Raw genomic sequence first — 56,284 nt, 5'->3', positions numbered from 1 at the left:
CTGCGCTGCAGGTCCTTGATCAACGCCGCCAAGGCTGCCGGACGCGAGAGCCTGACCCACTCAGAGACAGCCCAGGTGCTCGAGGCCTATGGTATTCCAGTGGCACCGCGTCGCTACGTTCATACGCCGGAGGATGCGGCACAGGCAGCGACCGAACTGAGCGGCCCGCTGGCCATGAAGGTCATTCACGAAGGCAACTGCTGGCCGTTTCGCTACCGCAAGCATCCTCATCGCATTTCGGCCGGGTTGCTGCAGGATTTGCGCAGCCCTGAACAGGTCGCCGACGGGGTGGTACAACTGGGCGACAAGGTTGCCGAAAAATATCCCGGCTTCACCATCCATGAGTACTGTCTGCAGCCAATGCAGCGGGGCAAGCAATCGCTACAGATATGCGCCGGCATTACCCGCGACCCGGTATTCGGGCCGGTGATCGTATTCGGCATTGGCGGCTACAAGGTGAATATCCTCGCCGACCGTCAAGTGGCCTTGCCGCCGCTCAATATGCGCCTGGCCGAGGACATGGTCGGGCGTACCCATGCCGCGCGGCTGGTGCGGGAACACGCAAACGAGCCTGAACGTGATATCGAGCGACTCTGCCAGATGCTGGTCAAGCTCTCACAGATGGCGAGCGATCTGCTGGAACTTCGTGGTGTGGAGATCAACCCACTGCTGCTCAATCGAGATGGCATGCTGGCACTGGATTTCGCCATGGACCTCGGGACACCGGCGCGCTTTGCGATCATGCCCTATCCGGAAGAGCTGCGTGAGTGGGTCACGCTGAAAAACGGCTGGAACGTGGAAGTACGCCCGATTCGTGCCGAAGATGCCCCACTGATCACCAGTTTCCATACCCGACTGTCGGAGGAGAGCATTCGCTTCCGATATTTCCACAACAAGTCGGACCTGACCCAGCGCGACCTGTCCATCCTTTCGCACATCAACTACGACCGGCAGATGGCCTTCATCGCCGAGCATCGTCTCGAAGATGGCAGCAAGGAGATGCTGGGTGTGGTGCGAGTGTGGAACGATCCTGACAATATCCGCACCGAATTCTCGGTGATCATCCGCGATGACATGCAGGGGCTGGGGATTGGTAGCCTGCTGATGAACAAGATGATCGACTACTGCACTAGCGTCGGCACGCTCGAGATGATTGGCAAGATCATGGTCGACAACCACCCGATGCGCTCACTGATGAAGCACCTGGGTTTCAAGCAGCGCTACAACATGGAAGAGCAGGTGGTCGATGCGGTGTTGCGGCTCAACGAGCCGGAAAGCGAGTGGCAGCGTCATCGCCTGGAGAGTCAGCCAGACTGACGCTGCCTGGCGTAGAACCATCTCGCCCTTTCGGATCACAGGGGCGAGAAGGGTTCGAGAGGCCAGTATCTACGTCAATCAAGGCGCCAGGCGGAAGTGGTGCCAGTTGCCGTCGCGTCGTTCATAGCGGATGCGGTCGTGCAGACGGCTGGGTTGGCCCTGCCAGAACTCGATCATGTCGGGTATCACCCGGTAGCCGCCCCAATGCACCGGACGCGGGATGTCCTGCCCCTCGTAGGCTTGCTCGAAGCGGTGCTTGCGTTCCTCGATCCAGGTACGATCGGGAATCACCACACTCTGCGTGGCGATCCAGGCGCCCAATTGGCTGGCGCGGGGCCGGCTGGCGAAATAAGCGTCGGATTCCGAGGTGCTGACCTGCTCGACACGCCCCTCGACACGCACCTGACGGGACAGTGTCGGCCACCAGAACACCAGCGCGGCATGGGGCACGTTGGAGAGCTCACTCCCCTTGTGGCTGTGGTAATTGGTGTAGAACACCATGCCCTGGTCATCGATGCCCTTGAGCAACACCAGGCGAGCATGGGGAAAACCGCGGCTGTCGACAGTAGCCAGTGTCATGGCGTTGCCGTCGTCACCCTCGCTTGCGAGTGCCAAGGCGAACCACTCGTCGAACAATTCCATGGGGTTGTCGGTGATCTGGGCAGCCCCCAGCTCGCCACCTTCGTAATCGCGTCGGATATCGGCGATATCGCGTGTCATGGTGTTCTCCTCGAAAATATCCTTCATGGTCGCCGCTTCGGGCATCGAGCTCAACACCCTTGAACGCCGCTTCGTAGACCAAGCTTGGCTAAGCTTATGAATCGCTAAAGGCCTTCATCTGACGGCTGCGGAAGCGCGCATACCCCATGCAACCGGTGAACAGGGCAAGCGACACCAGGGATTCGGCGAGTCCTCGAAGCCCCTGACCTGGCAGCGTGGCGATCATGACCCCCTGGGTAAAGTAGAGCAGGCTGACGAAGGATAACCAGGCATGTCCGCGTGGACGCCGGCCGATGATCGACGGTAGAAACAATACCAGCGGCAGGGCGAAGGCAACGAGCGGCATCCACGGGTTGGCCTCGGTGTCCACCAATACACCGCGATAGAGCATCAACGCCAGCAGCAGCGCATAGCTGCCGATCACCCACCGGCGTGAGCGAGCGGTCAGGTCGTCGAGCCCACGGCGGGCTTCAAGGGCTTCCAGCCACTGTCTCATCCGTGCGCCTCCAACGGCGGTTCTCTGAGTGCCAGTGCCAGGCGCGCCAGGCGTTTGCCCTGGGCACGCACCAGCTGACGTTCGTGATCATCCAGTGGCCGGTCGCTGCGCTTGCCGGCAAGGTGACTGGCACCGTAAGGCGTGCCGCCACTGGTGGTCTCCATCAGTTCGATTTCGCTATATGGCAGACCGGCGTAGACCATGCCGTGGTGCAGCAACGGCAGCAGCATGGAGATCAGCGTGGTTTCCTGGCCGCCGTGCAGGCTGGCAGTGGAGGTGAATGCGGTGGCTGGCTTGTCGATCAGTGCGCCACCCAGCCACAACTCGCTGGTGCCATCGATGAAGTATTTCAGGGGGGCGGCCATGTTGCCAAAGCGGGTCGGACTCCCGAGTGCAAGCCCCGAGCAGTGGCGCAGGTCATCCAGCGTCGCATAGATCGCGCCTTCCTCGGGAATCTCCGGATCAACGGCTTCGCAGGTCGCGGAGACGGGGGGAACCGTGCGCAGGCGGGCCTTGATGCCACGGGTCGACTCGACGCCGGCAGCGAGTTGTTCCGCCATGGCACGCGTGGCGCCATGGCGCGAATAGTAGAGAATCAGCACGTAGGGCAGAGAGGCGCTCATCGAAGCTCCAGCGGCAGGTGGTCAAGGAGTGGACATGCGAGTGCGGTCCGGCGGTTGACATTGTAGAGGGCCGGGATGTGGCCTCACAACCGCGCGAGACGTGTGGGGATAGCGGCGTCCTCGCCTTGGCGAGCCGTTTCGGGCAGGCGACGGTACACCCAGGCCTCGCGCCCATCGTCGAGAGTCTGGCGAATGCGTTCATAGCGTATGCCGAGCCGTTCGTAGCGGTCGAGTCGGGCAAGTTCATCGGCGCTGACGACGATCACTTCGCCTTCGACCCGCGCGCCGGGGGCGGAAACAAGGTCGAGTCGTTCGCGACGAAAGCCGTCGAGTATTGCGGGTTCACTCGACATGGCACGCCCGGTCACCAGCCAGCGCACCACCGACGAGCGCAGGGTGCCATAGACGAACACCGTATGAGGTCCTTCGCTTACGGTCGGCAGATGGGCGGGTCGCTCATAGGTGAAAGGGCTGAGCATGGTCAGCCACAACCAGAATCCCGCCGCTAAAGGCAGGCTGACCAGGGTCAGCAGCAATAATCGACATCGGGTCATGTCATCATCCCTGAGTGGGTGTACCAGCGATCATCCTGCCAGTCGATTGATCCGCTGTCCCCCCTTAAGCCGGGGTGATCGCTCTGCTAGGATGAGGTGGCTCGCTCAGCGCGAGATCAGCCAACTGACCTGGAGGTGGCTCATGACGCAATCGGTGCGCAACGATTCGGACCGTGATCAGAGGCAGGATCAATCCTTCAGGACACTGATGGGCGATGTGAGGCCGATCTCACGGGCGCGCAACCGCGCCGATCCGGGACGTGCGTCGAAGGGTCCCAGCGATGCGCAACTGGCCAGGCGCGAGAGCGCCGCCGCCGAGCCCGGTGGACGTGACTTTCTTTCCGACGATTTTGTCGATCTGGTGCCACCGTTCGACCCGCTGGAGTATCGCCGCGACGGCATCCAGCATGGCGTGGTCGATCGACTGCGCCATGGCGGCTATGCCGTTCAGGCCCAGCTCCATCTGCTGCGCCGGCCCCTCGAGGAGTGCCGGAGAACCCTGCCATCCTTTATCCAGGACGCCTATGCGCATGATCTGCGCTCGGTGCTGGTCATCCATGGACGTGGTCAGTCGATCGACAGTCCGCCCAATGTGCTGCGCTCGTATCTCGCCAAGTGGCTGGTGCAATTTCCCGAGGTGCAGGCCTTTGTCTCGGCAAGCCAGGCAGATGGTGGGCTTGGCGCCACCTGGGTGATGCTGCGCAAGAGCGACCGTGCGCGGGCCAACAATCGCGAACGCCAGCAGAAGCGCAGAGGCTGAGCGGGGCATCACGAAAAGGGCCCGGCATTGAGCCGAGCCCTTCGTTTGGATGATACGGGCGACCTGGTCCGAGCTACATGGCGTATCCAGCATCATGTGCCGACACAAGATGCTCAGGCGTGGCCGTTGCCCTCGCGAAGGCGGCGCTCGAACAGCGCTTCCCTGACGTCGACCGCCGGCTGGTAGCTGACGCTGAAGGCCCCCAAGGCGCGCAGGGCGTCCTCGAGGTGCTGATCGTCGCGCAGTGCCAGCGCATCGAAACCGCAGCGCGTCATGTAGAACAGCTGGTCGACCAGCACGTCGCCGATGGCGCGAATCTCGCCCTCAAAGCGATACCGCTCGCGCAGCAGACGCGCCAGCGTATAGCCGCGTCCGTCGGTGAAGGCGGGGAAGTCGATGGCCACCAGAGGGGCGCTGGCGAGCTGGCCGGCGAGCTCATCCGAGAGCTCTGTGTCGCTTGAAAGCCACGGTGCCAGGGCCTGGTCATCGGCATTGGCTTGCCACAGTGACAGCGGCACGATGACCGGACGGCGGGTGGGCAGTGCGTCGTCGATACGTGACAGCGCCCACTCGTCCTGCTCCGGCTGGCCCATCTTGATCAAGGTCTGGGTGTGCTGCAGTTGAGCGTCAGGCATAGACACGCTCCTTGAATGGCTTGTGGCCGATGCGCCGATAGGTATCGAGGAAGCGTTCGTCTTCATGGCGCTGGGCCACATAGACCTGCAGGACCTTGTCGATCACCTCGGGAACGTCCTCGCGGAAGAAGGACGGACCGAGGATCTTGCCAAGCGAGGTATCGTCGGTGGAGCTGCCGCCCAACGAGACCTGATAGTACTCCTCACCCTTCTTGTCGACGCCCAGAATGCCGATGTGGCCGACATGATGATGGCCGCAGGCGTTCATGCAACCCGAGATATTGAGGTCGAGCGGGCCTATGTCATACAGGAAGTCGAGATCCTCGAACCGCTCCTGAATGGCTTGTGCGATGGGGATCGACACCGCATTGGCAAGTCCGCAGTAATCGCCGCCCGGGCAGCAGATGATATCGTTGAGCGTGCCCACCGTCGGGTTGGCCATGCCCAGTGCCTCGAGCTCACCCCACAACGCCTCTACCTCATCGACAGGCACATCGGAGAGCACCAGGTTCTGCTCGTGGGTCACGCGAACTTCGCCGAAGCTGTAGCGCTCGGCCAGGTTGGCGATCGCGTCGAGCTGGTCGGCGGTGACATCGCCCGGCGCATGCTCGCGGCGCTTGAGCGAGAGTGTCACGGCCTTGTACCCCGGTACCTTGTGCTCGGTGACGTTGTTGGTCACGAAGCGTGAGAAGGCTCGGTTGTCGGCGCGAAGCTTCTCGAACGCGGCGATGGCGTCATCGCTGACGGTGCGGCGCTCGGGCTCGACGAAATGCGTCCGTGCGGCATCCACCGCAGCCTGGGTCAGGGTCTGGGGGCCATCCTTAAGATGCACCCACTCGGCATCGACACGCCGCCGGAACTCCTCGATGCCCAGTGCCTTGACCAGAATCTTGATGCGCGCCTTGAACTTGTTGTCGCGCCGACCGAACTGGTTATAGACCCGTACGCAGGCCTCCAGGTAGGTGAGCAGGTGGCGCCAGGGCAGATCCTCGCGAACCGTTTCGGCGATCATCGGCGTACGGCCAAGCCCCCCGCCCGCCAGCACCTTGACGCGCAGTTCGCCCTGATCGTCATGCCACAAGCGCAGACCGATATCGTGGACCTGGATGGCGGCGCGGTCAGCACTGGCACCGGATACCGCGATCTTGAACTTGCGCGGCAGGAAGGCGAATTCCGGGTGCAGGGTCGACCACTGGCGAATCAGCTCGCACCACGGGCGTGGATCCTCGACCTCGTCGGCGGCAATGCCGGCGAACTGGTCGCTGGTGGTATTGCGGATGCAGTTGCCGCTGGTCTGGATGGCATGCATCTGCACCTCGGCAAGATCACCGAGGATCTGCGGGACATCCTCGAGCTTGGGCCAGTTGAGCTGCAGGTTCTGGCGCGTGGTGAAGTGCGCGTAGCCGCGGTCGTAGCGCCGCGTGATCTCGCCCAGGCGGCGTAACTGCGGGCCTGAGAGCATGCCATAGGGAATAGCGATGCGCAGCATCGGGGCATGCTTCTGGATGTAGAGGCCGTTCTGCAGACGCAGCGGGCGGAATTCCTCTTCCCCCAGGCGGCCGCTCAGGTGGCGCTCCATCTGGTCGCGGAATTGCACAACGCGCTCATCCACGAGGGTCTGGTCGTAGGTGTCGTACCGATACATTCTGGCGATCCTGCTAGTCAGGGCGAATCAATATAGAGCCGTGGAAGCACGATACTCCTCTCTCTATATACTTGGAAAGAATAAATGATTATATTTTTTATATCATTTGTAATTAAGGGCGCTAGGTAGATCATACACGAAGTCGTTGCCACCGCCGACGCTGCCAGATCAGTCCGAACCACATCGAGTTGAGGCATCGGTAGCCAAGCTGGACCCACCAGATGCCGACGAGACCTTGCTCCAGCCCCACGCCGACCCACCAGGCCAGTGGCAGAAAGACCAGCCACTGCAGGCTCAGCGTGGTGGTCATCACGATGCGGTTGGCGCCAGCCCCCAGCAGGGCCTGCCCGAGCACCAGGGCAGCGGCATCCAGCACGATCATCAGTGCGGTCAACTGCAGCGGCAACCGTCCCAGGGCAATGAGTGCCGGGTCGTGAACAAACAAGCCGAGCACGGCACTGGGGAACAGCAGCATCGGCAGGGCCAGAACCGCCAGGCATACCCAGGCGAGATTGACCACGTCCCATCCCCAGCGATGGGCATCGCCCAGTTCGTCGCGACCCAGGGCCTGGCCGACCAGGCTCATCGCCGCCATGCCCATGCCGACGCCCGGCAAGATCAGCAGCAGGGAGAGATTCACCAGCACATGGCCCACGGCCACGCTCGAGGTGCCGATCTGGCCGAGAATCCAGAACAGCGCGGCATAACCGCCGGCAAACCACAGCTGTTGAAAGGAGTGCGGAGCTGCCAGTTGCAGCGTCGTGACGAAGGTGCGTTGTCTAGGCAGCCCGGCGAGAAAGCCGCTGGATCTGGCGCGGCGCAGGCTGATCAGACACCAGATGCCGAGCCCCGCGAACAACGAGAGCGTGGTTCCGGCGCCCGCGCCCGCCGCCCCCATGGCGGGCAGGCCCAGGTAACCGAAGATCAGTACGACGCTTGCGGCGACATTGATGACGTGCATGACCAGGATGATGCGCAGGTAGATACCTGTCTGCTGGATGCCATTCCAGTAGCCCCGGAAGCAGAAGATCATGGCGACCGCCAACAGCGAGACGACGCGCCAGCGAAAGTACTCCACCGCCACGGCATTGACAGCGGGGTCTTGGTTGATCAGCGCCAGCAGGCGCGGGGCCTGCCACAGGCACAGCAGGCTCACCGGGAGCGCAATGACTGTTGCGATCACGAGTCCCGCATTGAGCGCCATGGCGAGCCGCTGCCAGGCCTTCTCGCCATGTCGTCGAGCAGTCTGTGCCTGCACCCCGGAGGAGAGGCCGAACAGCAGCGCGGTGATCAGGAACATCGCGTAGCCACCAATTCCCACGCCAGCCAGCGGCACCTCTCCCAGGGAGCCGACCAGGGCGGCATCGATCAGGTTGATCAGGCTTTGCGACAGCATGCCGGCGATGATCGGCAGCGCAAGGCGCAGGATGGTCTGGCGTCGGGTCGGCTCGGGTAGCATCCGGGGTCCGCTGTTCGGGGCATGCCGGCCCGCCGTTGGCGGGCCGTATCCTGGTCAGGCCGGGTCGTAGGAGAGCACCGGCGACAGCCAGCGCTCGAGTTCCTCGAGTGGCATGCCCTTGCGCTGGGCCAGTGCCTCGACCTGGTCGCGGGTGATCTTGCCGGTGGAGAAGTACTTCGACTGCGGGTGCGAGAAATACCAGCCCGCGACCGCCGCCGCTGGCCACATGGCGAAGTTCTCGGTCAGCGCCAGGCCAGTGTTGCGTTCGGCATCGAGCAGCCGGAACAAGGTCGCCTTTTCGGTGTGATCGGGGCAGGCCGGATAGCCCGGGGCAGGGCGGATGCCCTGATACTTCTCGGCGATCAGCGCGTCGTTGTCGAGGGCTTCTTCCGGCACGTAGCCCCAGAATTCCTTACGTACCCGCTCGTGCATGCGCTCGGCGAACGCTTCGGCGAGGCGGTCGGTCAGCGACTGGACGAGGATGGCGTTGTAGTCGTCACCGGCGGCCTTGTACTGCTCGGCGAGTTCTTCCACGCCGTGCCCCGTGGTTACCGCGAAGCCACCGATCCAATCCGGCTTGCCGTGTGGCGCGCCATCAACGGCAAAGCGCGGCGCGATGAAATCAGCAAGGCTATGGCAGACCCCATCACGGTTTTTGGTGCTCTGCTGGCGGATATGGTGCAACCGCTCGAGCACTTCGCTGCGTGACTCATCGGTGTACACCTCGATCTCGTCGTCGTCGATGCAGTTGGCTGGCCACAGGCCAATCACGCCACGCGCCTGGACGCGCTTCTCGCCAACAAGCTTTGCAAGCATCGCCTGGGCGTCACGAAACAGGTTGCGCGCGGCCTCGCCGACCACCTTGTCGTCGAGAATCTTCGGGTACTTGCCGGCCAGCTGCCAGCTCATGAAGAACGGCGTCCAGTCGATCCGCTCGATCAGCTCTTCGAGGTCGTAGTCATCGAATACCTTGAGCCCGGTCATCGTCGGGCGCGGCGGTGTGTAACCGGCCCAGTCGATGGGCAGTTTGCGCTTGCGCGCCTCAGCGTAGCTGAGATCGGCGGCCTTTGGGCGACGCTTGGCATTGCGTTCGCGCACCGTCTCATACTCGCTGCGTATGTCCGCGACGTAGGCTTCCTTGAGCCCGGGGGACAACAGCTTGCCTGCCACGCCGACGGCGCGCGAGGCGTCCGCCACGTAGATTACCGGATGTTCGTAGCCCGGCTCGATCTTGACCGCGGTGTGCGCCTTGGACGTGGTGGCGCCGCCGATCAACAAGGGCAGGGCGAAGCCCTGGCGCTGCATCTCCTTGGCCACATGCACCATTTCATCCAGCGACGGGGTGATCAACCCGGACAACCCGATGATGTCGGCATTGACCTCGCGGGCGGTCTGCAGGATCTTCTCGGCGGGTACCATCACGCCAAGGTCGATCACCTCATAGTTATTGCACTGCAATACCACGCCGACGATGTTCTTGCCGATATCGTGGACATCACCCTTGACCGTGGCCATGACAATCTTGCCCTTGGCCTGGGCGCCCTCGCTCTTCTCGGCCTCGATATAGGGAATCAGGTAGGCCACCGCCTGTTTCATGACGCGCGCCGACTTGACCACCTGGGGCAGGAACATCTTGCCAGCGCCGAACAGGTCACCGACCACGTTCATGCCATCCATCAGCGGGCCTTCGATAACCTCGATGGGGCGCGTGGCACGCTGGCGAGCGAGTTCGGTATCTTCCTCGATGAAGGCGGTGATGCCCTTGACCAGCGCATGCTGAATGCGTTTTTCCACTTCCCAGCTGCGCCATTCAAGGTCTTCCTTCTTGGCCGCGCCAGAGCCATCGCCCTTGTAGCGGTCGGCCATGTCGACCAGCCGTTCGGTGGAGTCGCTACGGCGGTTCTGCACCACGTCTTCCACGGCCTCGCGCAGCTCCTCGGGCAGGTCATCGTAGACGGCCAGTTGGCCGGCATTGACGATGCCCATGGTCAGGCCGGCGCGAATCGCATGGTAGAGGAACACCGAGTGGATCGCCTCGCGCACCGGGTTGTTGCCGCGAAACGAGAAGGAAACGTTGGAGACGCCCCCCGAGACCATCGCGTGGGGCAGGTGCTCACGAATCCAGCGGGTCGCCTCGATGAAGTCCACGGCATAGTTGTCGTGCTCCTCGATACCGGTGGCGATGGCGAAGATGTTGGGATCGAAGATGATGTCTTCGGGGGGGAAGTCGAGCTCATCGACCAGCAGCCGATAGGCGCGCTGGCAGATTTCGGTCTTGCGCGCGAAGGTATCGGCCTGGCCCTGTTCATCGAACGCCATGACCACTATCGCGGCGCCATGCCGGCGGCAGATGGTGGCCTGTTCGCGGAACGATGCCTCGCCTTCCTTCAACGAGATCGAGTTGACCACCGCCTTGCCCTGTACGCACTTGAGGCCTGCCTCGATGATCGGCCACTTGGACGAGTCGATCATGATCGGCACACGGGCGATATCGGGCTCGCCGGCGATCAGGTTGAGAAAGCGCACCATGGCTTCCTCGGACTCGAGCATGCCCTCGTCCATGTTGATGTCGATGACCTGGGCACCGTTCTCGACCTGCTCGAGCGCCACTTCCAGGGCAGTGGTGAAATCCTCCTCGACGATCAGGCGCTTGAATCGCGCCGAACCGGTGACGTTGGTACGCTCGCCGACATTGACGAACAGCGATTCGGCGGTGATGTTGAATGGCTCGAGCCCCGACAGGCGGCAGGCCCTTGGGCGTTCGGGGATCTGGCGTGGTGTCACTCCCTGGATCGCCTGGTGAATCGCGGCGATGTGTTCCGGGGTGCTGCCACAGCAGCCGCCGATGATGTTGACCAAGCCGCTTTCGGCGAATTCGGCGACGATGGCCGCCATCTCCTCGGGGGTCTGGTCGTATTCACCGAACTCGTTGGGTAACCCGGCGTTGGGGTGGGCGGACACGAAGGTATCGGCCTTGGTGGCGAGCTCCTCGAGGTAGGGCCGCAGCTCCTCGGCGCCCAGTGCACAGTTCAGGCCCACCGACAGCGGACGGGCATGGCGGATCGAATTCCAGAACGCCTCGGTGGTCTGGCCTGAGAGGGTTCGACCGGACGCATCGGTGATGGTCCCGGAGATCATCACCGGGAAACGCTCCCCGAGTGCCTCGAAGAGCTCCTCCAGGGCGTAGATCGCCGCCTTGGCATTCAAGGTATCGAAAATCGTTTCAATCAGGATAAGGTCGCTTCCGCCCTCGATCAGGGCCTCGGCGGCTTCGTAGTAATTGTCGCGAAGCTCATCGAAGGTGACGTTGCGCTTGGCCGGGTCGTTGACGTCCGGGGACAGCGACGCGGTGCGTGACGTGGGGCCGAGAACGCCGGCCACGTAACGCGGTACGCCGGTCTCGGCGGTCACGGCATCGCATACCTCGCGAGCCAGTCGTGCCGACTCGCGATTGAGCTCCACCACCAGCGCCTGCATGCCGTAATCGGACTGGGAAAGCTGGGTACTATTGAAAGTGTTGGTCTCGACGATGTCGGCGCCAGCCTCGAGATACTGGCGATGGATACGCGTCACCAACTCAGGGCAGGTCAGCACCAGCAGATCGTTATTGCCCTTGAGGTCGCTCGGCCAGTCGCTGAAGCGTTCGCCACGGAACTCCTCCTCGGAGAGTCCGGCATTCTGCAGCATGGTGCCCATGCCGCCGTCGAGCATGAGAATGCGACGGGACAGATCGTCGGTCAGGGAGGCGGCCCGAGTCGAAGTCCGAGTCGAGGAGAGAGCAGTGGAAACAGCGGCCATGGGTCGGAACAATCTCCAGGGTGAGGTCAGCCGTGCATGGTAACAAATGGCGGCGCTTGCGGGCAGGGGGGCGTGGCCGCAAAGACCAAGCACAACAGTCGGGATTGTCTCGCCGCGTCGCCTCGCTTACCATTGGGGCATGACATTTCCGGCGAGCGACGCCACATCCCGCAACACGAGTTGTCTCGTGCCGGGGCGCGCCGCCGCCGCGGCCGACCAGTGAGAATCCGATGAGCGACAATATTCAGATCACCGAAAGCGCCCAGGACTACCTTGCCGAGCTGCTCGAAAAGCAGAGCGTCGAGGGGATCGCCGTGCGTATCTTCATCACCCAGCCCGGCACGCCCTACGCCGAGACCTGTCTCGCCTACTGCCGCCCCGGTGAAGAGGAGCCTACCGACGAGCCGCTGGAACTGCCCAAGCTCAAGGTATACCTCGACAAGCACAGCTTGCCGTTTCTCGACGACGCGGTGGTGGACTTCAATGCCGACCGCATGGGCGGCCAGCTGACCATCAAGGCACCCAATGCCAAGATGCCCAAGGTCAATGCCGACAGCCCGCTGGAGGACCGCGTCAACTACATCCTCTACAGCGAGATCAACCCCGGGCTTGCCTCCCATGGCGGTGAGATCAAGCTGGTGGAGCTGACCGAGAACCAGGTGGCGGTGCTGGCCTTCGGGGGCGGCTGCCAGGGCTGTGCCGCGGTCGACCTGACCCTCAAGGATGGTGTCGAGAAGACCCTGATGGAGCGAATCCCGGAGCTTGCGGGTATTCGCGACGTCACGGATCACACCGACACCACCAACGCCTATTACCGCTGATTGTTGAGAGTTGAGTGTTGAACGCTGACAGCTGACCCTGATCAGTCGGGAGTGCGCCCAGGTTCATTGTCCTTGGGCGCATTATTCTCTGGTTCAGCATCCTTTGGTGTATTGCCCTTGGTTTCAGGCGAAGGCTCCGCTACGGCGGGGCCTTCGGTGTTTTCCGGCGGGCTCTGCCACAAGCAGCGATGTAGCTGGGCTTCCAGGTCACGCAGCCGGCGTGCCTGATCCTCGAGAAGCCGTTTTTGTTCGTCGATCCGCGCCTGCAGCAGGGATTGTTCATGCTCCCGGGTAAGTGACTGCTCCTCGGCCCGGCTACGTGCCCAACTGGTTTCGCGGTGGCGCTTTTCCTCTTCGCCAAGCAAGGCGCGTGCTTCCTGAATCTGGCGTTCCAATTGTTCCTGGCGCTTCTCCAGTTGGCTGACGCGCGCCGCATGGCCTTTTTCCGCTGCCTGGCGTTCCCGTCGGGCTTCGTCCAGTAGGCCCATCAGCCGAGCCTCGGCGCTTTCATGGCGATGTTCTTCCTGGGCGAGGCGCTCGCGATGCTGGGTTTCCAGGTTGGCGAGTGCCTGTTGGTGGTCGCTCGAGGCGGCCTCCTTCTGCTGTTGAAGTCGTGACAATTGAGCTTCGAGCTTGTGATGGTTCGCGCCAAGTTTCGTCACCTGCTCGGCCAGGGCGTCTCTCTCCACTTCACTGCGCGCCAATGCATTGCTGCGCTCTTCAAGGCGTTGCTCGGTGTTGGCCAGATGAGTGGCCAGCGCCGACTCACGCTGCTCGGCATCCTCTGCCTGGCGGCGAGCCTGGGCAAGGGCGGCATTGGCCTCTTCCACGCGGCGTTCGGCTTCTTCACGGTAGTGGCCCAGTGCCTGGTTGGCAGCTTCCTGGGCGCTTTGCCACAACGTTTCGGCGAGTTCCTGCAGCGCTGCCGGCATGCCTCGTGGCGGAGGTACGTCCCGGTTCGCCTCGCGATGGGCTCGCCATTCGCGCAGATGGTCGCTAATGGTGGTGAAACTGCCGGTTCCCAGCACTTCACGGATCTTCTGCACGCTGGGCGTCTCACCCCGGGCCAGCAGGTCATCGATTGCCCGTTGCACATCCTCGTACTGCACCCCGCTGCGGGCCATCTGCTTATCCTTGTCTGTGGTCTTTCTGGTGGTGAAAAAGGCGTCCAACTTGCAGAGCAGAATAGCGATTCGCGTTCGAGAAAGGAAGTCATTACATATTACATATAACGTAATTTACATTACTTTATGAATAGATTAACGGTGATGCTGGTTGCAATGATCCACAAGGCGATCATCTTCTGGCCATGCGTGACCCGACAGGTGCGGACGAAGGTCGGTGTGAGTCGGTATAATGTGGCAAGAATCCTCTAGGGAGTTGCCATGACCACTGAAACCACTGCCGAGCAGGCTCAGCAGGCGCTGCTGGAAGAATTCGAGATGTTCGACAACTGGATGGACCGCTACCAGTACATCATCGATATGGGCAAGCAGTTGCCGACATTTCCGGAGGACTGGAAAGTCGATGAGTACAAGATTCAGGGGTGCCAGTCGAATGTCTGGATCGTCCATCGAGAGGAGGGCGAGGTGATCCACTTCGACGCGGTATCGGATGCCGCTATCGTCTCGGGACTGATTGCGGTGTTGATGCGTATCTACAATGATCGCCCGGCCACTGAAATCCGCGAGACAAGCACGCACTTCCTTGGTGACCTGGGGCTCGACAAGCATCTCTCGCCGACGCGCAGCAACGGCTTGAGCGCCATGCTCAAGCGAATCTACAGCGTGGCCGAGCAGGCCAGCGTCTGATCTTGCTGCGACAACCGGCGCGCATGCTCCCTGTGGAGAATCGCTTCGGCATCCAGGTCGCCGATCGGTGCGGACGTGGTGGGGATGTCACCTGCCAGTTGCAGTGTCAGATAGCGGCCGCAGCAGACCCTCAGGAATGATGCAAAGTTTTCGAGATCATGACCCGCTTCCGCGGATTCACGCGACAGGCGGGAAATCAGTTGGGTGAGGGTCAGGTCGTCACGTTTGCTGATCTCCTCGAGCACGCTCCAATAGAAGCTTTCGAGCCTGACACTGGTACACACGCCATCGAGGCGCATCGAGCGAGTATGCGCTTCCCACAAGACAGGGTCTGCACCAACGAAGAGCCTGCACATGATCCGGTCCTCCCTTCGGTATTGCACCGGCACCAGCGCCGACGACCGATGCTTGGTCGCCAGCGTGGATAGTGTGGTTGATGACGCCCCCTGGCGCGAATATCGCCGTTATGCGTGGCTGATGCGCGTGCCAAGCAGCGCCAGGTACTGTGCGATCCACTCGGGGTGCGCGGGCCAGGCCGGGGCACTCACCAGGTTGCCTTCCGTCACCGCCTTGTCGACGGGGATATCGGCATATTCACCCCCGGCAAGCTCCACCTCGGGGCGGCAGGCGGGGTAGGCCGCGCAGGTGCGCCCCCCGAGAACCCTGGCGGCCGCCAGAAGCTGCGCGCCGTGGCAGATTGCGGCTACCGGCTTTTCGACGCTGAAGAAGTGGCGAACGATCTCGATGACTCTTGGATCGAGGCGCAGATACTCCGGCGCGCGGCCACCGGGGATCACCAATCCATCATAGTCATTGACGGCGATGTCGTCGAAGCTGGCATTGAGAGCAAACCGGTGGCCAGGCTTTTCGGTGTAGGTCTGGTCGCCTTCGAAATCGTGAATGGCAGTGGCGACCGAATCTCCGGCGCGCTTGTCGGGGCACACGGCATCGACGCGGTGGCCGACGGCCTGTAGCGCCTGGAAGGGCACCATGGTCTCGTAATCCTCGACGAAATCACCGCAGATCATCAGCAATCGTTTGGCAGACATTAGCGTTCTCCTGATGGGGTTGTGGTCAGGTAACGCATCGAGTCTGGCACGCAGGCGGGGCAGGGGGGTGGTAGCCCGCTACTACAAAGGGGGGTGACGAAAAGGGGGTGGCGCCTAGCCATCACGTGCATCCGAGTGCCGGTTGGGCTTGCAACGGTAATGCTCGTCGAGCTCCGGGTCATCCTGGCAGAGCCGTTCGCTTGGCCCGCCAGGCACCGGATCCAGCCCACCGTCACATCCGGGGTGGCAGCGGGCGATGCGCCGCAGAGCGAGCCAGCCACCTCGGAAGGGGCCGTGTACCTGAATGGCTTCCACGGTGTAGTGCGAACAACTCGGCCAGTAGCGGCATCGGGGGCCAAGCAGGGGGCTAAGCGTCAATTGGTAGAGTCTCACCAGACCAATCATTGGCCAGGCAAGGCTGCCACGCACACCCCGAGCCAATCGCGGGAACCGGGCGGCGAGCTTGCGCATGACCCGTTCAGCCCTGCTTGCCGGCGCCGTAGAGCGTCGCGGGGTCGATCAGCGGGGCGCTGTTGATTCGCGCTTGGCAGGCATCGATTCCGATATCGAAGGCCACGTAGAAGCAGCTGCGCCGACCGGTATGGCAGGCAGGCCCGGTCTGGTCGACCTGAAGCAGCAGGGTGTCGCCGTCGCAATCCAGTGCCGCGGCTATCAGGTGCTGTTGCTGACCCGAGCTCTCCCCCTTGCGCCATAGCTTTTGCCGGGAACGCGACCAATAACACACGCGCCCGGTTGCCAAGGTCTCGTCGAGCGCTGCGCGATTCATCCACGCCATCATCAATACCTCGCCACTGTCATGCTGCTGGGCAATAGCGGGCATAAGACCGTCAGTATTGAAATGAATCGCATCGAGAATCTCTTCGAGTGAGTGATGGCTGCCTCTCTCGGCGAGTTCGAGTCGCTTGAAGGTGTCGCTCATGGCGGAGTTCCGTTCAGAATTCAGGTGTCACGCATTGCAAGGCATCGGATCACGCAAGGCATCGGATCACGATTGGGCAATACCGGCACGGCAAGCTTCACAGCTGCCCAGTAGCTCAATGGTCTGCCGCTCAACGCGAAAGCCGAGCTCACGAGCACGCAAGGCGAGTTGCGCATCGACATCGTCCAGATGCAGCTCCTCCACAAGGCCGCATTGCTTGCAGATCAGCAACTGGAAGCCATGCACATGTTCGGGGCAGGGGCACGCCACATAGGCATTGAGGGATTCGATACGATGCACAAGGCCCTGGTCGATCAGGAACTCCAGGGCACGATATACCGTCGGCGGCCGGGCCGCGGCATGCTCGGTGGTCAGTTGGTCAAGCAGGTCGTAGGCCTTCAAGCCGCCCGTGGTAGCGGCGATCATCTCGAGCACGCGACGCCGAATTGGCGTGAAACGGGCGCCACGCTGCTCACATTGCCGCTCTGCCTGGCGCATCAGGGTGCGAGTGTCATTCATCGTGTTCATTCTACGCATCGCCGCAGGTGCTGACCAATCGCACCCTCAACGTGTGTCTGCCTGCGGGACATTCGTCGGCGTCTGACGTCCCTCGTCGCTGCGCTCGAGTTCGCTGCGGCGGGCGAAGTGGCGCTTGGCGAAGTCCACACGGGCTTCGGGTGTCTGTCCTTCGGGTTGGGCCTCGATCAGATCGAGGCGTCGTCGCAGGCCCTCGCCATTGGCCATCTGAATAGCGAGGCCGGGGCGGGCATTCAGTTCCAGCAGCATAGGTCCATGATCGCGGTCGAGTACCATGTCGGTGCCGATGTAGCCAAGTCCGGTCATTTCGAAGCAGCCCGCCGCCAGCACCAGCAGGGTATGCCAGTCTGGAATCCGCAGGCTTGCCAGCTCATGTCCAGTGTCGGGGTGGTCGTGGCGTGTTCGGTCGAACTGAACGCCGCGAATCGCCGCGCCGGATGAGATATCCAGGCCAACCCCCACCGCCCCCTGGTGCAGGTTGGCCTTGCCGTCCGAGGCGGCTGTGGAGAGCCTCATCATCGCCATCACCGGGTATCCCTTGAACACGATCACGCGGATGTCCGGCACCCCTTCATAGGTGTATTCGGCAAGCCTTTCGTCGAAGTTGATCAGCGCCTCGATCACCGCGACGTCCGGAGTACCCCCAAGCGAGTACAGCCCCGATAGGATATTCGACACATGACGCTCGATATCCTCCAGGGTCAGACGCACGCCGCTTGGCTTGATGTAGGCATCCTGGTCGGTGTGTTCGATCACCAGGATGCCCTTGCCGCCACTACCCTTTGCCGGCTTGATGACGAAGCCGGCATGCCCCTCGAGCATGTCGCGAATATGCTTGACGCCGAATTGGGTGGTGACCGTGCCGATCAGGGCCGGCGTGGTGATGCCATACTCCTGAGCGAGCAGCTTTGTCTTCAACTTGTCATCTACCAGAGGGTAGAGGCGACGATTGTTGTAGCGGCCGATGTAGCGGATGTTGCGTCGGTTCATGCCGACGATGCCCTTGATCCGCAGTTTTCCCGGCGACGTCCAGCCAGCCAGAGCTTTCATGGCATCAATCCTCGGTGACCGGCTTGAAGCGGCGCAACTCGAGCAGCCGGTAACCGGTGTAGTTGCCAAGCAACAGGATCATCGCCATGAGGATCAATTGGACGCCGAGGAAATTGAAGGTGATATGGCGAATCCACGGGTTGTTCATCGCCAGATACGCGAGAATCGCGGTGACCAGGCTGCCGCCTCCCTGGATCAGGACCTGCTTTGGGCCTTCCTCTTCCCAGAGAATCGACATCCGTTCGATGGTCCAGGAAAGGATGATCATCGGGAAGAAAGTGATGGTCAGGCCCGCATTGAGCCCAAAACGGTATGACAGCACCGAAAATGCCGAAATGATGGCGATCACCGTGATGATGACCGCGGTGACTCGCGCTACCAATAACAAATTCAGGTAAGAGAGATAATTGCGGATCACAAGGCCAACGGCCACCACCAGCAGGAAGCCGACCAGGCCGGTCACCAGTGTGGTCTGGATGAAGGCGAGGGCGATCAGCACGGGCATGAACGTGCCCGAGGTCTTGATCCCCACCAGTACACGCAGCAGCACGACCACCAGGGCGCCGATGGGAATCAGCAGGATGGTCTGGAAAAGGGCCTGATCCTCGAGTGGCAAGCTGTGGATCGAGAAGTTCAGCAGCGAGTCTTCATCCAATTGGTTGCGTACCGCCGCCGCGGCTGGCTGGTTGTGGGTCAACATGGAGAAGGTGACCCCGGAATTCGTGCCACCCTGGACTTCCAGTACGGCCTGGCCAGTCGATTCCCATAGCAGCAGGTTGTCAGGGTGCCCTTGCTCACCCGACCTTGGGTCGAACAGCGTCCACTCGTCGTCATCGAAGACCTGGACCCAGGTCATCAGCGATTGGCGCCGACGGCCATCTTCGAGCAACAGCCCGCTGACCTCACGTGCTGGCACGCCGGCCTGGTTGAGTAGGCGCACGAGCAGCGGGCCACGTTCGTACTGGGTGAGCAACAAGCGCGCATTCTCACCTTGGCGCTCATCACCGAAATCGCGAATCAACTCCCGTGCGAAGGTGAATGAATTGGCGCTGCGTCCCCATGCGCGCTCGATGACCTGAACGGCGGCGGTGTCATACGGGCGTTCCCACACGATGTCTTCGCGAAGCGGCGGTGGGGAGATCTCCGGGGGACGGGAGCCGGGTGCCACCAGGAATTGTGCAGTGTAATAGAGTTGCTGGCTGCCCACCGCTTCACGAATCGACCACTGGGCACGGCGCCCGCCATTTTCCTGGACGAACGACAGGCCATAGCCGGGAGAAGCGGTGTTCTCGGTCAGCAGCCGGAAACCCCGTTGGTTGGTGGGCAAGGCCATGTCGACCAGCACAGGGGCGTCGCCTGTGGCGGTGAAGGTGATCTGTGACTCGACCTCCCAGACCTCGCGTTGTTCGCCGGGCGTCCAGGGCACCTCGAATTGCACGTGGCGATGAACGCTGAGGGCAACGCCGGCCACCAGCAACAGACCGACGATCAGATAGAAGGGGAGTCGTGACATGGGTCATCCTTGCGGGGGCGAGCAGTCGATCACTCTTCTGAAGCGTCGTCTGGCTCGTCATTCTCGTCGAGCTCGGCGTCTTCAGCGGGGTTGCCTCCCGGAAACTCCGGGCGCTCATGGCGATACGATTCGGCAACATCAATGATGGCGATATCCATCAAGAATCGGCGCCCCAACAGTACCGGATAGTCCAGATGCACACGATCCGTCAGCGTGAATTCGACTGGCTCCTGAATGGGACCGAGGGTCATCATCAGGCTCACCACGGGGCGGGAATCCTCACCGGCCACCTGGATCACGCGCACCCGTCTTTCGATAGGTGCCTCGATCCATTCCTCTCGAATCTCGTCGACGACGACATCATCTTCATTGAGGCTGAGCTTGAAGCGCACCCAATTTTCGCCATCACGTTCGAATCGGGTGATTTCGCGTGCCGAAAGCGATGACGTGTTGGCGCCGGAATCCACTCTGGCCTTGAGGTAGGTGCCGACATCCGGCAGTCCAACCCATTCGCTGCGGCCGAGCACGGTCTTGTTGGCCAGTTCGCTGTCAACGTTCTGACACTCGTTGACGACAACGTTCTGCGGAGGCTCATCGCGTTCGTGACGCTCGATATCGTTACGCAGATGGCGTAGCAGGCTACCGATCTCTCGCACATCGGCATTGAGTTGTGCTTGCTGGAGCAACTGCTCATCCGCCTTGGCCGTCTGCAATTCACAGCGTGCGGCTAGATTCTGTTCGAGGCCCTCTATGCGCGTGGCAAACTCATCCGGGCCGAGAACCGGCTCGGGCTCAGTGGGCTCGACAGGTAGAGCGCATCCACCGAGAAGCAGGGTGAAAGTGAGCAAACCACTGGGCAGCAAGCCATCGGGCAACAGACGTTGGCGCATGGGGTTGAATCATTCCTTGAGTCCGGTCGCAAGATGATAAGGAGTCGATTGGGACGTTGTCCAACGCTGCATGGAAAATCAACGTGTGCGATGCGTCATCCTGAGAGCTTCATGGTAGCACATTTAACATAATATACATTATGCGCACTAAAGGGGCGAAATCACACATAGACACATCCAGACTCTCCGCCAGTCATCCTTCGCATGGCCATGGCAACCCATGGCATTTGGTCACGAAAGCCACTAAGCTCCAAAACGTCAACAGAATTTATACAGAGATGATCATGGTGTACAAAATACGTTTCGTGCTGTTGTGCGTGATCGTGACCGGCTGGTTGGCTGGCTGCACGGCGGTTGATGTCGATCACTACGCCGGAACCGCCCCTAGACTGGATATCGCCGAGTACTTCGATGGCGAGACTCGCGCCTGGGGCATGGTTCAGGATTTCCGAGGACGCGTACAGCGGCGTTTCACCGTCGATATCGACGGACAGCTCGAAGGCGACACCCTGGTACTCGATGAACGTTTCGACTATGCGGATGGTGAAACCGATCGCCGGATCTGGACCTTCGAACGCCAGGACGATGGTCGCTGGCTTGGCAGTGCCAACGATGTCGAGGGGCCCGTCGAGGCCCGCCAGTCTGGGCATGCATTCAACATGAGCTATTCGCTGCCCGTCGAGGTGTCGGGACGCACGATCACCTTCACCCTGGATGACTGGATGTACCTGCAACCCGACGGACGTCTCATCAACCGCACGGCAATGAAGAAATTTGGCATCACCCTGGCTGAGATCACCATCGTCTTCGAACAGCGCTGAATATATGATATACGGACATGTTAAAGCGCTCCCGGCACGTAAATGCCGGGAGCGCTTGTCATTCCGCCATCTTTTTCAGCGGGAGAATCCGTTAGCCGTGACCGTCAGTCGTCGGCAGGCGCGTAGGAGCCGTCCTCGCGGTGAACCTCGGTGCCGGTGATCGGTGGTGTGAACACGCAGGCAAGGTGCATGGTCTTGCTGGCACGCAGCAGGTGCTCGTCATGCTGGTCGAGGATGTAGATATCGCCTGGCTTGATCGGCCAGATCTTGCCGTCGGCCAGGGTCTCGACCTCGCCTTCGCCCTCGATGCAGTAGACCGATTCATAGTGGTGCTTGTAATGAATGTGAGTCTCTGTGCCCTCGAAGATACGCGTGATGTGGAAGGAGAAACCGCCACCATCACCAGCAAGCACCAAACGCGTGCTGTCCCAGTTGCCGTTCTCGGCCTTGACCAGGCGGTCCGACTGGCGTGCTTCATCGATATTGCGAACGATCATGGATGGACTCCATTACTGTCGTTGACTGGCGAGCCCCAGGGACTGGCCGGTGGCTCGGCCACCTTCATGGTGGCCATGACGTCAGGCGACCGGATCGCGTCGCCCTGATTCGAACCTAGCAGGTCAAGCGTATCAGCTCAGCGCCTGCTTGGCGCTCTTCTCGAGGATGTCCAGCCCTTCGAGCAGGTCCTCATCGGTGATGGTGAGCGGGCAGAGGCATTTGACCACTTCGCCGTCTTGGCCACTGGTTTCGATGATCAGGCCATTCTCGAATGCCTTGGCAGTGATCTTGTCGGCGATGTCTCCCGTACCGACGTCGATGCCCCGCATCAGGCCACGCCCACGTTCACTGGCTTCGATGCCCTGCTCGGTGATCCAGGCGGCAAGCTTGGCGAAGCGGTCCGCAACCACCCTGCCCTTGCGCTGCACATCGCGCTCGAAGGTGTCATCACTCCAGTACTCGCGCAGTGTGGCAGCAGCGGTGGTGAACGCCAGATTGAAGCCGCGGAACGTACCGTTGTACTGGCCCGGCTTCCAGGTATCGAGTTCGGGGCGCATCAATACTTGGGCAAACGGCAGGCCGAAACCGGAGAGCGACTTGGAGTTGGTGACGATATCCGGGGTGATGCCTGCATGCTCGAAGCTGAAGAACTTGCCGGTCCGGCCGCAGCCCGCCTGGATATCGTCGACGATCAGCAGGATGTCATTATCCTGACAGATCTGCTCGAGACGCTTCAGCCAGTCCAGGCCGGCGGCGTTGATGCCGCCCTCCCCCTGCACGGTCTCGACGATGACGCCGGCTGGCACGTCCAGGCCGCCGGACTTGTCGGTCAACAGCTTCTCGAAGTAGTCGAGCGTGTCGGTACCGTCGCCCAGGTAGCCGTCATAAGGCATGAAGGTGCCGCCGACGGTGGGGACCCCGCCTGTCGCCTCACGGAACTTGCGATTGCCGGTGGTGGCAAGCGCCCCCATGGTCACACCATGAAAGCCGTTGGTGAAGGTCACGATGTTGTGACGACCCTTGACGTTGCGTGCCAGGCGAATGGCCGCCTCGACGGCATTGGTGCCGGTCGGTCCCGGGAATTGCACCTTGTAGTCCAGACCGCGTGGTTTGAGGATCAGTTCTTCAAGTGTCTCGAGGTAGTCGCGCTTGGCGGCGGTCCAGAAGTCGAGGCCGTGGACGATCCCGTCGGATGCCAGGTAATCGACGAGCGCCTGCTTGATCTTCGGGTTGTTGTGCCCGTAGTTGAGGCTGCCGGCGCCGGCCAGAAAATCGATGTATTCGCGACCGTCTTCATCGGTCAGGCGTGCGTTCCTTGCCGTGGTGAACACCACAGGAAAAGAGCGTGAATAGGTGCGAACATCGGATTCCATCCGTTCGAGGATCTGGGTCTGCATGGGCGACCTCCTTTTTTGAATTCCAGTATTAAATTCCAGTATGAAATTTAAGGGTTATGAAATTGAGGAATGTGAAAGCTGAGAATGTGAAAACTGAGAAAGCGAAATCAAAGACAGCGAATCTGAAAATTGACCGAGCGTATGCCTCGGCGACCCGATCGACGGTCGCCGACAGCATGTACGTGCGTCAGATTCGGTCGGTCTGGAATGGGCCGATGCGAACCAGATTCTCCGGGTCGTGTTCACCGCCCAGTTGATCTGTGGAGAAGTATTCGCGGCTGTTGAGCGGAGCTTGCCAGCGATCGGCAAGACGCCGGAACAATCCCCAGGATGCCTGGTTATCGGGGGTGATGGTGGTCTCGAGATGATGCACCTCGTGAAGCTCGGCGCGTCCCATCACTGCCTCGACCAGGCGCCGGGCAAGACCGGTTCCCCTGGCCTTCTCGCCCACGGCAACCTGCCACAGGAAATAGGTGTCGGGGGCATTGCTCTTCACGTACCCGGAGACAAACCCGACGATTTCACCTTCTTCGTTGGTTGCCACCGCGCAAGTGTCGCGGAACTGGGTGGCAAGCAACAGATAGGCATACGCGGAATTCACGTCCAGCGGTGGACAGGACTTGACCAGTTCATAGATACCCCAGCCGTCATCCGGGTTTGGCTTGCGAATGAACAACGGCATGGCGTCGAAGCCGACCACGGCATCGGCAACGCTCGGGCGTGCCAGGTCGGCGGAGGGTGTGAAAGGTTCACTGGTTGTCATCATGGCGGGTTCGCTTAGCGAATTTGTAAAGCATTATAACAGCGCGGAGTCGCATTTCAAAATTGCGATTATTCTATCAACCAGCAACCATAACAGGAAATTATGCGGCAGGGCCTTAGCCTAGCCACAATACCTGCTGCAGGCCTTCTGTACAGGTGGCCGCTTCGTTGAGCCGCACTGCTGTTGCGCACTGCTGTATAAGAGATTAGTCCAACTGAGATGCTGTCGAGATGACATTTTCTCAACGCATGGCGTATGAACCGTTATCCCTGAAAAGCAACGGGCCACCCTTGGGTGGCCCGTATTGCGGTGTGCTGCCGTGTTCGCTCGTCAGGCGGGTGTCGCGGGGATGATGCGTGTCGGTGTGCGCATGGTCACGAACTCCTCCGCTCCGGTGGGATGGATGCCCACAGTGACATCGAAATCCGACTTGGTCAGCCCGGCGCGCACGGCAATCGCAATCCCCTGGATCACTTCACCGGCCTCCTCGCCCACCATGTGGGCCCCTACCACCACGTCGCTAGCATCATCGACGATCAGCTTCATCAGGCAGCGTTCCTGACTACCCGACAAGGTGTGCTTCATGGGCCGGAAGTTGGCGGTGTAGACGCGAATCTTGCCATACGCGTCAACGGCCGCCTGCTCGGAAAGCCCCACCGTGCCGATATTGGGGTGACAGAACACGGCGGTGGCAATGTTGCGGTAATCCAGCGGTGCCTTGGGCGGTGTATCGGTGAAGTGGTGCTGAACCAGGTGCATGGCCTCCGCAAGTGCCACTGGCGTGAGCTCGGGGCCACCCGACACGTCACCCAGCGCGAGTATCGAGGGAACCGAGCTCTCGAAACTCTCGTTGACACGGATATGCCCGCTTGAGGTGAGTGAGATGTCCAGGGCATCGAGTCCGAGGCCTTCCAGATGCGGCTTGCGGCCGGTGGCGGCCAGTACGGCATCGACTTCCAGGGTTTCGCCATTGGTCAAGCTGACTTCGAGGCCGCCTTCGACACGCTCGATGGAGGTGATGTTGGTGTCAAAACTCAGGTTGACGCCCTTGGCGGCCATCTGATCGCGCGTGAATTCGCGAACTTCCTGGTCGAACCCACGCAGGAACAACTCGCCGCGGTAAATCAAGTGAGTGTCACTGCCCAGCCCATTGAAAATGCTGGCGAACTCCACGGCAATATAGCCACCACCCAGCACCAGGAAACGCTTGGGGAAACGTTCCAGGTCGAATACCTGGTTGGACGTGATGGCAAGCTCACACCCCGGGAACTCGGGTACCCAGGGCCAGCCACCCACGGCAACCAGAATCTTCGCCGCGCTGATGCGTTCACCGGCCACTTCGACGGTGTGAGCGTCGATCACACGAGCCCGTCCCTCAATCAGGCGGACATCGGCGTTCTCCAGCAGGCGTCCATAGATGCCATTGAGCCGTTTGATCTCTCCAATCTTGTTGTCACGCAGCGTCGGCCAGTCGAACTCGGGGGGAGCGGGCAGCCGCCAGCCGAAGCCACTGGCATCCTCGAAGGCATCGTGGAAATGCGCGGCATAGGAGTAAAGCTTCTTGGGCACGCAGCCGACGTTCACACAGGTCCCCCCGAGATAGCGATCCTCGGCCACCATGACCCGGGCGCCATGGGCGGCGGCCGTGCGTGCCGCACGCACTCCACCGGAACCGGCACCGATAACGAAAAGATCACAGTCGTATTGGGAGTGGTCGAACTCGGACACGGAATTCTCCTGTTCGCAAGGGCCACGTTCGGCCTGGAAATCATGTCGGGCGATGATAGCAGCCAACGAAGAACGGCGGGAACCTGGCGAGACCCTGACGTTGACCAATGCCTTGCCAGGCGGTAAAAGAAGTCACCGATTTCACGTCGACCCTTACGTACCGGAACTTGCTTGCCATGAAAAAGGAAATCGAAACGCTGCTGGCCAACAATCGCGCCTGGGCCAAGCGCATGTGCGAGGAAGACCCCGAGTTTTTCTCTCGTCTTTCTCAGCAGCAAAACCCCGACTATCTCTGGATTGGCTGCTCCGACAGCCGCGTGCCTGCCAACCAGATCATCTCCCTGCCCCCAGGGGAGGTCTTCGTCCATCGCAATGTCGCCAACCTGCTTCACCACAACGACCTCAACGCGCTGTCGGTACTCCAGTACGCCGTGGATGTGCTCAAGGTTCGTCATATCATGGTGGTAGGGCACTACGGCTGTGGTGGCGTGAAGGCCGCTGTCGCGGGCGGTGACAATGGCATGGTGGATATCTGGCTGCACTCGGTGCGTGAGCTCTACCTTAAACACCGCCAGGCCCTCTCAGAGCTTTCGCTGGACGATCAGGTGAACCGCATGTGCGAACTCAATGTCGAGGCCCAGGTGATGAACGTTTGCCGTACCAAGATCGTTCAGCACGCCTGGCAGCGCGGTCAGCCCTTGTGGATCCATGGCTGGGTCTACGGGCTCTCCGATGGTCGGGTCAAGGATCTGGGGTGCACGATCTCGGGCCTCGACCAAGCCGGCACCCTCTACCGCATCGAAACGCTCACGCCTGGCGAGGGCTAGAGGTGTCGTTGGACGTCCTGCAGCATGAGCATCTCGTGGCCCTCGAGGAGCGTTATTCGCACGTGCTGGTCAACCACCAACTGGATGGCGTGCTGCTCTACAGTGGCCACCCTGCACGCCATTTCGGCGATGACCAGCACGCAAGCTTCGTCACCCAGGGCCACTTCATGCACTGGACGGGGCTTGCCCATGCCGCGCATTGCTGGCTGCTGATACGCCCTGGCTTGAGACCCACCCTGTACTTTCATGCGCCGGACGATATCTGGCATCTTCCCAACACCCTACCCGATGAACCCTGGGTCAATCACTTCCATGTCGAGCGACGTCAGGAGGTAACGCCCCCTGCCCTGCCGCCTGGCCGCTTCGCTGTGGTGGGCGATGTGGCGCCGACCATGACGGCGCAATGGGATGTCAAGATCAACCCGGACGGCCTGACGCGTGACCTCGATGCGTTGCGTGTGCACAAGAGCGCCTATGAAGTCGCCTGCCTTCGGGAGGCCAACCAGCGAGCCATGCTGGGCCATCAGGCAGCCCGTGACGCCTTTCTCGGCGGCGCTTGCGAACTGGACATCCAGTTCGCTTATCTGGCCGCCACTCGGCAGCGCGAAACGAGCCTGCCCTATGGCAACATCATCGCACTCAATGCTCATGGGGGCGTTCTGCACTACCAGCATCAGGCCATCAGGCCCGAAGCCATAAGGCGTAGCCTGCTGGTGGATGCCGGATATCGCTATCGAGGCTATTGCGCCGATATTACGCGCACATGGCCAGGGCCCCACGCCAATCAGCGTTTCGCCCCGCTGGTCGAGGGTGTTACCGCACTTCAACGTACCTTGATTGCCGCGCTGGCACCGGGTGTCTCGTTCATCGATCTGCACGAGCGCATGCACGCAGGATTGGCCGACCTGCTGATAGAACAACGGCTGGTGCGGACAAGCGCCGAGGCTGCCGTGGCAAGTGGCATTACCCGTGCCTTTTGTCCCCATGGCCTTGGACACCTGCTGGGTGTTCAGGTGCATGATGTGGCAGGCCACAGGGATGAAGGGGGCAATCTCCTGTCACCACCTGTCGGTGCCCCCTTTCTGCGACTCACCAGGGAACTGCAAGCCGGGATGGTGGTCACCATTGAGCCAGGCATCTACATTATTCCCATGCTGCTCGATGCCTACCGCGGCAACCGTGAAATCGACTGGGACGCGGTGGGTTCACTGGCCGATCATGGCGGTATTCGTATCGAAGACAATATCCACGTCACCTTGCATGGTCCCGACAACCTGACACCACGCCACGAGTGATCCCCCATGACCGGCCAGCTGCATCCCGCTCAGTTCCATCCACCTCGGGGGCTCGCCAATCGTCATGTGCAGACACTGCTGCCTCGTCTGCTTCCCCGCCGCCGGCTTGCAACGAGCAAGGAAGTGCTCGAGTTGCCCGATGGTGACTTCGTCGAACTGGTGTGGGCCAAACCGTCTCCGGTCTCTCTGGATGCACCCATTTTCCTTCTATTTCATGGACTCGAGGGATCGATCGACTCGCCCTATGCGCGGGAGCTGATGGCCACGGCTGCCGCCCTTGGGTGGCGTGCGGTACTGATGCATTTTCGCGGTTGCGGCGGTATGCCCAATCGTCTGCCTCGGGCCTACCATAGTGGCGATACCGCGGATGCGTACTGGCTCATCGGCCAACTGGGACACCGCTATCCGCACGCATTGAAAGTGGCGGCGGGCGTGTCGCTGGGTGCCAATATGCTGGTCAAGCTGGTTGCCGAACAGGGGGGCGATGGGCTCGATCTGGCTGGCGCCATCGCCATCTGTGCCCCCCTGGATCTCGGCGGCTGCGCGCAATCCATCCATCACGGCTTCGCGCGGGTCTACGAGCGCCATCTGCTGAGGTCTCTCAAGGCCAAGGTGCTGGACCGCCTGGATACCCTGCCACTGGCTCTCGATCGCCAGAGCCTGCTGGCCATTGATAGTCTGCGCGACTACGACGATGCCGTTACCGCGCCACTGCATGGCTTTCAAGGCGCCGAGGACTATTACCAGCGCGCATCGGCGGGTCGGCTGTTGGGTGAGATCGAGCTGCCCACGTTGCTGTTGCACGCCGCTGACGACCCCTTCATGCCAGCCGGCCTGTTTGAGCAGTTACCGCCTCCGGGTGATGCGGTGCGCGTGGAAATCGCCCGCCATGGTGGGCATGTGGGGTTCATGGAATGGCGTGATGGCGGGCTGAGACCTTGGCTTTCACATCGGGTCGCAGCCCAACTGGAGGACTGGTGTTCACCAGCGGGTAGCGCTGTCTGGCGGCACAGGCGTCGCGTCAGCCGATCGGGCAGCTGACCCCGGTACCCTTGAGACCACAATAGCCGTGGGGGTTCTTGTGCAGGTACTGCTGGTGGTACTCCTCGGCGTAGTAAAACGCTTCCAGCGCCGCGATCTCGGTGGTGATGGTTCCCCCTCCGGCCTGCTGCAATGCTTGCTGGTATGCGTCCCGCGAATGTTCGGCCACTCGCAACTGAGCCTCGCTGCTGGTATAGATTGCCGAGCGATACTGTGAGCCGATGTCATTGCCCTGACGGTCACCCTGGGTCGGGTCATGGGCCTCCCAGAATACGCGCAGCAGACGCTCGAGATCGATCTGGCCGGGGTCAAAGATCACCCGCACCACTTCAGCATGGCCGGTGCGGCCGGAACAGGTCTCGTCGTAGGTCGGATGGGGAGTGATGCCTCCCGCATAACCGACCGCCGTGACCACGACTCCCGGCAGTTGCCAGAACAACCGCTCAGCCCCCCAGAAGCAGCCCAGGCCCAGCACGATCTCCTCGAGCCCCGGATCGAAGGGTGGCAACATGCTGCGACCGTTGGCGCTATGCACGCCGCTCAGGGGCATCGGCGTATCACGACCGGGCGGTACGCGGGATGGATCGAGTCGCATCATCGTCTCCTTGTTGTCATCCGTTGGCTGTCAGTCATTGGGCGTGGGCGGTGTGCCCGGCAGGCTGTAGGTATAAACCAGATCAACGGCCTGTGCAGCACCCGACACCGCCTCGAGATAGAGGTTCCGCCACAAGGTATAGCGCAAGGTCAATTCAGCGATCGGCGAGAATACCCCAACCCCGTAGCTGACGCGCAGATCCTCGGTGAGCTGGCCGCTGACCACCACCTGACTGTCTTCCCCCGTGCCCGCGGTGTCCAGCGCCAGGTCGGATACCCCGAAGGCTTCGCCGATAGCGCCCACGGCACCGCCGGTCTGGCCTAGCGTCATGCCAAGCAGTGCTGAGGTCAGGGCGCCATCCGCATCACTGTCATTGGGGGCGCGTCCACGCAGCAGGTAGGAAAGCGCTCGGGATTCATCCATCGCCGGCTCCGAGAACACGCGCAGTTGTGGCTCGGCGGCACTGCCGGTCACGCGAAGCCCCGCAATGACATCATCCTGGGTTAGCGATGGGTTGCGGATGGCCTCGAAATTCAGCAACGGCTGTCCAGGCGGCCCGCTGAACAGGAGCGTGCCCTGGCGAATCACCAGATCCTGTCCGTAGGCGCGGAAACGGCCATCGACCAGGCTGACATCCCCGAACAGTTGCACCGGACCATTCTGCTGGCGAACCTCCAGGGTGCCGGCGAGTTCGGATTCGAGCCCGTAGGCGGAAAGCTGCATATCCGGCCCCAGGCGCAGATTGATCAGTACATCCACCGTCATGCCGGCATCCACCAACGCCTGGGCAGCATCTCCCCCCGGCTCCTCGCCGTTAGTTTCTTCGCGTTCGGCCTGGCGGCGAGCGCGCTCGTCATCGCGCTCTGTAATGATCACTTCATCCGGGCTCGGCGCCACGGCCGAGGCTGGCAGCTCGCCAACTTCCAGCCGCGCCCAGGGAACGTCGACATCGCCACGCACCTGCAAGCGCTCGGGTTCCACGTCGATACGCAGATCTGGTGCCACGCGTAGACGCCCGAATTCAGGCAACACCGCGAGCAGCGGATCGTCGCTGGCATCCAGCGCGATGGCCACACGCCAGGCATCCGGGCTTGGCCAGGCGGCATCACCGTCGATCGTCAGGCGACCCTGTTCGGCGGCCACGAAGCCCTCGATAGTCGCCTGGTCACCCGACAGCAGAACGTCGAGCTCGCCGTCGCTGACCACCATCGGGATATCAGCACCGCTCACGGCGAGACCCGAAAGGCCAAGGCGGCCATCGAGCACTGGCGATTCGCGATTGCCGCCAATCGTCACGTCAGCGCCCAACGTCCCCTCAAGTTCCTCGAGGCCTGCGGCCAGAGTGCGGTAGCGAGACAAGCGCAGGTCGTTGAGTCTCAACCGGCCATCCAACCCACCGGCCCCAAGCGGGTCGGTAATGCCCAGCGTGAGCGTGATGTCGCCGGCTTGTGCCAACGTGAGACCCAGTTCGATGTCGGCCCGCTCATGGGTGGCCAGGGCATCCAGGGTCAGGCGTGAAGGCGGCAGCTCCCAGGGTTGTCCGTAGGCGTCGAGCCCATCCAGTTCCACTTCACTGAGCAGGTCGAGCTCGGCGCGCCAGGTCGCCCCGCCCTGCCCCCATTCGGCTACCAATCCAAGCTCTGTCTCGCCGGCAACCGTCCAGCCTTCCGGCACCACCTGGTCAAGCAGGCTCATCGGTACCTGGCGGACCGCGAGTGTCGCTTGGCCACTCTCCGCCGAGGCATCGAGCGTCTCGGCAAGACACAGCTCGCCACCCTGCTCGCGTCGTAGGCAGAAAGGCTGGACCCGGGCGCTTGCGGTCGCCAGGTTAGCCTCGAACTCGAGCGGATCGTTCAGGCGGATGTCGCCGAATTCGGTATCGACTTCCAGAGGGTCGAGCCGGCCACTGTAACGTTCACGCTGGTCATCGAGCCCACCCTCCAGAGCAAGTGCGGCTCGCGCAAGCGGCATGCCGGGCGAGGCGTTGGCATCGAGGGTCAGGCGGTGGTCGGAGAGTCGGCCGGCAAGCACCAGGGCAATGTCGCTGAAGCGCTGGCCAGCGGCATTGAGCTCGCTGATATCAAGGTTCAAGTCGAGATCGGGATCTTCGAGTCCGCTGACCCGGCCCGCCAGGCTGAGCTGTGCCAGGCGGTTGTCGGCGAACGCCAGATCGCTACCGGCGAGATCGAGATCGACCTGTGGCGCGTCCAGGGTTCCGGCGGTATCGATGCTGCCGCTCAATCGTCCAGACAACTGTTCATGCAGGCTGCCCAGTGCCGGCATATCGAGCGCTACCGCGATGTCGAGCGCCTGCTCGGAGACCTGACCCGCGGCTGACAGGTGATTGTCGCCCTGGCGGAAGTCCAGTGTTTCGATCGACCAACGCATCTCGCTGTCGCCGGACAGATTGGCGCGCAACGACAATGGCAGTTCCTGGAGTTCACCGTCGATGGCCAGTTGCGGCACAGTCACAGACCAGCCTTCGTCGGTCTGACGGAAGCCCAGTTCGATGTCTCCATCGAGACTGCCACTGATTCCCTCGACAAACCGGCCTGGCTCGATGCGATCGAGACGCACCTGAGCGTCGACCGCCAATGCATCCGCCCAGTCGATGCGTCCGCGGCTCACCAGCGAGGCATCGTCGAGGCTCACCGCAAGCGGGGTCCAGGCAAAGTGTCGTTGATCACCACTGCCGGTGAGGGCGATCCGCGTGTAGGGAACGCCAGGCCCTTCGACGTGCAGCGAGGCGGCGGCCTGGAAGTCGAGCAGGCTACCCTGCACACGCAAGGAAATATCCTCGACCCACCAGGGCTCGGTGGCTGGCGCGTCGGCGTTCGTGGCCTCGGCGTCGCTTCCCTCCTCCGCGTCGGCAGGCGTGCTCCCCGCGGCCACTTCGCCAGTCGTCGCGGCGGGCAGCGGCCACTGCACGAAGTCACTACGCAGTGACGCTTCAAGCGGTAGCGTCGGGTCCAGGGCATCCAGCCGGGCATCGGCGCTGCCGGTCACAGGCCCAGTCAGGTTCAGGCGGACACCCAGGTTGGACATGTCGCCATCCAGGGCCAGATCGATACGCTGGCCGGCTAGCTCCGGCATGATCTCGGGAAGCCACAGCGCTGCTTGAAGGCGCGCCTGCAAGGGATAGTCGTCGCGCAGTTCGATAGTGGCCTCGAATCGGCCATCGGCATCCACGCTGCTGACCTCGAGCGGGGAAATGTCGACCCGTTGGCCGCTGGCGGAAAGCGACAGCGCCAGGCGTTCTACACCATATTCAATGGCACCTCCCACGGCAGTATCTTCGATCAGCAGCTCCGGTACCTCTATTGCCAGCGGCAGTCGAATCTCCGGCAACTCGCGGCGTGGTTGCTCATCGAGCGGCATGTCGGCCATGCCTTCCAGTTCCGCGGCTACCGAGGATGGCAGCGGGCTCTCTACGGCGATTGCCGCATCGATGGCCTCGGCGGCAACACGCGGCCCGTCGTGCTCGGCTTCGCTCAAGGCCAGGCGCATCCCCGGTGATAGCGGCAGCAGGACGCGGGTACCGACCAGCCGGGTCGGCAGCAGTTCAAGTGTACTCTGCTCGGCCATGGCCCCTGTGGTGAAGCTGTCCCAGCTCACCTGCGTGCCATCGGCCAGGGTCAGCTCGACATCGTTGAGCGCCAGTGCGCGAATCTCGATGGGAAACGGCAGGCTAATCTCGGCAAGCGGCTCGCCAGCAGGTTCCTCCTCGTCGCCAGGCTCGGACTCGGAAAGCCGGATGCGAGCACCCTCTAGCACCAGCGCATCCAAGCACAGTCGACCGGAGAGCACGCAATCCTCTGCCCAGGCGAGTTCGAGCCGCCGGACCGCAATTCTGGCAGGGCCCGCTTCGAGGCGCAGGTCCTCGAGTTCCAGGCGATCGAGTGGCGCTCCTTTGCTTGCCACAAGCTCATAGAACCCGCGCTTGGCTCCCTCCTCGAGCAACAGGCCCGTTCCCCAGGGAGACAGCGCGATACCTAGAATGAAAGTGACCAGGCCGAGTAGCCATAGGGGCAGCACGATAAACAGGCGAAACACAGCCCAGAGCAGCGTCAGAACTCGGGACCGATGGCGAAATGAAGGCGCCACGCATTATCCTCATCGTCGAAGGGGTGAGCGATATCCAGGCGAATGGGACCTACCGGTGAGACCCAGCGGACGCCTAGGCCAGCCCCTTTATTGAGATCATCGGGGCCCCAATCCGCAAAGGCATCACCGGCATCGACGAACAGCGCGCCCCACCAGTCGCCAGTCACCCGGCGCTGTACCTCAGCACTGCTGGTGAACATTTGCTGGCCGCCTTGAAGCAGTCCGTCTTCATTACGGGGGGACAGGCTTTCGTAGGCGTAGCCGCGCACGCTGCTGTCGCCCCCGGCGAAGAAACGCAAGGAGGGCGGGATCTTCGAAAAGTCGTCGGTTTCGATGGCGCCAAGCCCCAGCCGGCCCACCAGCCGCGTATCGTCACCCACCATGCGAATCCATTGCGTCTCACTTGTCATGCGCAGAAAGTCGGCCTGTGAGCCCCAGGCGCCATTGGAGACTTCGAAGGATAAGCGCTGTCGGTCGCCCCAACTGGGAAACGTGGGATTGCGCGTGCGCGTGCGTGACCAACTGATACCTGGATAGAGCAGCAGGACCTGTTCATCCTCACCGCCTTGCGTGAAGTCCTCGATGGTGCCGCGCACATAGAGCGTCTGTACCCAACGGTTATCGAATTCCCAGCGCCGCGCTGCCTCGATGGTGGCTTCCAATGCCTGGGTGTCTTCGTTGTCGCGATGACGAAACCCATATTGGAAGCGGTAGCTATCACGCAGCGGGTTCTCCAGCGGCATGCGGTAGACGCCGCTGAAGCGCTGTTCCGGAGCCGACAGGTAGAGATCATGGTCGAGGCTGTGGCCCAGGCTATTGATCCATGGTTGATGCCACCCAAAGCGCAGCCGTGGGCCGACATCTGTCGCAAACCCCACGCCGGCCTCGAATTGATGGCGGTCAGCGGGAGTGACGGTAATATCGATCGGGACCTGTGGAGAGTCGCCGCGACCAAGCGTTGCGGCACTTTCCAGGGCCATCGCCGAGAGGGTTGGTCCTGCCACCACGTCGCTGGCGTCTGACGAATCAGCCGTCGTCGGCTGGCCGACATCGAGTTCCTGAAACCAGCCTAGCCTGCGCTGCTCGAGAGCCAGACTTTCACCTTGACGCAGGCGCGGTCTCACGGTCACCGAACCGAACCATTCGGTCTGGCCGAGTCGCTGGTTCAAGCGCGCAAGTTCGCCAGCTAGATACGGGTCGCCCTGAGCGAACGGCGTCAGGTTGAGGACCCGTTCACGTTCGATATGGCTGTCGCGAAGCGTTACCTCACCGAAGCGGTATCGTGGCCCGCTGTCCAGGGCCAGATACAAACGGGCGCTCTCGTCATACGGCCGAACTTCCATGCGACGATCGACATAACGCCATTCGAAATAACCACGCTCGAGCGACAGGTTGGCAAGACGACCTCGCAAGCTGTCATACGGAGCATGGACAAGCGGGTCGCCTTCAGAGAGTGGGAAATCATCGATTGCCTGCTGGAAGGGAGGATCCGTCGCCGCCTCACCTTGCAGGCTGAAATCGATGACTTCCAGACGCACGCGTGGGCCAGGGTCGATGGTAAGTTCGACAAATTCGGGAGGCTCACTTTCATCGAGTTGCCATTCGAAGGTGGGTTCGTAATAGCCATAGACACGCATTGCTTCACGAGCACGGCGTTGAACCTCGGATTCGATTCGGGCACGGCTGTACGCTTCGGCATCCAGACTTCCGAGATAATGTCGCACGTTCTCGGCGACGTTACCTTCAAGCCCCTCGATACGCGCCTCGAGCGCCCGGATCGTTGGTGCGTTCCCCAAAAGGACGGCCCCAAACAGCATGCTGATGGCAAGGCGTGGCAGGCGGTAGACCATTTGATTGTGGCGTCCTTCCATCATGCGACTCCATGGCAATGCATCCTTGCATGCGGCCATATCCGGTTGCGGTGATCATGCATCGTTATGGCTGCAGGGCCTCGATTTGGGCACTCAATGCCAATTGGGAACGGCGAAGTTCACCAATTTCGGACGCCAGTGCAGAGATTCTGTCTGCCGTTGCAGCGGAACGCTGTTCGATATCATCCCGCGAAGTGTCTGCTTCTTCAAGCGCATCATCCAGGGTGGCCAGGCGTGCCGCGAGTTCGTCAAGGCGCGATCCCAGGCTGTCTTCAGTCTCGGTGATGCGTTCTTCGAGATCATCATGACGGGACGCAAGACGTATCATCGCCTCGCGGTTGGCGGTATCTTCCGACACGTCATCGAGACGCGCAGTCAACGAATCCAGTCGCTGATCATGACGATCCTGGTCCTCGGCCAGCACCGACAAGCGTTGATCGAGAGCTGATCTCCCCTCCTCGCCTGCGCGTTCCAGCGCATTCAGAGATACCCGAGAGGCGGCCATCAACGCGTCACGCGTGGTGGCCGCCTCCTCCACCCTGTTGATGCGCTCGGACTGTGACGCTGCCTGCTCGCGGATATCGTCCAGTCGCGCTGCACTCTCATCCTCCAGCGCCTCGATGCGCTCCGCCATGCTGTCATCACGCGCCAGTAACGCGGAAATCCGTTCTTCAATACTGTCCAGCGCATCACCACTTCCCTGCTCGGCATCGAAACGTGCATGAACATTGGAAAGCTCACCTCCCAGGCGCGACACTTCTCGCTCAAGACGATTGCGCTCTTCAAAGCCCATCCAGGCCAGCGCCGCAAACGCACCGATAAGTAACACGATCAGCAACCACAGCGGCCATGTCCGATTAGGAGGTGGCTGGCGCAGGCGCTGATGAGACAGGCTGGATTCCGGATCCGGTACGATCGAGGTGGCGAACCGGCGGTCATCCGGGCGCTCTGCCATGGCGAACTCCTTATCTCGAGCGGTAAAGGTCGCTGCGCGTGCCAGAAAGGCATGTGCCGATTCCCTTGAGGTGAATTGGCGGCCTACCTGCCGGGTGCTAAGCTGCCGCGACACCCCCGCACAGCATGGCACCTAGTGTAAGGTTTTTTTGCACCGAAACGCACGGATGCCGACCAACGCAGTCGCGCAGTCAGTCCACCGCGATGAGCGCCACCTGGGAACTAACGTTGCGATCGAGGAGACGTTGAATGGCATTCGAGTTGCCTGCCCTGCCTTATGACAAGAATGCGCTGGAGCCATATATCGCTGCCGAGACACTCGAATATCGCTATTACAAGCAGCATCAGGCCTGTGTTACCAGGCTCAACGAACTGATCGACGTTACCGGCGATGCGCAAAGATCGTTGCAAGAGATCATCTCGACATCGTCAGGCGACACCTTCGATCAGGCCGTCCAGGTCTGGAATCACACCTTCCATTGGCACTGCTTGTCACCCTACGGAGATGGCAGGCCCAAGGGGGCATTGAGCGCTGCCATCGAAACCAGATTTGGTTCGTTCGAAGGCTTCAAGCAACGTTTCACTGACGCTGCCATGGCCAACCTTGGCACAGGCTGGACATGGTTGATAAAGACAGCGGAAGAAAGCGTCGAAATCGTCAACACAAGCGCGACCGACACGCCGATTGCCCACGGGCAGTGCCCGGTACTGGTGGTTGATGTTTGTGAAGACGCCAAGTATCTCGACAACGTCTGGCAGTTGCTCAACTGGGATTTCGCAGCGCTGAATTTTACCTCGGCATTATCATTGCAGCGGCCCTTGTAACAGCCCTTGTAACAGTCCTTGTCAATTGCGGCCAGGAACCGACAGGGATGATGACGATGAACATCGTCGAGTCAGGGGTCTGCACGGCGTCCAATGCCGCGATAGTGCAAGCCCTGGGTGGCCACCCATTGCGGGTCGTAGATGTTACGACCATCGAGCACCAGACGCTCGCCAAGCAGGGCCGCAAGCCGGCTCCAGTCGGGATTCCAGTAGGCCTTCCACTCGGTGACCAGCATCAGCGCGCAGGCGCCTTCGCAGGCCAGGTAAGGGTCTCGGTCGAATACTTCCAGAAGCGGATGATCACCAACCTCCTCGAGTACCGCATGGATCGCCGCGGGATCGTGCAGCCGAACCCGCACGCCCTGGGCCCACAGAGCACGCAGCAGCGTCAGCACGGGCGCATGGTCGATACGCGCAGTGCCCGGTTTGAAGGCGGCCCCCCAGATCGCTACCGTGCGGCCTTCCAGGCGGCCATTGAAGTGCGACCATAATTTGCGAAACAACGTTTCCTTCTTGTGCTCGTTGATATCCAGCACCTGGTCGAGGAGCGCCGAATGACGACCACTGGCCGATTGCACATCGGCCAGTCGCATCAGGTCGCGGGAAAAGTTGGGGCCACCGAAACCGCAGCCGGGATACAGGTATTCGTAGCCAATCCTCGAGTCCGCCCCCATGCCCTGGCGGACGTGTTCCACATCCACTCCCAGGGTATCCGCGAGCCCGGCGATTTCGTTCATGTAACTCAGCCGTGTGGCGAGCATGCCGTTGATGGCAAGCTTCGTCAGCTCGGCGTCACGGCGCGGCATGCGCTGGAACACCTCACTGCGTCGATTGAATGCACGCATCAGCTCGCGTACCTGCGCCTCGGCGGCAGCGTCATCACAGCCCAGCAGCCAGCGAGCCGGACGAGTGAACGTCTCCCATGCGCGCCCCTCTTCGAGCAGGTCCGGAAGTGCTACGGCACGGGCCTTGCCATCGAACTGACTCTCGAGCCTCTCGGTCTCGCCGACGGGAAACGTCGAGTTGTTGATCACCACCAGGTCCTTGCCCCCCGCCGCTGCCAATCGGGAGAACAATACAGGAAGCTCGCCACGCTGCTCAGGCGATACCGCAAGCCACACCACTTCCAACGTGTGCAGCCGTTCGCTATCCGGCTGAGCCTCGATCACCTCGAGAGTGCCGTTCGCCAGGCTCTCCTCGAGTTGCGCGGCAAGCCTGGGCTCCCGGCGCAACCAGTCAACCTTTTTGAGGTGCTCCCAGGGGGCGGCCTCGTGGGGCAGCCAGAGCACATGATGCCCCACCCACGACAGTGCCGCCGCAGCGGTGACCGCCGCCAGCTCGCTTCCATGAATCAACACCCGCATGGGTCTCACTCCTTACCAGCGTAACGTGTCAGCAGTTCGCGAAAGCCATCCCCATATCGGGAATGCCGGCGTCCATAGACCAGGATGGCCTCGAGGTAGCCAAGCTGGTGGCCACAGTCGTAGGTGCGCCCACGCATGCGCCAGGCATCCACGCCGGTGTCGCGAATCAGCGTATCGATGGCATCGGTGAGCTGGATCTCATTGCCCGCCCCCGGTGGCGTCTTTGCGAGTAATGAGAAGATGCTGCCCGGAAGCGCATAGCGACCGATGACCGCGAGATTCGACGGCGCCTGGGCTACCTTGGGTTTCTCCACCACGCTTGTCAGCGAACGGGACTCCCCGGCTGGCGGGATGTCGCCATCGGTGTCGACGATACCGTACTTGTAGACCAGCTCATGGGGAACTTCCTCGACCATCAGTTGGGCGCGCCCGGTGCGATCGAACGCATCGAGCATACCGGCCAGGTCATTGCGGGCCAGGCCATCGCCATCGACCAGCACGTCGGGCAGCAGCACGGCGAAGGGTTCGTTGTCACCGATGATCGGGCGAGCGCAAAGAACCGCATGGCCAAGCCCAAGTGGCTCGGGTTGGCGCACGCTGATGATATTGACGTCGGCCGGCACGATCGAACGCAGCTCCTCGAGAAGCTCATGCTTGCCCTTGGCCTCGAGGCTCGCTTCGAGTTCAAAGTGCTTGTCGAAGTGGTTCTCGATGGCGCTCTTGCTGCCGTGGGTGACCAGTACGATGTCACGAATACCGGCGGCGACGGCCTCTTCGACCACATACTGAATCACCGGGCGGTCGACGATGGTGATCATTTCCTTGGGAATTGCCTTGGAGGCCGGCAGGCAGCGGGTGCCAAAGCCGGCAACGGGGAGCACGGCCTTCTTGATCATGGTCTAATCCTTGTCCTAAACGACATCAATGGTGGTTGTGGCTTCGGCTCGCCCGGATCGGGCCGGGTGTTGCCTCGTTCGGGGCCGCGGTCGCGTGATGTCGCATGGGAATGCATCACCGACAGCGGGTAGAATAGGCATGATACCGGACGAGCCATGAGCTGCCACTGTGTCGGCTCGGCAACAACTTGAATTGAGACAGCCAACGGAGAGCTCAGATGAGCGCAAGTCACACCCAGGCAGGCAATGTCGATCCCGGCGAGATCGCCAAGTTCGAGGCACTGGCCAGTCGCTGGTGGGATCCCCAGAGCGAATTCAAGCCGCTGCACGAGATCAATCCGCTGCGACTCGATTTCATCGACGCGCGGGCAGGGCTGGCGGGCAAGCGGGTACTCGACGTGGGCTGTGGTGGCGGCATTCTCTCCGAGGCCATGGCACAGCGTGGCGCTACAGTCACCGGTATCGATCTTGGTGAGGCGCCACTGGCGGTTGCCAGGCTGCATGCCGAAGAGAGTGGCGTTGAGGTCAGCTATCGGCATGTCAGTGTCGAGACGCTTGCCACTGACGACCCCGCGAGCTTCGATGTGGTGACTTGCCTTGAAATGCTCGAGCACGTGCCCGACCCGGCGTCGGTGGTGCGTGCCTGCATGACCCTGGTGAAACCCGGCGGGCATGTGTTCTTCTCGACCATCAACCGCAATCCCAAGGCCTACGCCCTGGCGATCCTCGGCGCCGAGTACCTGCTGCGCATGCTCCCCCGCGGCACGCATGACTACCAGAAATTCATCCGCCCCGCCGAGCTTGCCAGCTGGTGTCGCGAGGCCGGCCTCGCGGTACGCGAGCAGAGTGGGTTGACCTACAACCCGCTGTCTCGGCGTTATCGACTCTCATCGAATGATGTCTCGGTGAATTACCTGATGCACTGTCGCCGAGAGACGACATGAGCATCATCACGCCCCCCGACGCCTTGCTTTTCGACCTCGATGGCACCCTGGTGGATACCGCGCCGGATCTTGCGCGGGCCACCAATGCGTTGCGCGCCCACCATGGCCTGGCGGCGCTGGCCTATCCGGTGATTCGAGCCCAGGTGTCCAACGGCGGCAGTGCACTGGTCGACCTGGCACTGGGGCTTCCCAAGGAGGCACAGGGACACGATGAAGCCAGGGCGTTCCTGCTTGCCGCTTATGGTCAGGGGGTGGCCGTAGAGAGCCAGGTATTCGCCCCGCTCGACCGCCTGCTGAGCCAGTGGGAGAGTCTCTCACGCCCCTGGGGCATCGTCACCAACAAGCCGCGTGCCTATGCCGAACCCTTGGTGGCGGCGTTGGGACTGAGACCTGGTGTGCTGTTGTGCGCTGATGATCTGCCGGTGAAGAAACCGGACCCGGCCCCGCTGCACGAAGCCGCCCGGCGTCTCGGTGTGGCGGAGTTCGCCTGCTGGTATATCGGCGACCATGTACGCGACATGCAGGCCGCCAGGGCCGCGGGCATGGCGGCCGTGGCGGTGGGCTATGGGTATATCGAGGAAGGTGACGACTATCGCGCCTGGCCAGCGGATCTGTGGTTCGATACCGCCCAGGCGCTGGTCGATGCCCTGAGCCGGTAACACGGCTCAGGCTTTCGCTGGCTGGGCGTCGAACTTCCCGCCATTATGGCCTCGACTGTCAGGCCCCATCAGCCACAGGTAGGTGGGCATGATGTCTTCTGGCGTGCGCAGGGTCGAGACATCTTCCGCCGGATAGGCGGTCTTGCGCATCTGTGTGCGCGTGGCACCCGGGTTCAGGCTGTTGACGCGGATATTGCCGAGATGTTCGAGCTCATCGGCCAGTACCTCGACGAAGCCTTCGGTAGCGAACTTCGACACCGAATAGGCGCCCCAGTAGGCGCGCCCCACCCGGCCCACGCTCGATGATGTGAAGATCACCGATGAATCCGCCGAGTACTTGAGCAATGGCAACAGCGCCTGGGTCATCCAGATCGGGCCATTGATGTTGACCTGCATCACCTGTTCCCACAGTTCCGGATTGTACTGCTCGAATGGCGTGATTCGCCCAAGCAGGCCGGCATTGTGCAACAGGCCATCCAGCCGACCGAACTCCTTGTCCAGGGTCTCGGCCATGTCGTGGAAATCCTTGAGCACGGCACCTTCGAAGTTCAGCGGGAAGATCGCCGGCTGAGGCCCTCCCGCAGCTTCGATTTCATCGTAGACCTTCTCAAGCTTGGCGGTGGTGCGACCCAGCAGGATCACCGTGGCACCATGGCGAGCGTAGCTAAGCGCCGCAGCGCGGCCGATGCCTGACCCCGCTCCCGTGACCAGGATATTGCGTCCCTTGAGCAAATCGGCCGGCGCCTGGTAATCGATCTTGCAGTCAATCGTTGCGGTCATGGAGACTCCTTGGGGGTCAGTTGCCCGACTGGCGCAGGAAGTCGTTGGCCAATCCTGCCGCGCTACTATCCGGGTACTCGTCCCTGACCCGTTCGAGCAGTTCGCGACTTTCGCCGGGTTGACCCTGGCGCGCCTTAAGCAGACCTAGCTTGTAGAGCGCATCGGGAACCTTGCTGCTGCCGGAGAAGTCGTCCAGTACGGTGCGAAACGCGGCGTCGGCTTCGTCGAGGTTACCCTCGGCGGCATGCAACTCACCCAGCCAGTAATGGGCATTGGCGGTCAGGTTATTGTCGGGATGGTCACCCACGAAGCTGTTGAAGGCGTCGATCGCCCGGTCGAACTCACGCGCCTGCACGTGGGCGAAGGCAGCCTGGTAAGCGGCCTGGGCATCGGCGCTGGCACCGCTTGGCGACGAGGCCTCGGCAACCTGGCGTGCGGCCTGATCATCCACCTGGCTAGGTGCATCGATGCCGACATCGGCCGAACTCGCGGCCAACCGGTCCTCGATATCCATGTATTGCTGGCGGGTCTGGCGACGCAGTTGCTCGAGTTGATGACGCAACTCCTCGACCTGTCCACGCAACTGGCGTAGCTCCTCCTGGTGCTCCTGGACCTGGTTGAACAGCACCAGACTGCCACCCGCTTCCTCACGGGTTTCTGTCTGCTGGTAGAACGAACGCGGCTGGCTGGTGAGATCCTCGACCAGCGGTTGCTGCGCCATTGCGGGTAGCCATACGGACAGCGGGAGCACCAGGGCTCCCGCGCCGCACAGTCTTCTCAGACCGTGTTGCATGCGTATCTCCATCGACCTGTGGGCATGTCTCAGTAGGCGAAGACGACCCGGCGGTTCTGGGCGTAGGCATCTTCACTCTGGCCACGTGCGGCCGGACGCTCTTCGCCATAGCCTACCACCTCGACCTGCGAGGGGGAGACCCCCTGCACGGACAGAAAGCGCTCCACGGAACGTGCGCGCCGCTCGCTCAGGGCCATGTTGTACTCGCGCGTGCCTCGTTCATCGGTATGCCCCTGGAGCACCACGCGAGCATTGCCGTTGCTGCTCAGGTAGCGGGCATGCGCGGTCAGAACCGGCTCGAACTCGCTACGGATGCGGTCGCTGTCGTACTCGAAGTAGATTGTACGCTGCTCGGGGATGCGGCCATCGGCCTGCTGGCCGGCACGCTCGCTACCGGTTCCGATACCTGAACCACCCACCTGGCTGGAGCCCGCGGTGCCGGTGCCCGCACCATCCCGGCTGCCATCCATTGAACCATCCTGGGTGCCACCACTGCTGGAACAACCAGCCACGAAGGCCAGGGACAGTGCGACCGCCAGGGTTCTGGCATAGGGCTTGAGACCGCGCTTGAGACCGCGCTTGAGTTGCATCGTGTTACTCCTTTCAATTCATGAACGGTGACCACGCGGGTTCGCGCACGTCACCTTGAGCCGAGGGCAAGCGGAAGGACGCGCGTCCATCGGCCGTGACGGCCCCCAACACCCCGCTATTACCATGCTGGGTGGCGAAGATTACCATGGTCCCGTTGGGCGCAACACTGGGAGATTCAGCGGCACCCGAGTCGCTCAGCACGATCAGCCGGTCAGTCTCGAGATCCTGTCTGGCGACCTGATATCCACGGTCCGAACGATGGATCAGGAAGATCGATTCACCATCCGGTGCAAAGCGCCCGCGCGCATTGTAGTTGCCGGTATAGGTCATGCGCTCCTGCTCACCGCTGGCCATGTCATGTCGATAGATCTGCGGGCCACCACTGCGGTCTGAGGTGAACAGCAGGCTACGACCATCAGGCGAGAAGGAGGGCTCGGTATCGATGGCGGAGTTGTTGGTGATGCGCTGGAAGTCGCGAGCCGCGATATCCATCACGTAGATCTCCGGCTGCCCATCCTTGGATAATGACATGGCCAGCCGCCGACCATCGGGTGACCAGGCCGGCGCGCCGTTGATGCCCTCGAACGAGGTGGCCCTCACGCGCTGGCCGCTGCCAATGTCCTGAATGTAGATCGCCGGGCGCTCGGTTTCGAAGGAGACATAGGCAAGTTTGCCGCCATCCGGTGACCATGCCGGTGACAGGATCGGTTCGCGCGAGCTCAGTATCTGCTCGCTGTTGCGTCCATCGGCATCGGCCACGTAGAGCGCGAACTGCATGTCGTCACCCACCCCATTGGCGGTGACATAGGCGATACGCGTCGAGAAAGCCCCGCGAATGTCAGTGATGGCTTCAAAGATTTGATCGCTGATGTAGTGGGCAGCGCTACGCAATTCACCATTACCGGCGGTGACGACCTCGCCCAGCATACGACGCTCACCGGACACATCCATCAGCTCGAACTGGAGTCGATAGCCATCACCGTCCTGACTGGCATTGCCGACCACCAGGTAACGAACATCCAGAGTACGCCAGTCGTCGAAGCGTACGTCGTCGCTTGTGCTTGGTTGGTCGAACATCTGGCGACGCGGCAGTGGGTCGAAATAGCCACTGCGTTCGAGGTTGTCGTGGATCACCTGGGCGACATCCTCGGGGAGTTCGTCACCACCCGCGAACGGCACCACGGCGATTGGCGTTGCACGGTCACTGCCACGGGTGATCTCGATGGTCAGGTTGGCGTGAGCCACGCTGCTCATCAGCAGCAGCATGGCGGTCAGCCAGGCACTCATCAGGGCTTTCATCAGCGTACATCTCCCGGTCTGAATCGCAGATTGAATTGACGGTAGTCCCGTTGTACTGCCGCTGGCAACTGTCGCAATTCGGCAAACGGCGCAGCGGCCTCGACAGCCTGAACCGCTGAACGGTCGAAGGCGCTATTGCCGCTGCCCTGAACGATATTGGCGCTGAACAGCTCCCCGGAGGGCCCCAGCCGCACATTGATCTCGGTGGAAGCACCTTCGGGCACATTGGGCGGAATCGCCCAGGCCTGCTCCACAGCCCGTCGTACCAGCGTAATGAAATTATTGGCCGCTTCCTGACCTTGACGAGCATTGGCGGCAGCCTCACGTTCGCCCTCCAGGATGCGTTGAATCTCGGCTTCGGCTTCCGCCGCCTCGGCAGCCCGGCGAGCCTCCTCCTCGGCCTGACGCTGGCGCTCGGCTTCCGCTTCCGCCTCGGCCTGTCGTTGGCGCTCGGCTTCCGCTTCCTCCTCGGCCTGACGCTGGCGCTCGGCTTCCGCTTCCGCCTCGGCCTGTCGTTGGCGCTCGGCTTCCGCTTCCGCCTCGGCCTGTCGCTGGCGCTCGGCTTCCGCTTCCGCCTCAGCCTGACGCTGACGTTCGGCTTCCGCTTCCGCCTCGGCCTGTCGCTGACGCTCGGCTTCCGCTTCCGCCTCAGCCTGACGCTGACGTTCGGCTTCCGCCTCAGCCTCAGCCTGTCGCTGACGCTCGGCTTCCGCCTCGGCCTGTCGCTGGCGCTCGGCTTCCGCTTCCGCCTCGGCCTCAGCCTGTCGCTGACGTTCGGCTTCCTGCTGCTCACGCTCCCGCGCCTGCTCCTCAGCGTCGGCGATGCGTCTTTCGGCTTCCGCCTCGGCGGCCTCCCGCGCTTCCTGCAACGCACGCGCTTCCCGTTCCCGTGCGGCTTCCTGCTCGGCCTGGCGTGCCGCCTCTTCTTGCGCCTCGCGCTGCGCTGCCTCGGCCTGTGCGTCGCGTTGCGCCTGCTCCTCGGCTTCCCTGGCTTGTGCACGCGAACGGGCTTCCTCGGCGCGCTGTGCCTGATCGGTGACCGTTTCGGTACTCACCAGGGTCGCCTGAACGATCGACGAGGAGGTCGGCTCAGGGGTGTCGGCCGGCAGGCTGATCACACTGACAATCACGACGGCCACGTGAATCAGCACCGCAAGGATCGTCGGCAGACCGTAGCCTACCCGTGACTCATGTCTGGCCATCTCGACTCCTCAGCCGTCGCTGGGCGGTGGTTCCGAGATCAACCCGACATTGCTGACGCCGGCGATCTGCAAGGTGCTCATCAGGTTGACTACCTGGCCATAGGAGACATTGCGGTCGCCACGCACCATCACGGGCGTGCCAGGGCGACGTTCGAGCAGGATGATCACCCGGTCGGCAACCTCATCGAGCGAGACGGCGGTCTCTTCGTCACCGAGCGAGATGAAGTACTGCCCGTCGCGATCCACCGAGACGATAACCGGTTCGTCATTGTCCGTTGAGTCCATGGGTTCGGAGCTCACCTGCGGCAAGTCGACCTGAACCCCCTGGGTCAACATCGGTGCCGTGATCATGAAGATCACCAGCAATACCAGCATCACATCGATGAACGGCACGACGTTGATCTCGGCCATGGGCTTGCGGGCGCCACCGCGATGGAAAGGTCCATGCATAGCGGGCCTCCTTCAGGCGTTGCCGGTTTCGGCACGGCCCTGCAGATTGCGGTGCAGGATGGAGTGGAATTCCTCGGCGAAATCCTCGTACTTGCCAAGCAGCCTGCCGGAGGTCGAGGACAAGCGGTTGTAGAAGATCACGGCGGGAATCGCGGCGAACAGGCCCATGGCGGTGGCGATGAGGGCTTCGGCGATCCATGGCGCTACCGTGGAGAGCGTTGCCTGCTGGGCCATGGACAGCGACTGGAAGGATCCCATGATGCCCCATACGGTGCCAAACAGCCCGATGTAGGGGCTGGCCGAGGCCACGGTGGCCAGGAACACCAGGTGCATGTTGAGGCGTTCTTCCTCACGAGACCACGCCACGCGCATGCTGCGCTGGACTCCCTCGAGTATGGCCTGAGGGCTGCGTGTCTTGGGTAGCAGGCGATTGAATTCGCGAAACCCCGAACGAAACAGGTGCTCGGCGCCTTGGGTTTCCTGCTCGGCCGGCGTCTCGCGGTAGAGTTCGTTGAGGTCGACACCCGACCAGAAGCGTTCCTCGAAGGCCTGGTGGGCGCGTCGCGCGCGGCGTAACACGAAAGAGCGCTGGAAGATCACGATCCAGGACAGGATCGAACCCACCGTGAGCAGCAGCATGACCAGCTGCACCACGGTACTGGCGCTCATGATCAGGTGGGGTATGGACATGGAGTCGTTCACGGGCATCCTCGTCAGACGTGCGGTTGAGTGTCTTGCTGTTGATGTCGGGCAATCAGCCTGGCCGCCAGTTCGGGTGGCCAGGCAACGGGCTTGTGGCGTTTGGCATCGAGACAGGCGATGTCGACCGACGCCTCGCAGAGTGGTTCCCCGTCGCGGGTGACGCGCTGGGCGAACTGCAGTCGGGCACGGCCATGGGACACGATGTCGGCACTGACCTCGAGAGCATCATCGAGGCGCGCGGGACGCGCATAGCGGCATTCGAGGCGGTGCACCACCAGTTGGATGCCGGCGGCAAAGAGCCCGGCCTGGGTGAAGCCCTGGTGGCGCAGCCATTCACTGCGCGCGCGTTCCATGAACTTCAGGTAGTTCACGTAATAGACGATACCACCCGCATCGGTATCCTCGATGTAGACCCTGACCGGCAGGTGAAAACCGCTCATGGCCGGGTCTCCCCTGCCGCATCGCTGGCGTCGGCCGCCGGTGCCAGGCCAAAGTGCTGCCAGGCCTGGCGCGTCACCACGCGTCCGCGCGCGGTGCGCATCATCAAGCCTTGCTGGATCAGATAGGGCTCGATGACATCCTCGATGGTGTCGCGCTCCTCACCGATGGCGGCGGACAGTGAATCGACCCCCACCGGTCCCCCGTCGAACTTTTCGATCATCGCCAGCAACAGGCGGCGATCCATGTGATCAAGGCCATGATGATCGACATGCAGCATGTCCAGGGCTCGATCGGCGGTGCCGGAATCGACCAGGCCATTGCCGCGCACCTCGGCGTAGTCACGCACCCGGCGCAGCAGGCGATTGGCGATGCGTGGCGTACCACGTGAGCGGCGAGCCACTTCGACGGCGCCGGCGCGGTCGGCATCGACACCCAGCAGACGGGCCGAACGGACGACGATCTCGGTGAGGTCATCGATGCCGTAGAACTCCAGGCGCTGGACGATCCCGAAGCGGTCGCGCAGTGGCGATGTCAGAAGCCCGGCGCGAGTGGTGGCGCCAACCAGCGTGAAGGGCGGCAGGTCGAGCTTGATGGAGCGCGCCGCCGGCCCTTCGCCGATGACGATATCGAGCTGATAATCCTCCATGGCGGGGTAGAGAATCTCCTCCACCACGGGTGATAGCCGGTGGATCTCGTCGATGAACAACACATCGCCCGGTTGCAGGTTGGTGAGCATCGCCGCCAGGTCACCGGCGCGCTCCAGCACCGGGCCGGAGGTCGACTTCATACCGACGCCCATCTCCTCGGCGATGATATTGGCAAGCGTGGTCTTGCCTAGCCCGGGTGGCCCGAATACCAGGGTGTGATCGAGGCTCTCGGCACGCCCCCGGGCCGCACCAATGAAGATCTCGAGCTGTTCGCGCACTCTGGGCTGGCCAATGTACTCGGCCAATCGACGCGGGCGAATGGCATGATCGACCCGACCTTCCCCTTCGCGGGGTTCGGCGGCAATCAGGCGATCATTCTCGAGCATCGGGATGTCTCCGCTGTTCAACCACTGAGGCGACGGCTAAGCGCTGCCTTGATCATGGCTTCGGTGGTCGGTTCACCCTCGAGGCCCGAGAGCATCTTGGCTGCCTCGGCCGGCTTGTAGCCAAGAGTGACCAGTGCGGCCTCGGCATCGGCCAACGGGTCCTTGCCGGGAGCGCTTGACGGCGCTGCGGCGCCGCCCAGGCCCTCCAGCGTATCGCCGGCTGGCTGCCAATGGGGAAATCGGTCACGCATCTCGATGATCAGGCGCTCGGCGGTCTTCTTGCCGACCCCCGGCAGGCGAGTCAGCGACTTGACGTCGTCATCCATCACGCAGCGGATGAAGGCATCCTCATCCATGCCGGACAGAATCGCCAGGGCCAGCTTGGGCCCGACGCCATTGACCTTGATCAACGCTCGAAACAACGCCCTCTCCTGTTCGCGGGCAAAGCCGTACAGCAAGTGGGCGTCCTCACGCACGCTCAAGTGGGTATGCAGTGTCACCGGCTCGCCTGTGCCAGGCAACGCCACCAGGGTATTCATGGACGCTTCGAGCTCGTAGCCGACGCCGGCCACGTCCACCACCAGCCAAGGTGGCTGCTTGTCGAGCAAGGTGCCTCTCAAACGTCCAATCATGGGCTTGCTTCCCTTGGTGTTGCGATTCCTTGGCCGACCGGATGATAGCTGGTCGAGTCGCCGCTACAGGACAGAATGGTGGTCACTATACTGGTCGCCCGGGCGGCTGACCAGCCTGCCTTGAAACAGCGTTCGATAATAAGTTGCGTCGCCGTAAAGCGACAGGTTCAGGGCGTGAAATCGCGCCAGGATCCGCCCTTGCGTCGGCTTTTGTGGCCTCCAAAGCTCCCCGAGGTCATCAAGCCGCGTCGTGCATGGGCGTGGGTCAATGCGATGGCCAGCGCATCGGCCGCATCGGCCTGGGGAGTGGCGGAAAGCCCCAGTATGGCGGTCACCATGTGCTGTACCTGGGCCTTGTCCGCGGCGCCGCTGCCGGTCACCGCCTGCTTGATCTGTCGGGGTCCGTATTCGCTGACCGGTAACCCATGATTGGCGGCGCAGACAATGGCCGTGCCACGGGCCTGGCCGAGCTTGAGGGCAGAGTCGGCATTTTTCGACATGAACACCTGCTCGATGGCGAACTCGCCGGGCCGATGTACCGCGATGAGTTCACTGATGCCGGCATATACCTGGGCCAGTTTCTGGGCAAGTTCATCGGCCTGAATACGGATACAGCCACTCGCCACGTAGCGCGGCGTCGGCATGGCCACGTCCAGCACGCCATAGCCGGTGATTCGCGAGCCGGGATCGATGCCAAGAATCAGCATGTCCTGGCCACCTGGACCAAGGCGACAGGCCAGGCCACTGCTGCCGGCGTCGCTGGGGAGCGACACTTGCCACGCGACAGACCTAACCACCACCGGCGCCCTCGGGCGCCGGTGGCATGGTCAGGCATCGAGGCGATGCGCCCCGGTGCTGCAAACGCCAGGAAAGTCACTCCTGACCTTCCGCCTTGGCCTTCTGGCGCAGGCGGATATTCAGCTCGCGAAGCTGCTCGATCGAGACCTCGCCAGGAGCATCGGTCATCAGGCAAGCCGCGCTCTGGGTCTTGGGAAAGGCGATCACTTCACGGATGGTGCGTGCACCGGCCATCAGCATCACCAGTCGGTCGAGGCCGAAGGCCAGACCACCATGGGGCGGTGCGCCGTAATGCAGAGCGTCGAGCAGGAAACCGAACTTCTCGCGTGCCTCTTCTTCGCCGATGCCGAGGATCTCGAACACGGTGCTCTGCATCTGCTGGTCGTGAATACGGATCGAGCCGCCACCCAGCTCGGTGCCATTCAGCACCATGTCGTAGGCGCGCGAAAGCGCGTCAACCGGATTGGCCTTGAGTGCTTCCGCACTGCACGACGGTGAGGTAAAGGGATGGTGCAGCGGGCTCAAGCGGCCGTTGCCATCGGCTTCGAACATCGGGAAGTCGACCACCCACAGCGGCGCCCACTGCTGGGTGTAGAGGTCGAGGTCCTCGCCCAGCTTGACCCGCAGCGCCCCGATTGCCTCATTGACAATGCGTGCCTTGTCCGCACCAAAGAAGATGATGTCACCGTCCTTGGCATCGACGCGCTCGAGAAGCTCCTCGATCACGTTCTCCATGAACTTGACGATCGGTGACTGCAGTCCATCGAGGCCGGCGGCGCGGTCGTTGACCTTGATCCAGGCCAGGCCCTTGGCGCCATAGATACCGACAAACTTGGTGTACTCGTCGATCTCCTTGCGCGAGAGCTTGGCCCCACCGGGTACCTTGAGCGCGGCGACACGCCCGTCATCGGCACTGGCCGGGCCGGAGAAGACCTTGAAGTCGACCTGCTTCATCAGGTCGTCGACATCGGTGAGCTCTAGCGGAATGCGCAGGTCCGGCTTGTCGGAACCGAAGCGGTCCATTGCTTCGTTCCAGGTCATGCGCGGAAATTCGGCAAGTTCGACGTCCAGCACTTCATGGAACAGCTGACGGATCATGGCCTCGGTGATGCCCATGATGTCATCTTCCTCGACGAACGAGGCCTCGATGTCGATCTGGGTGAATTCCGGCTGGCGGTCGGCGCGCAGGTCCTCGTCGCGGAAACACTTGGCGATCTGGTAGTAGCGATCGAAGCCGGCCACCATCAGCAACTGCTTGAACAGCTGCGGCGACTGCGGTAAGGCAAAGAAGTTGCCGGCGTGGGTGCGGCTTGGCACCAGGTAGTCGCGGGCGCCCTCCGGGGTGGCGCGAGTCAGGATCGGCGTTTCGATATCGAGAAAACCCTGACCCTCTAGGAACGCGCGCACGCTGTGGGAAATTCGCGAGCGCAGCCGCAGTTTCTCGATCATCTCGGGACGGCGCAGATCGATATAGCGATGCTTGAGGCGCACTTCCTCGCCCACCTTGCCATGCTCGTCGAGCTGGAACGGCGGCGTGGCGGCGGTGTTCAGCACCTCCACCTCCTTGGCCAGTACCTCGATCATGCCGGTGGGCATGTTGGCGTTCTGGGTACCTTCCGGGCGCAGCCGAACCCGGCCCGAGATGCGCAGCACGTACTCGCTGCGCGCGCGGTCGGCATTCGCGAAGGCCTCGGCGGTGTCGGGGTCGACCACGACCTGGGCGATGCCATCGCGATCACGCAGGTCGAGGAAGATCACCCCACCATGGTCACGGCGGCGATGTACCCAGCCGCACAGGGTGACCGTCTGGTCCACCAGGGTCTCGTTAAGCTGGCCGCAATAATGGCTGCGCATGGCATATCCTGTTCTGTTGCGTAAAAAGAAATGATTCGAAAAACTCGGCGCCACAAGGCACCTGGGTGGGCGAGTCTAGGCCGCCGCACCATCCTTGCTGGCCGCTACAGGCTTGGCCTTTTCAGAGCCGCCCTTGTCGGAACCGGGCTTGTCGGCACCTGTATTACCCGTGCCGCCCTGGGTGTCACCGGCCAGGTTCTTCTTGCTGCCGGACTTGAAATCGGTCTCGTACCAGCCGCCACCGGCCAGGCGGAAGCCCGCCGCGGAAATCAGTCGAGACAGCGCCGCTGTCTCGCAGGCCGGACAATCCTTCAAGGGGTCGGCGCTGATCTTCTGAAGCTTCTCCAGACGGTGGCCGCAGGCCTTGCACTCGTATTCGTAGATGGGCATGGTTCTATCTCTCCGCAAACAACATTACCCGGAATCAGGACGTCTCAGGGCATCCGCCCCCTTGTCATGACGGAACGCCATGACGAAATGGCAAGACGAATATGTGGCCGGCCCAAGCGCTATTCAACTCGCTACGCTATTCAACACTCTGTGCTGGACAAAAGCGACTGACATGGCTAACTGAAAGCCCGACATTATAGCGTGCCCACACCCCGTGCGGGCAAGGCATCAAGACCCCGCTTAACGCAAGGAACTCCCATGAAAGCCGTGATTCTCGATGCAGCAAGCCTGGGTGACGATATCGACCTCACCCCGATTCGTGACAGTGTTGATGAGCTCGATGTTCATCAGCTCAGCATTCGTGACGAGGCCGCCGCGCGTCTGGCGGGCGCCGAGGTGTGCATCGTCAACAAGGTAGTGCTTGATTCAGCGACTCTCGAATCCCTGCCCGCATTGCGGCTGATCTGTGTGCTCGCCACCGGTACCAACAATATCGACATGGCCGCCGCCGAGCGCCTGGGCATCATGGTAAAGAACGTGTCGGCCTATGGTACCGCCAGTGTCGCCCAGCACACCCTGATGCTTACGCTTGCGCTGGCCAATCGCCTGCCGCTCTACCAGCGCGACGTGGCCGCCGGGCGCTGGGGCGAAAGCGCGTTTTTTTGCATGATGGACCACGGCACCCTGCAGCTGGAAGGCAAGCACCTGGTGATCGTCGGCCAAGGGGTGTTGGGGTCGCAGGTTGCCAAGCTCGCCGAGGCATTCGGCATGCGGGTAAGCTTCGCCGCCCGCCCTGGAAACGAAGCCAACGACAGCCGCCCTGGCCTCTCGGCACTGGCGGATGACGCCGATGTGATCAGCCTGCATTGCCCGTTGAGCGACGCCACACACCACCTGGTCGACGCCAAGCTGCTGGCGACCGTGAAGCCCGGTGCCTTGCTGATCAACTGCGCCCGGGGAGGTATCATCGATGAACACGCGGCGCTAGAGGCGTTGCGCAACGGACGCCTGGGTGGGCTTGGTGTCGATGTACTGCCGGTGGAACCGCCGCGCGATGGCCATGCGCTGATCGAGGCGTTGGCTGAGCCACTCAACCTGATCGTGACCCCGCACAATGCCTGGATCACGCCGGAAGCGAGGCAGCGCGTGGTGACCCTGACCGTCGACAATCTTACCGCCTGGAAGGCGCAATAGGCGATTTTCAACGAGCAAGCTTCGACCGGCCAATTCCACAGAGCAAGGTTCAACGAGGACTGAACATGCTGCACAACCTGGGTTCGATCAACCTGGATCACTTCTATCGTGTGTCGCACCTGGTGACGCCCGGTGAAACCATCTCAAGCCACGACTATCGTGTCGGCCTCGGCGGCAAGGGGGCCAACCAGTCGCTTGCCATGGCGCGTGCCGGTGGCGAGCTTTGTCATTGGGGACGCCTGAACCACCAGGATGCCTGGGCACGCGATGCCCTGGCCGAGGCCGGCGTGGATGTCTCGGGGGTGGTGCTGGTCGATGAGCCCAGCGGGCATGCGATCATCCAGGTCGATGACCATGGCGAGAATGCCATCATCCTGTTTCCCGGGGCCAACCATGGCTTCGAGACCGATGAACTCGCCGATCGATTCGCCGCGACCGGCAGCGATGACTGGCTGTTGCTGCAGAACGAATGCAACGCCCTGGCCGACGCCATCACCCTGGCCGCCGAGCGGGGTCTTGCGATCGCCTTCAACCCGGCGCCGATGACAGAGGCCGTGCCGGCGCTGCCGCTGGAGCGCTGCCGCTTGTTGTTCGTCAACCGGACCGAGGCGGCCCAACTGACTGGCCAGGATCCCTCCGTCAGTGCCGAGGCACTGCTGGATGCCCTGGCCACGCGCTTGCCTGACTGCGAAACGGTGCTGACGCTGGGCGGCGAAGGCGCCTGGTACCAGCATGCCGGTCAGCGCCTGCATCAGCCCGCGCTGCCGGTGGTGCCGGTCGATACCACCGCCGCGGGTGATACCTTTATTGGTTACTACATGGCGGCGTTGCAAGCTGGCCTTCCGGTAGCCGAATGCCTGAAACGCGGCGCCACTGCCGCCGCCCTTGGCGTGCAGCGTCAAGGCGCTGGCGAGAGCATTCCCTTGCTCGATGAGGTCGAGCACGCCCTGGCGACTGGCCTGACACAACGCTGACGCACCCCCCGACAGATTTTCCCCCGACTCTTGCTGGAGAACAGGCCGTGACCTACCCGATCATCTTTGATACCGACCCGGGCGTGGACGATGCCCAGGCGATTGCGATTGCCCTGCGTCATCCCGGCATCGACCTGCTGGGCATGACCACCACCTATGGCAACGTGGATGTGGAAACCGCCACCCACAACGCCCTGCTGCTCTCGGAGCTGGCCGGACGCGACATCCCGGTCGCCCAGGGTGCCGCCGCGCCCATGGTCAAGGCGCGTCATCCGGCGCCGGCGCATATCCATGGCGCAAACGGTCTTGGCGACATGCCGCTGCCTGCGGTCAAGGGCAGGGCCGACCCGCGCAGTGCCGCGCAGTTCATCGTCGATACCGTCGATTCCCGCCCTGGCGAGGTCACGCTGGTCGCCGTGGGGCCCCTCGGCAATCTGGCAGCGGCGTTGCAGCTGGACCCGTCGATCACCGGGAAGGTCAAGCAGGTGGTGATCATGGGTGGGTCGATCCGTGAAGGCGGTAATGTCAGCCCAGTGGCCGAGGCCAACATGTTCAACGATCCGGACGCCGCGGCACGCACGCTGACCGCCGGCTGGCCGCTGGTGCTGGTGGGGCTAGATGTGACCCACCGCTGCGTGCTGACACCCGCCCACATGGCGCGAATCGAGGCAGGACAGGGTGAGCTTGGCCGGATACTGGCAGGCAGCTACGCCTTCTATCGCGACTTCTATCAAGAAGCGCTGGGCATCGATGGCTGCTGCCCTCATGACAGCTGTGCGCTGGCCTGGCTGCTGCGACCGGACCTGTTCGAAACCCGGCGCGGCCACTTGACCGTGCCCACCTCAGGCGATGCTGAAGGCCAGACCATCTTCGCCCCCGAGGGACGCGCCTTCATTGAATCGCGCTGGGCACGCACGCCGCTGGTCGAGGTGTGCATGGGTGTCGATGGACAGGCGGTCAGCGACTGGATCGCCGACACCCTGGCCTGAGTGGCCAATCGAGCTTTTAGGAAACACTCAACGGGCCACGAAATGATCCGGGTCATGCATCTCGACCACTTCCAGTTCGACATGCGTGACCCGTGCGTTGGGCGGACCCTTCCACAACCACTGGCTCACTGTGCTGACGGCATCGCGCTGCCCACACAGCAGCACCTCCACACGCCCATCGGGCAGGTTCCTGGCATGCCCGGTCAAACCGTGCGTCAGGGCCTGCTCTTCGGTGGCGCGACGAAACCACACCCCTTGTACCTTGCCGGTGACCACTGCCTTCACGCAGCACTTGTCCATGGGTCGCCCTCCTCGGCCATGGTTGGTCTTGATGCCTCTCGCTGCCTGTTGTTGTAGCAGGCCTCGGCCGAGCCGTCACCGCCTTCCCGCCAACGCCACTGTACGCCAAACGACAGTAGCGCTGGTCTGTCAGTGATCGACCAATTCGTGGCGCACCACCACCGCGGTGTTGCGTGGAATCACCTGGCGGCCGCGTTCGGCAAGGTGACAGCGCGTGAACGCGGCTCCCAGCAGCAGGATCAACGAGCTGTAGTAGACCCACAGCAAGATCATCACCACCGAGCCAGCGGCACCGTAGGTGGATGCCGTGGCAGTATGCGACAGGTAAATGGCGATCACAGAGCGGCCCACGGCGAACAACAACGCGGTGACGATGGCGCCCACCAGCACATCCTTCCAACTCAACACCACATCGGGTAATACCTTGAAAATGGTTGCGAAGAGTGCCGTTATCAACACAAGCGACACCAGAAACTCCACGCCGGTGGTCAGAAAGCCGACGAACGGCAACAGATTGTCGGCCGCTTTCAACATGGCCCTCACCATCACGCCCAGCGCCAACGACACCAGCAGGATAAAGCCGATCGACAGCACCACCGTCAGCGACAGCAGCCGATTCTTGATGAACACCAGGGCACTGTTGGCGCTGGGCCGCGCGGTGA

56 protein-coding genes (2 of these 56 only partly in view) are annotated in these 56,284 nt (G+C 62.2%); 14 read left to right on the top strand and 42 right to left on the bottom strand.

All coding sequences use genetic code 11. The features are described from left to right. Positions 1–1,317: the end of a bifunctional acetate--CoA ligase family protein/GNAT family N-acetyltransferase gene (locus C6V82_RS07035; RefSeq protein ID WP_102588996.1), read on the top strand. Its footprint begins 1,431 nt before the window's first position; only the last 1,317 of its 2,748 coding nucleotides appear in the window; the start codon falls outside the window, past its left edge; it ends in the stop codon at positions 1,315–1,317. A gap of 78 nt (positions 1,318–1,395) precedes the next feature. Here C6V82_RS07035 and pdxH read toward each other — a convergent pair whose 3' ends face one another. The 4 genes from pdxH to C6V82_RS07015 all read right to left on the bottom strand — a co-directional run bounded on the left by pdxH (position 1,396) and on the right by C6V82_RS07015 (position 3,710). Further along, positions 1,396–2,037: a pyridoxamine 5'-phosphate oxidase gene (gene pdxH, locus C6V82_RS07030; protein ID WP_102589036.1), complete on the bottom strand. Its 642-nt coding sequence runs from the start codon at positions 2,035–2,037 to the stop codon at positions 1,396–1,398. A gap of 94 nt (positions 2,038–2,131) precedes the next feature. Then, positions 2,132–2,533: a DUF2069 domain-containing protein gene (locus tag C6V82_RS07025; RefSeq protein ID WP_102588997.1), complete on the bottom strand. Its 402-nt coding sequence runs from the start codon at positions 2,531–2,533 to the stop codon at positions 2,132–2,134. Beyond that, positions 2,530–3,156 carry an NAD(P)H:quinone oxidoreductase gene (wrbA, locus tag C6V82_RS07020; protein ID WP_102588998.1) on the bottom strand — a complete coding sequence of 209 codons (627 nt, stop codon included), beginning with the start codon at positions 3,154–3,156 and terminating at the stop codon, positions 2,530–2,532. Before wrbA ends, C6V82_RS07025 begins: the two co-directional genes overlap by 4 nt. 83 nt (positions 3,157–3,239) lie before the next feature. Further along, a complete protein-coding gene (locus tag C6V82_RS07015) occupies positions 3,240–3,710 on the bottom strand; it encodes a gamma-glutamylcyclotransferase family protein (RefSeq protein WP_102588999.1) in 471 nt (156 codons plus the stop codon). A 142-nt stretch (positions 3,711–3,852) separates the two neighbouring features. Between C6V82_RS07015 and smrA the strand changes: the two genes are divergently transcribed. Continuing rightward, complete coding sequence (smrA, locus tag C6V82_RS07010; RefSeq protein WP_102589000.1) at positions 3,853–4,470, top strand: DNA endonuclease SmrA; 618 nt, start codon at positions 3,853–3,855, stop codon at positions 4,468–4,470. 113 nt (positions 4,471–4,583) lie between these two features. Here smrA and C6V82_RS07005 read toward each other — a convergent pair whose 3' ends face one another. The 4 genes from C6V82_RS07005 to metH form a co-directional block, all read right to left on the bottom strand. Continuing rightward, the gene (locus tag C6V82_RS07005; protein WP_102589001.1) at positions 4,584–5,105 is read right to left on the bottom strand and encodes a DUF934 domain-containing protein; all 522 of its coding nucleotides are present in this window, start codon (positions 5,103–5,105) and stop codon (positions 4,584–4,586) included. After that, positions 5,098–6,750 carry a nitrite/sulfite reductase gene (locus C6V82_RS07000; RefSeq protein ID WP_102589002.1) on the bottom strand — a complete coding sequence of 551 codons (1,653 nt, stop codon included), beginning with the start codon at positions 6,748–6,750 and terminating at the stop codon, positions 5,098–5,100. The genes C6V82_RS07005 and C6V82_RS07000 overlap by 8 nt, the downstream gene beginning before the upstream one ends. 130 nt (positions 6,751–6,880) lie before the next feature. Further along, a complete protein-coding gene (locus tag C6V82_RS06995) occupies positions 6,881–8,209 on the bottom strand; it encodes an MATE family efflux transporter (protein ID WP_102589003.1) in 1,329 nt (442 codons plus the stop codon). Between the two features lie 54 nt (positions 8,210–8,263). Then, positions 8,264–12,007, bottom strand: coding sequence for a methionine synthase (gene metH, locus C6V82_RS06990; protein ID WP_102589004.1), 3,744 nt, complete (start codon positions 12,005–12,007; stop codon positions 8,264–8,266). Positions 12,008–12,237: 230 nt separating this feature from the next. Here metH and nfuA point away from each other — a divergent pair, with 230 nt between their 5' ends. Beyond that, positions 12,238–12,828, top strand: a complete 591-nt coding sequence (gene nfuA, locus C6V82_RS06985) for a Fe-S biogenesis protein NfuA (RefSeq protein WP_102589005.1) — start codon at positions 12,238–12,240, stop codon at positions 12,826–12,828. Positions 12,829–12,869: 41 nt separating this feature from the next. Here the strand turns inward: nfuA and C6V82_RS06980 are convergent, their stop codons facing one another. Continuing rightward, positions 12,870–13,952 (bottom strand): DNA-binding protein, encoded by a 1,083-nt coding sequence (locus C6V82_RS06980; protein WP_102589006.1) that lies wholly within the window; start codon positions 13,950–13,952, stop codon positions 12,870–12,872. Positions 13,953–14,213: 261 nt separating this feature from the next. Here C6V82_RS06980 and C6V82_RS06975 point away from each other — a divergent pair, with 261 nt between their 5' ends. Next, complete coding sequence (locus C6V82_RS06975) at positions 14,214–14,639, top strand: SufE family protein (protein WP_102589007.1); 426 nt, start codon at positions 14,214–14,216, stop codon at positions 14,637–14,639. On the opposite strand, the gene C6V82_RS06970 is transcribed toward C6V82_RS06975, so the two are convergent. From C6V82_RS06970 to C6V82_RS06935, 8 genes are all read right to left on the bottom strand, one after another. Continuing rightward, a complete protein-coding gene (locus tag C6V82_RS06970; RefSeq protein ID WP_102589008.1) occupies positions 14,609–14,995 on the bottom strand; it encodes a ribbon-helix-helix domain-containing protein in 387 nt (128 codons plus the stop codon). The genes C6V82_RS06975 and C6V82_RS06970 overlap by 31 nt on opposite strands. 108 nt (positions 14,996–15,103) lie before the next feature. Further along, positions 15,104–15,688 (bottom strand): DJ-1/PfpI family protein, encoded by a 585-nt coding sequence (locus C6V82_RS06965; RefSeq protein ID WP_102589009.1) that lies wholly within the window; start codon positions 15,686–15,688, stop codon positions 15,104–15,106. Between the two features lie 114 nt (positions 15,689–15,802). Continuing rightward, positions 15,803–16,159 carry a membrane protein insertion efficiency factor YidD gene (yidD, locus tag C6V82_RS06960; RefSeq protein ID WP_102589010.1) on the bottom strand — a complete coding sequence of 119 codons (357 nt, stop codon included), beginning with the start codon at positions 16,157–16,159 and terminating at the stop codon, positions 15,803–15,805. A gap of 7 nt (positions 16,160–16,166) precedes the next feature. Continuing rightward, the gene (hisI, locus tag C6V82_RS06955; protein WP_102589011.1) at positions 16,167–16,628 is read right to left on the bottom strand and encodes a phosphoribosyl-AMP cyclohydrolase; all 462 of its coding nucleotides are present in this window, start codon (positions 16,626–16,628) and stop codon (positions 16,167–16,169) included. A gap of 66 nt (positions 16,629–16,694) precedes the next feature. Beyond that, positions 16,695–17,147 carry a Fur family transcriptional regulator gene (locus tag C6V82_RS06950; RefSeq protein ID WP_102589037.1) on the bottom strand — a complete coding sequence of 151 codons (453 nt, stop codon included), beginning with the start codon at positions 17,145–17,147 and terminating at the stop codon, positions 16,695–16,697. 45 nt (positions 17,148–17,192) lie between these two features. Further along, entirely contained in the window at positions 17,193–18,215 is a 1,023-nt protein-coding gene (locus C6V82_RS06945; RefSeq protein ID WP_102589012.1) for an alpha-L-glutamate ligase-like protein, read from the bottom strand. Between the two features lie 4 nt (positions 18,216–18,219). Next, positions 18,220–19,728, bottom strand: coding sequence for a UUP1 family membrane protein (locus tag C6V82_RS06940; RefSeq protein ID WP_102589013.1), 1,509 nt, complete (start codon positions 19,726–19,728; stop codon positions 18,220–18,222). Positions 19,729–19,757: 29 nt separating this feature from the next. Next, on the bottom strand, positions 19,758–20,618 hold the full coding sequence (locus C6V82_RS06935; RefSeq protein WP_102589014.1) for an ATP-dependent zinc protease family protein: 861 nt from the start codon (positions 20,616–20,618) through the stop codon (positions 19,758–19,760). 284 nt (positions 20,619–20,902) lie between these two features. On the opposite strand from C6V82_RS06935, the gene C6V82_RS06930 reads away from it, so the two are divergent. Next, a complete protein-coding gene (locus tag C6V82_RS06930; protein ID WP_229842995.1) occupies positions 20,903–21,439 on the top strand; it encodes a DUF3833 domain-containing protein in 537 nt (178 codons plus the stop codon). 104 nt (positions 21,440–21,543) lie between these two features. Here the strand turns inward: C6V82_RS06930 and C6V82_RS06925 are convergent, their stop codons facing one another. From C6V82_RS06925 to gorA, 4 genes are all read right to left on the bottom strand, one after another. Then, positions 21,544–21,936, bottom strand: a complete 393-nt coding sequence (locus tag C6V82_RS06925; protein WP_102589016.1) for an ectoine synthase — start codon at positions 21,934–21,936, stop codon at positions 21,544–21,546. 132 nt (positions 21,937–22,068) lie between these two features. After that, positions 22,069–23,334, bottom strand: a complete 1,266-nt coding sequence (gene ectB / locus C6V82_RS06920) for a diaminobutyrate--2-oxoglutarate transaminase (RefSeq protein WP_102589017.1) — start codon at positions 23,332–23,334, stop codon at positions 22,069–22,071. A gap of 187 nt (positions 23,335–23,521) precedes the next feature. Continuing rightward, positions 23,522–24,100, bottom strand: a complete 579-nt coding sequence (gene ectA, locus C6V82_RS06915) for a diaminobutyrate acetyltransferase (protein WP_102589018.1) — start codon at positions 24,098–24,100, stop codon at positions 23,522–23,524. A 327-nt stretch (positions 24,101–24,427) separates the two neighbouring features. Then, positions 24,428–25,825, bottom strand: coding sequence for a glutathione-disulfide reductase (gorA, locus tag C6V82_RS06910; protein WP_102589019.1), 1,398 nt, complete (start codon positions 25,823–25,825; stop codon positions 24,428–24,430). A 176-nt stretch (positions 25,826–26,001) separates the two neighbouring features. Between gorA and can the strand changes: the two genes are divergently transcribed. From can to C6V82_RS06895, 3 genes are read left to right on the top strand one after another with little or no spacing between them, the layout of a single operon-like run. Beyond that, positions 26,002–26,652, top strand: coding sequence for a carbonate dehydratase (can, locus tag C6V82_RS06905; protein ID WP_102589020.1), 651 nt, complete (start codon positions 26,002–26,004; stop codon positions 26,650–26,652). 2 nt (positions 26,653–26,654) lie between these two features. After that, positions 26,655–27,947 (top strand): Xaa-Pro dipeptidase, encoded by a 1,293-nt coding sequence (gene pepQ, locus C6V82_RS06900; RefSeq protein ID WP_229842997.1) that lies wholly within the window; start codon positions 26,655–26,657, stop codon positions 27,945–27,947. Positions 27,948–27,953: 6 nt separating this feature from the next. Continuing rightward, positions 27,954–28,988: a hydrolase gene (locus C6V82_RS06895; RefSeq protein WP_102589022.1), complete on the top strand. Its 1,035-nt coding sequence runs from the start codon at positions 27,954–27,956 to the stop codon at positions 28,986–28,988. Here C6V82_RS06895 and msrA read toward each other — a convergent pair. The 4 genes from msrA to C6V82_RS06875 form a co-directional block, all read right to left on the bottom strand. Beyond that, complete coding sequence (gene msrA, locus C6V82_RS06890; protein WP_102589023.1) at positions 28,969–29,583, bottom strand: peptide-methionine (S)-S-oxide reductase MsrA; 615 nt, start codon at positions 29,581–29,583, stop codon at positions 28,969–28,971. The two genes, C6V82_RS06895 and msrA, sit on opposite strands and share 20 nt — an antisense overlap. A gap of 30 nt (positions 29,584–29,613) precedes the next feature. After that, positions 29,614–33,687 (bottom strand): autotransporter assembly complex protein TamB, encoded by a 4,074-nt coding sequence (tamB, locus tag C6V82_RS06885; protein WP_229842999.1) that lies wholly within the window; start codon positions 33,685–33,687, stop codon positions 29,614–29,616. After that, positions 33,651–35,558: an autotransporter assembly complex protein TamA gene (gene tamA / locus C6V82_RS06880; RefSeq protein WP_338063304.1), complete on the bottom strand. Its 1,908-nt coding sequence runs from the start codon at positions 35,556–35,558 to the stop codon at positions 33,651–33,653. Before tamA ends, tamB begins: the two co-directional genes overlap by 37 nt. A 64-nt stretch (positions 35,559–35,622) precedes the next feature. After that, positions 35,623–36,513: a coiled-coil domain-containing protein gene (locus C6V82_RS06875; RefSeq protein WP_102589024.1), complete on the bottom strand. Its 891-nt coding sequence runs from the start codon at positions 36,511–36,513 to the stop codon at positions 35,623–35,625. A 248-nt stretch (positions 36,514–36,761) separates the two neighbouring features. Here C6V82_RS06875 and C6V82_RS06870 point away from each other — a divergent pair, with 248 nt between their 5' ends. Continuing rightward, positions 36,762–37,337: a Fe-Mn family superoxide dismutase gene (locus C6V82_RS06870; protein WP_102589025.1), complete on the top strand. Its 576-nt coding sequence runs from the start codon at positions 36,762–36,764 to the stop codon at positions 37,335–37,337. 71 nt (positions 37,338–37,408) lie between these two features. Here C6V82_RS06870 and C6V82_RS06865 read toward each other — a convergent pair whose 3' ends face one another. Together C6V82_RS06865 and galU are read right to left on the bottom strand one after the other, a co-directional pair. Continuing rightward, positions 37,409–38,701, bottom strand: coding sequence for a nucleotide sugar dehydrogenase (locus tag C6V82_RS06865; RefSeq protein ID WP_102589026.1), 1,293 nt, complete (start codon positions 38,699–38,701; stop codon positions 37,409–37,411). A gap of 5 nt (positions 38,702–38,706) precedes the next feature. Continuing rightward, positions 38,707–39,597 (bottom strand): UTP--glucose-1-phosphate uridylyltransferase GalU, encoded by an 891-nt coding sequence (gene galU, locus C6V82_RS06860; RefSeq protein WP_102589027.1) that lies wholly within the window; start codon positions 39,595–39,597, stop codon positions 38,707–38,709. 218 nt (positions 39,598–39,815) lie between these two features. On the opposite strand from galU, the gene ubiG reads away from it, so the two are divergent. Together ubiG and C6V82_RS06850 are read left to right on the top strand one after the other, a co-directional pair. Further along, complete coding sequence (gene ubiG / locus C6V82_RS06855; RefSeq protein ID WP_102589028.1) at positions 39,816–40,541, top strand: bifunctional 2-polyprenyl-6-hydroxyphenol methylase/3-demethylubiquinol 3-O-methyltransferase UbiG; 726 nt, start codon at positions 39,816–39,818, stop codon at positions 40,539–40,541. After that, positions 40,538–41,200: an HAD-IA family hydrolase gene (locus C6V82_RS06850; RefSeq protein ID WP_102589029.1), complete on the top strand. Its 663-nt coding sequence runs from the start codon at positions 40,538–40,540 to the stop codon at positions 41,198–41,200. The genes ubiG and C6V82_RS06850 overlap by 4 nt, the downstream gene beginning before the upstream one ends. A 6-nt stretch (positions 41,201–41,206) precedes the next feature. On the opposite strand, the gene C6V82_RS06845 is transcribed toward C6V82_RS06850, so the two are convergent. The 13 genes from C6V82_RS06845 to C6V82_RS06785 all read right to left on the bottom strand — a co-directional run bounded on the left by C6V82_RS06845 (position 41,207) and on the right by C6V82_RS06785 (position 52,165). Further along, positions 41,207–41,968: a YciK family oxidoreductase gene (locus C6V82_RS06845; protein ID WP_102589040.1), complete on the bottom strand. Its 762-nt coding sequence runs from the start codon at positions 41,966–41,968 to the stop codon at positions 41,207–41,209. A gap of 28 nt (positions 41,969–41,996) precedes the next feature. Further along, positions 41,997–42,773, bottom strand: a complete 777-nt coding sequence (ybgF, locus tag C6V82_RS06840) for a tol-pal system protein YbgF (protein WP_102589030.1) — start codon at positions 42,771–42,773, stop codon at positions 41,997–41,999. 29 nt (positions 42,774–42,802) lie between these two features. Further along, the gene (pal, locus tag C6V82_RS06835; protein ID WP_102589031.1) at positions 42,803–43,363 is read right to left on the bottom strand and encodes a peptidoglycan-associated lipoprotein Pal; all 561 of its coding nucleotides are present in this window, start codon (positions 43,361–43,363) and stop codon (positions 42,803–42,805) included. 13 nt (positions 43,364–43,376) lie between these two features. Next, a complete protein-coding gene (gene tolB, locus C6V82_RS06830; protein WP_102589032.1) occupies positions 43,377–44,663 on the bottom strand; it encodes a Tol-Pal system beta propeller repeat protein TolB in 1,287 nt (428 codons plus the stop codon). Next, positions 44,663–45,865, bottom strand: coding sequence for a cell envelope integrity protein TolA (tolA, locus tag C6V82_RS06825; RefSeq protein ID WP_107164725.1), 1,203 nt, complete (start codon positions 45,863–45,865; stop codon positions 44,663–44,665). Before tolA ends, tolB begins: the two co-directional genes overlap by 1 nt. A gap of 9 nt (positions 45,866–45,874) precedes the next feature. Then, positions 45,875–46,315 carry a protein TolR gene (gene tolR, locus C6V82_RS06820; protein ID WP_102586513.1) on the bottom strand — a complete coding sequence of 147 codons (441 nt, stop codon included), beginning with the start codon at positions 46,313–46,315 and terminating at the stop codon, positions 45,875–45,877. Positions 46,316–46,327: 12 nt separating this feature from the next. Next, entirely contained in the window at positions 46,328–47,017 is a 690-nt protein-coding gene (tolQ, locus tag C6V82_RS06815; RefSeq protein WP_102586514.1) for a protein TolQ, read from the bottom strand. Between the two features lie 11 nt (positions 47,018–47,028). Continuing rightward, on the bottom strand, positions 47,029–47,457 hold the full coding sequence (gene ybgC / locus C6V82_RS06810) for a tol-pal system-associated acyl-CoA thioesterase (RefSeq protein WP_102586515.1): 429 nt from the start codon (positions 47,455–47,457) through the stop codon (positions 47,029–47,031). Beyond that, a complete protein-coding gene (gene ruvB / locus C6V82_RS06805; protein ID WP_102586516.1) occupies positions 47,454–48,491 on the bottom strand; it encodes a Holliday junction branch migration DNA helicase RuvB in 1,038 nt (345 codons plus the stop codon). Before ruvB ends, ybgC begins: the two co-directional genes overlap by 4 nt. A 17-nt stretch (positions 48,492–48,508) precedes the next feature. Further along, the gene (gene ruvA, locus C6V82_RS06800) at positions 48,509–49,123 is read right to left on the bottom strand and encodes a Holliday junction branch migration protein RuvA (RefSeq protein WP_102586517.1); all 615 of its coding nucleotides are present in this window, start codon (positions 49,121–49,123) and stop codon (positions 48,509–48,511) included. 167 nt (positions 49,124–49,290) lie between these two features. Continuing rightward, complete coding sequence (gene ruvC, locus C6V82_RS06795; protein ID WP_102586518.1) at positions 49,291–49,830, bottom strand: crossover junction endodeoxyribonuclease RuvC; 540 nt, start codon at positions 49,828–49,830, stop codon at positions 49,291–49,293. A gap of 166 nt (positions 49,831–49,996) precedes the next feature. Beyond that, positions 49,997–51,775: an aspartate--tRNA ligase gene (gene aspS / locus C6V82_RS06790; protein WP_102586519.1), complete on the bottom strand. Its 1,779-nt coding sequence runs from the start codon at positions 51,773–51,775 to the stop codon at positions 49,997–49,999. 75 nt (positions 51,776–51,850) lie between these two features. Continuing rightward, positions 51,851–52,165: an FmdB family zinc ribbon protein gene (locus tag C6V82_RS06785; RefSeq protein WP_102586520.1), complete on the bottom strand. Its 315-nt coding sequence runs from the start codon at positions 52,163–52,165 to the stop codon at positions 51,851–51,853. A 258-nt stretch (positions 52,166–52,423) separates the two neighbouring features. Here C6V82_RS06785 and C6V82_RS06780 point away from each other — a divergent pair, with 258 nt between their 5' ends. The 3 genes from C6V82_RS06780 (at position 52,424) to C6V82_RS06770 (ending at position 55,322) form a co-directional block, all read left to right on the top strand. Further along, the gene (locus C6V82_RS06780) at positions 52,424–53,359 is read left to right on the top strand and encodes a D-2-hydroxyacid dehydrogenase (RefSeq protein WP_102586521.1); all 936 of its coding nucleotides are present in this window, start codon (positions 52,424–52,426) and stop codon (positions 53,357–53,359) included. A 65-nt stretch (positions 53,360–53,424) separates the two neighbouring features. After that, on the top strand, positions 53,425–54,333 hold the full coding sequence (locus C6V82_RS06775; RefSeq protein ID WP_102586522.1) for a ribokinase: 909 nt from the start codon (positions 53,425–53,427) through the stop codon (positions 54,331–54,333). A gap of 47 nt (positions 54,334–54,380) precedes the next feature. Next, positions 54,381–55,322 carry a nucleoside hydrolase gene (locus C6V82_RS06770; protein WP_102586523.1) on the top strand — a complete coding sequence of 314 codons (942 nt, stop codon included), beginning with the start codon at positions 54,381–54,383 and terminating at the stop codon, positions 55,320–55,322. 27 nt (positions 55,323–55,349) lie between these two features. Here the strand turns inward: C6V82_RS06770 and C6V82_RS06765 are convergent, their stop codons facing one another. Together C6V82_RS06765 and C6V82_RS06760 are read right to left on the bottom strand one after the other, a co-directional pair. Continuing rightward, positions 55,350–55,622 carry an acylphosphatase gene (locus tag C6V82_RS06765; RefSeq protein WP_102586524.1) on the bottom strand — a complete coding sequence of 91 codons (273 nt, stop codon included), beginning with the start codon at positions 55,620–55,622 and terminating at the stop codon, positions 55,350–55,352. 129 nt (positions 55,623–55,751) lie between these two features. Then, positions 55,752–56,284 carry the 3' portion of a YihY/virulence factor BrkB family protein gene (locus C6V82_RS06760; RefSeq protein ID WP_102586525.1) on the bottom strand. 373 nt of this gene lie beyond the right edge of the window, so the window shows 533 of its 906 coding nt (coding positions 374–906); its start codon lies beyond the right edge, outside the window; the stop codon is at positions 55,752–55,754.

This window comes from Halomonas urumqiensis, assembly GCF_003028575.1.
Lineage (GTDB): Bacteria > Pseudomonadota > Gammaproteobacteria > Pseudomonadales > Halomonadaceae > Halomonas > Halomonas urumqiensis.
This window is presented reverse-complemented; position numbering and strand designations above follow the sequence as displayed.

Coding starts and splice junctions, on each gene's coding strand:
- aspS (WP_102586519.1), bottom strand. CDS start 51,775: ATGCGCAGCCATTATTGCGGCCAGCTTAACGAGACCCTGGTGGACCAG.
- C6V82_RS06995 (WP_102589003.1), bottom strand. CDS start 8,209: ATGCTACCCGAGCCGACCCGACGCCAGACCATCCTGCGCCTTGCGCTG.
- tolB (WP_102589032.1), bottom strand. CDS start 44,663: ATGAAAGCCCTGATGAGTGCCTGGCTGACCGCCATGCTGCTGCTGATG.
- C6V82_RS07015 (WP_102588999.1), bottom strand. CDS start 3,710: ATGACCCGATGTCGATTATTGCTGCTGACCCTGGTCAGCCTGCCTTTA.
- C6V82_RS06895 (WP_102589022.1), top strand. CDS start 27,954: ATGACCGGCCAGCTGCATCCCGCTCAGTTCCATCCACCTCGGGGGCTC.
- ybgF (WP_102589030.1), bottom strand. CDS start 42,773: ATGCAACACGGTCTGAGAAGACTGTGCGGCGCGGGAGCCCTGGTGCTC.
- pdxH (WP_102589036.1), bottom strand. CDS start 2,037: ATGACACGCGATATCGCCGATATCCGACGCGATTACGAAGGTGGCGAG.
- C6V82_RS06870 (WP_102589025.1), top strand. CDS start 36,762: ATGGCATTCGAGTTGCCTGCCCTGCCTTATGACAAGAATGCGCTGGAG.
- C6V82_RS07005 (WP_102589001.1), bottom strand. CDS start 5,105: ATGCCTGACGCTCAACTGCAGCACACCCAGACCTTGATCAAGATGGGC.
- C6V82_RS06940 (WP_102589013.1), bottom strand. CDS start 19,728: ATGTCACGACTCCCCTTCTATCTGATCGTCGGTCTGTTGCTGGTGGCC.
- yidD (WP_102589010.1), bottom strand. CDS start 16,159: ATGCGCAAGCTCGCCGCCCGGTTCCCGCGATTGGCTCGGGGTGTGCGT.
- C6V82_RS06950 (WP_102589037.1), bottom strand. CDS start 17,147: ATGAATGACACTCGCACCCTGATGCGCCAGGCAGAGCGGCAATGTGAG.
- ybgC (WP_102586515.1), bottom strand. CDS start 47,457: ATGAGCGGTTTTCACCTGCCGGTCAGGGTCTACATCGAGGATACCGAT.
- C6V82_RS06970 (WP_102589008.1), bottom strand. CDS start 14,995: ATGTGCAGGCTCTTCGTTGGTGCAGACCCTGTCTTGTGGGAAGCGCAT.
- C6V82_RS06875 (WP_102589024.1), bottom strand. CDS start 36,513: ATGGCAGAGCGCCCGGATGACCGCCGGTTCGCCACCTCGATCGTACCG.
- tolR (WP_102586513.1), bottom strand. CDS start 46,315: ATGCATGGACCTTTCCATCGCGGTGGCGCCCGCAAGCCCATGGCCGAG.
- galU (WP_102589027.1), bottom strand. CDS start 39,597: ATGATCAAGAAGGCCGTGCTCCCCGTTGCCGGCTTTGGCACCCGCTGC.
- hisI (WP_102589011.1), bottom strand. CDS start 16,628: ATGAGCGACACCTTCAAGCGACTCGAACTCGCCGAGAGAGGCAGCCAT.
- C6V82_RS07025 (WP_102588997.1), bottom strand. CDS start 2,533: ATGAGACAGTGGCTGGAAGCCCTTGAAGCCCGCCGTGGGCTCGACGAC.
- C6V82_RS06930 (WP_229842995.1), top strand. CDS start 20,903: ATGGTGTACAAAATACGTTTCGTGCTGTTGTGCGTGATCGTGACCGGC.
- C6V82_RS06975 (WP_102589007.1), top strand. CDS start 14,214: ATGACCACTGAAACCACTGCCGAGCAGGCTCAGCAGGCGCTGCTGGAA.
- wrbA (WP_102588998.1), bottom strand. CDS start 3,156: ATGAGCGCCTCTCTGCCCTACGTGCTGATTCTCTACTATTCGCGCCAT.
- C6V82_RS06965 (WP_102589009.1), bottom strand. CDS start 15,688: ATGTCTGCCAAACGATTGCTGATGATCTGCGGTGATTTCGTCGAGGAT.
- ectA (WP_102589018.1), bottom strand. CDS start 24,100: ATGATGACAACCAGTGAACCTTTCACACCCTCCGCCGACCTGGCACGC.
- C6V82_RS06935 (WP_102589014.1), bottom strand. CDS start 20,618: ATGCGCCAACGTCTGTTGCCCGATGGCTTGCTGCCCAGTGGTTTGCTC.
- msrA (WP_102589023.1), bottom strand. CDS start 29,583: ATGCGACTCGATCCATCCCGCGTACCGCCCGGTCGTGATACGCCGATG.
- ruvA (WP_102586517.1), bottom strand. CDS start 49,123: ATGATTGGACGTTTGAGAGGCACCTTGCTCGACAAGCAGCCACCTTGG.
- tamA (WP_338063304.1), bottom strand. CDS start 35,558: ATGGAAGGACGCCACAATCAAATGGTCTACCGCCTGCCACGCCTTGCC.
- C6V82_RS06865 (WP_102589026.1), bottom strand. CDS start 38,701: ATGCGGGTGTTGATTCATGGAAGCGAGCTGGCGGCGGTCACCGCTGCG.
- metH (WP_102589004.1), bottom strand. CDS start 12,007: ATGGCCGCTGTTTCCACTGCTCTCTCCTCGACTCGGACTTCGACTCGG.
- ubiG (WP_102589028.1), top strand. CDS start 39,816: ATGAGCGCAAGTCACACCCAGGCAGGCAATGTCGATCCCGGCGAGATC.
- ruvB (WP_102586516.1), bottom strand. CDS start 48,491: ATGCTCGAGAATGATCGCCTGATTGCCGCCGAACCCCGCGAAGGGGAA.
- C6V82_RS06980 (WP_102589006.1), bottom strand. CDS start 13,952: ATGGCCCGCAGCGGGGTGCAGTACGAGGATGTGCAACGGGCAATCGAT.
- can (WP_102589020.1), top strand. CDS start 26,002: ATGAAAAAGGAAATCGAAACGCTGCTGGCCAACAATCGCGCCTGGGCC.
- ruvC (WP_102586518.1), bottom strand. CDS start 49,830: ATGCTGATTCTTGGCATCGATCCCGGCTCGCGAATCACCGGCTATGGC.
- C6V82_RS07000 (WP_102589002.1), bottom strand. CDS start 6,750: ATGTATCGGTACGACACCTACGACCAGACCCTCGTGGATGAGCGCGTT.
- pal (WP_102589031.1), bottom strand. CDS start 43,363: ATGCAACTCAAGCGCGGTCTCAAGCGCGGTCTCAAGCCCTATGCCAGA.
- smrA (WP_102589000.1), top strand. CDS start 3,853: ATGACGCAATCGGTGCGCAACGATTCGGACCGTGATCAGAGGCAGGAT.
- C6V82_RS06850 (WP_102589029.1), top strand. CDS start 40,538: ATGAGCATCATCACGCCCCCCGACGCCTTGCTTTTCGACCTCGATGGC.
- C6V82_RS06780 (WP_102586521.1), top strand. CDS start 52,424: ATGAAAGCCGTGATTCTCGATGCAGCAAGCCTGGGTGACGATATCGAC.
- C6V82_RS06775 (WP_102586522.1), top strand. CDS start 53,425: ATGCTGCACAACCTGGGTTCGATCAACCTGGATCACTTCTATCGTGTG.
- ectB (WP_102589017.1), bottom strand. CDS start 23,334: ATGCAGACCCAGATCCTCGAACGGATGGAATCCGATGTTCGCACCTAT.
- C6V82_RS06785 (WP_102586520.1), bottom strand. CDS start 52,165: ATGCCCATCTACGAATACGAGTGCAAGGCCTGCGGCCACCGTCTGGAG.
- C6V82_RS06925 (WP_102589016.1), bottom strand. CDS start 21,936: ATGATCGTTCGCAATATCGATGAAGCACGCCAGTCGGACCGCCTGGTC.
- C6V82_RS06945 (WP_102589012.1), bottom strand. CDS start 18,215: ATGAAAGCTCTGGCTGGCTGGACGTCGCCGGGAAAACTGCGGATCAAG.
- nfuA (WP_102589005.1), top strand. CDS start 12,238: ATGAGCGACAATATTCAGATCACCGAAAGCGCCCAGGACTACCTTGCC.
- C6V82_RS06765 (WP_102586524.1), bottom strand. CDS start 55,622: ATGGACAAGTGCTGCGTGAAGGCAGTGGTCACCGGCAAGGTACAAGGG.
- tolA (WP_107164725.1), bottom strand. CDS start 45,865: ATGGCCAGACATGAGTCACGGGTAGGCTACGGTCTGCCGACGATCCTT.